Source organism: Nonomuraea sp. WAC 01424 (assembly GCF_003947315.1).
In the GTDB taxonomy this organism is placed as follows: domain Bacteria; phylum Actinomycetota; class Actinomycetes; order Streptosporangiales; family Streptosporangiaceae; genus Nonomuraea; species Nonomuraea spiralis.
Genome location: NZ_QHHZ01000020.1, coordinates 1 through 57671, shown reverse-complemented (window position 1 = coordinate 57671; position 57671 = coordinate 1). Strand labels below are relative to the sequence as shown.

At 72.6% G+C, this 57671-nt stretch carries 36 protein-coding genes and 1 pseudogene (1 of these 37 running past the window's edge); 30 read left to right on the top strand and 7 right to left on the bottom strand.

What is annotated here, in order from left to right:
• The 17 genes from DMB42_RS42835 to DMB42_RS42750 form a co-directional block, all read left to right on the top strand.
• Positions 1–3008, top strand: partial view of a non-ribosomal peptide synthetase gene (locus tag DMB42_RS42835; RefSeq protein WP_125645193.1) — the 3' portion only. Its footprint begins 1444 nt before the window's first position; 3008 of the gene's 4452 nt are visible here — the last part of the coding sequence; its start codon lies beyond the left edge, outside the window; the stop codon is at positions 3006–3008.
• A 43-nt stretch (positions 3009–3051) separates the two neighbouring features.
• The gene (locus DMB42_RS42830) at positions 3052–15309 is read left to right on the top strand and encodes a non-ribosomal peptide synthetase (protein ID WP_125645191.1); all 12258 of its coding nucleotides are present in this window, start codon (positions 3052–3054) and stop codon (positions 15307–15309) included.
• Between the two features lie 19 nt (positions 15310–15328).
• Complete coding sequence (locus tag DMB42_RS42825; protein WP_125645189.1) at positions 15329–20908, top strand: non-ribosomal peptide synthetase; 5580 nt, start codon at positions 15329–15331, stop codon at positions 20906–20908.
• Entirely contained in the window at positions 20905–21114 is a 210-nt protein-coding gene (locus DMB42_RS42820) for an MbtH family protein (RefSeq protein WP_125645187.1), read from the top strand. The genes DMB42_RS42825 and DMB42_RS42820 overlap by 4 nt, the downstream gene beginning before the upstream one ends.
• Before the next feature lie 77 nt (positions 21115–21191).
• Positions 21192–22367: a cytochrome P450 gene (locus tag DMB42_RS42815; RefSeq protein WP_125645185.1), complete on the top strand. Its 1176-nt coding sequence runs from the start codon at positions 21192–21194 to the stop codon at positions 22365–22367.
• Positions 22368–22388: 21 nt separating this feature from the next.
• On the top strand, positions 22389–23543 hold the full coding sequence (locus DMB42_RS42810) for a cytochrome P450 (RefSeq protein WP_125645183.1): 1155 nt from the start codon (positions 22389–22391) through the stop codon (positions 23541–23543).
• A complete protein-coding gene (locus DMB42_RS42805) occupies positions 23533–24729 on the top strand; it encodes a cytochrome P450 (protein ID WP_125645182.1) in 1197 nt (398 codons plus the stop codon). Before DMB42_RS42810 ends, DMB42_RS42805 begins: the two co-directional genes overlap by 11 nt.
• 240 nt (positions 24730–24969) lie before the next feature.
• Positions 24970–26445, top strand: coding sequence for a tryptophan halogenase family protein (locus tag DMB42_RS42800; RefSeq protein ID WP_125645180.1), 1476 nt, complete (start codon positions 24970–24972; stop codon positions 26443–26445).
• Between the two features lie 61 nt (positions 26446–26506).
• Positions 26507–27739 (top strand): cytochrome P450, encoded by a 1233-nt coding sequence (locus DMB42_RS42795; RefSeq protein ID WP_125645178.1) that lies wholly within the window; start codon positions 26507–26509, stop codon positions 27737–27739.
• A 48-nt stretch (positions 27740–27787) separates the two neighbouring features.
• Positions 27788–29110: an FAD-dependent oxidoreductase gene (locus DMB42_RS42790; RefSeq protein WP_125645176.1), complete on the top strand. Its 1323-nt coding sequence runs from the start codon at positions 27788–27790 to the stop codon at positions 29108–29110.
• A 67-nt stretch (positions 29111–29177) separates the two neighbouring features.
• Positions 29178–29990, top strand: coding sequence for a sulfotransferase domain-containing protein (locus DMB42_RS42785; RefSeq protein ID WP_125645175.1), 813 nt, complete (start codon positions 29178–29180; stop codon positions 29988–29990).
• A 52-nt stretch (positions 29991–30042) separates the two neighbouring features.
• The gene (locus tag DMB42_RS42780) at positions 30043–31284 is read left to right on the top strand and encodes a glycosyltransferase (RefSeq protein ID WP_125645173.1); all 1242 of its coding nucleotides are present in this window, start codon (positions 30043–30045) and stop codon (positions 31282–31284) included.
• 47 nt (positions 31285–31331) lie between these two features.
• Positions 31332–32291, top strand: coding sequence for an acyltransferase domain-containing protein (locus DMB42_RS42775; protein WP_125645171.1), 960 nt, complete (start codon positions 31332–31334; stop codon positions 32289–32291).
• A gap of 249 nt (positions 32292–32540) precedes the next feature.
• On the top strand, positions 32541–33383 hold the full coding sequence (locus DMB42_RS42765; protein ID WP_260478283.1) for a PIG-L deacetylase family protein: 843 nt from the start codon (positions 32541–32543) through the stop codon (positions 33381–33383).
• A 124-nt stretch (positions 33384–33507) separates the two neighbouring features.
• Positions 33508–35100, top strand: a complete 1593-nt coding sequence (locus tag DMB42_RS42760; RefSeq protein ID WP_125645169.1) for an MBL fold metallo-hydrolase — start codon at positions 33508–33510, stop codon at positions 35098–35100.
• Between the two features lie 282 nt (positions 35101–35382).
• Complete coding sequence (gene mpaM, locus DMB42_RS42755; protein ID WP_125645167.1) at positions 35383–36198, top strand: daptide-type RiPP biosynthesis methyltransferase; 816 nt, start codon at positions 35383–35385, stop codon at positions 36196–36198.
• A 133-nt stretch (positions 36199–36331) separates the two neighbouring features.
• Positions 36332–36841, top strand: a complete 510-nt coding sequence (locus DMB42_RS42750; RefSeq protein ID WP_260478282.1) for a thioesterase family protein — start codon at positions 36332–36334, stop codon at positions 36839–36841.
• A gap of 86 nt (positions 36842–36927) precedes the next feature.
• Here the strand turns inward: DMB42_RS42750 and DMB42_RS42745 are convergent, their stop codons facing one another.
• Positions 36928–38181, bottom strand: coding sequence for a PLP-dependent aminotransferase family protein (locus tag DMB42_RS42745; protein ID WP_260478281.1), 1254 nt, complete (start codon positions 38179–38181; stop codon positions 36928–36930).
• Positions 38182–38409: 228 nt separating this feature from the next.
• On the opposite strand from DMB42_RS42745, the gene hppD reads away from it, so the two are divergent.
• From hppD to aroH, 11 genes are all read left to right on the top strand, one after another.
• The gene (gene hppD, locus DMB42_RS42740) at positions 38410–39489 is read left to right on the top strand and encodes a 4-hydroxyphenylpyruvate dioxygenase (RefSeq protein ID WP_125645163.1); all 1080 of its coding nucleotides are present in this window, start codon (positions 38410–38412) and stop codon (positions 39487–39489) included.
• A complete protein-coding gene (locus tag DMB42_RS42735) occupies positions 39486–40571 on the top strand; it encodes an alpha-hydroxy acid oxidase (RefSeq protein WP_125645161.1) in 1086 nt (361 codons plus the stop codon). The genes hppD and DMB42_RS42735 overlap by 4 nt, the downstream gene beginning before the upstream one ends.
• Positions 40572–40670: 99 nt before the next feature.
• A complete protein-coding gene (locus DMB42_RS42730) occupies positions 40671–42023 on the top strand; it encodes a cation:proton antiporter (protein ID WP_125645159.1) in 1353 nt (450 codons plus the stop codon).
• A gap of 163 nt (positions 42024–42186) precedes the next feature.
• Positions 42187–43287 carry a 3,5-dihydroxyphenylacetyl-CoA synthase DpgA gene (gene dpgA, locus DMB42_RS42725; RefSeq protein WP_125645157.1) on the top strand — a complete coding sequence of 367 codons (1101 nt, stop codon included), beginning with the start codon at positions 42187–42189 and terminating at the stop codon, positions 43285–43287.
• 11 nt (positions 43288–43298) lie between these two features.
• Entirely contained in the window at positions 43299–43955 is a 657-nt protein-coding gene (dpgB, locus tag DMB42_RS42720) for an enoyl-CoA-hydratase DpgB (protein ID WP_260478280.1), read from the top strand.
• On the top strand, positions 43952–45268 hold the full coding sequence (dpgC, locus tag DMB42_RS42715; RefSeq protein WP_260478279.1) for a (3,5-dihydroxyphenyl)acetyl-CoA 1,2-dioxygenase DpgC: 1317 nt from the start codon (positions 43952–43954) through the stop codon (positions 45266–45268). The genes dpgB and dpgC overlap by 4 nt, the downstream gene beginning before the upstream one ends.
• Positions 45265–46062 carry an enoyl-CoA-hydratase DpgD gene (dpgD, locus tag DMB42_RS42710; RefSeq protein ID WP_125645154.1) on the top strand — a complete coding sequence of 266 codons (798 nt, stop codon included), beginning with the start codon at positions 45265–45267 and terminating at the stop codon, positions 46060–46062. The genes dpgC and dpgD overlap by 4 nt, the downstream gene beginning before the upstream one ends.
• A gap of 396 nt (positions 46063–46458) precedes the next feature.
• Positions 46459–46707: a cold-shock protein gene (locus DMB42_RS42705; protein WP_125645152.1), complete on the top strand. Its 249-nt coding sequence runs from the start codon at positions 46459–46461 to the stop codon at positions 46705–46707.
• 318 nt (positions 46708–47025) lie between these two features.
• Complete coding sequence (locus DMB42_RS42700; protein WP_396985468.1) at positions 47026–47823, top strand: streptomycin biosynthesis protein; 798 nt, start codon at positions 47026–47028, stop codon at positions 47821–47823.
• Positions 47824–47917: 94 nt separating this feature from the next.
• A complete protein-coding gene (locus tag DMB42_RS42695; protein ID WP_260478278.1) occupies positions 47918–50524 on the top strand; it encodes an AAA family ATPase in 2607 nt (868 codons plus the stop codon).
• Positions 50521–50886, top strand: coding sequence for a chorismate mutase (aroH, locus tag DMB42_RS42690; RefSeq protein WP_125645146.1), 366 nt, complete (start codon positions 50521–50523; stop codon positions 50884–50886). The genes DMB42_RS42695 and aroH overlap by 4 nt, the downstream gene beginning before the upstream one ends.
• Positions 50887–50893: 7 nt before the next feature.
• On the opposite strand, the gene DMB42_RS42685 is transcribed toward aroH, so the two are convergent.
• The 4 genes from DMB42_RS42685 to DMB42_RS42670 all read right to left on the bottom strand — a co-directional run bounded on the left by DMB42_RS42685 (position 50894) and on the right by DMB42_RS42670 (position 54083).
• The gene (locus tag DMB42_RS42685; protein ID WP_125645144.1) at positions 50894–51157 is read right to left on the bottom strand and encodes a metal-sensitive transcriptional regulator; all 264 of its coding nucleotides are present in this window, start codon (positions 51155–51157) and stop codon (positions 50894–50896) included.
• Positions 51148–52029 carry a sulfite exporter TauE/SafE family protein gene (locus DMB42_RS42680; RefSeq protein ID WP_125645142.1) on the bottom strand — a complete coding sequence of 294 codons (882 nt, stop codon included), beginning with the start codon at positions 52027–52029 and terminating at the stop codon, positions 51148–51150. The genes DMB42_RS42685 and DMB42_RS42680 overlap by 10 nt, the downstream gene beginning before the upstream one ends.
• A complete protein-coding gene (locus tag DMB42_RS42675; protein ID WP_125645140.1) occupies positions 52026–52604 on the bottom strand; it encodes a rhodanese-like domain-containing protein in 579 nt (192 codons plus the stop codon). The genes DMB42_RS42680 and DMB42_RS42675 overlap by 4 nt, the downstream gene beginning before the upstream one ends.
• A gap of 90 nt (positions 52605–52694) precedes the next feature.
• Positions 52695–54083, bottom strand: coding sequence for an MBL fold metallo-hydrolase (locus DMB42_RS42670; RefSeq protein ID WP_125645138.1), 1389 nt, complete (start codon positions 54081–54083; stop codon positions 52695–52697).
• Positions 54084–54362: 279 nt separating this feature from the next.
• Between DMB42_RS42670 and DMB42_RS42665 the strand changes: the two genes are divergently transcribed.
• Positions 54363–55598, top strand: coding sequence for an MFS transporter (locus DMB42_RS42665; protein WP_260478277.1), 1236 nt, complete (start codon positions 54363–54365; stop codon positions 55596–55598).
• A gap of 21 nt (positions 55599–55619) precedes the next feature.
• Here DMB42_RS42665 and DMB42_RS42660 read toward each other — a convergent pair whose 3' ends face one another.
• Positions 55620–56627 (bottom strand): teichoic acid biosynthesis protein C, encoded by a 1008-nt coding sequence (locus DMB42_RS42660; RefSeq protein ID WP_125645134.1) that lies wholly within the window; start codon positions 56625–56627, stop codon positions 55620–55622.
• Positions 56615–57037: an SH3 domain-containing protein gene (locus tag DMB42_RS42655; protein ID WP_125645132.1), complete on the bottom strand. Its 423-nt coding sequence runs from the start codon at positions 57035–57037 to the stop codon at positions 56615–56617. Before DMB42_RS42655 ends, DMB42_RS42660 begins: the two co-directional genes overlap by 13 nt.
• 445 nt (positions 57038–57482) lie before the next feature.
• Between DMB42_RS42655 and DMB42_RS42650 the strand changes: the two are divergent.
• Positions 57483–57671: pseudogene (locus tag DMB42_RS42650) on the top strand (transcriptional regulator); the annotation flags it as partial.

Here is a 57671-nt window from a genome sequence, read left to right as displayed (position 1 = left end):
GCCGGGCCTGGACGTACGGGGAGCTGGACGAGTGGTCCGGCCGGGTGGCGCGGGCCCTGGCGGACCGGGGCGTCGGACGCGGCGACCGGGTCGGGGTGCTGCTGGAGCGGTCGGCCGAGGTGCCGGCGGTGTGGCTCGGGGTGTGGAAGGCGGGCGCGGCGTTCGTACCGGTCGATCCGGGTTACCCGGCGGACCGGGTGGCGTTCCTGCTGGCCGACTCCGCGGTCTCGGCGGTGGTGTGCCGGCGGGAGACCTCGGACGCGGTGCCGGCGGGCTATGAGCGGATCTTCGTGGAGGACGCCACCGACGGCGGGGTCTGCCTGGTCCCGGTCGGGCCGGACGACCTGGCGTACGTGATGTACACCTCCGGGTCGACCGGGACGCCGAAGGGCGTGGCGATCTCCCACGGGGGCGTGGCGGCACTGGCCGGGGAGCCCGGGTGGGGTGTCGGGCCCGGCGACGCGGTGCTGATGCACGCCCCGCACACCTTCGACGCCTCGCTGTACGACGTGTGGGTGCCGCTCGTGTCGGGCGCGCGGGTGCTGATCGCCGAGCCGGGCGTGGTCGACGCGGCGCGGCTGGCCGCGTACGTCGCGGACGGTCTCACCGCGGTGAACTTCACCGCCGGGCAGTTCAGGGCGCTGGCGCAGGAGTCGCCCGATTCCTTCTCCGGGCTGCGTGACGTGGCCGCGGGCGGGGACGTGGTGCCGCCCGGCGCGGTGGAACGCGTACGGCGGGCGTGCCCGTGGCTACGTGTCTGGCACACCTACGGCCCGACGGAGACCACGCTGTGCGCGACGTGGAAGGCGATCGAACCCGGCGACCGGCTGAGCCCGACGTTGCCGATCGGCAGGCCGATGCCGGGCCGGCGGCTCTACGTCCTGGACGTCTTCCTGCGGCCGTTGCCACCGGGCGTCGCGGGAGACCTCTACATCGCGGGCTCCGGCGTGGCGCACGGCTACCTCGGTCGTCCGGCGTTGACGGCGGAGCGGTTCGTGGCCGATCCGTTCGTTCCCGGTGAGCGGATGTACCGGACGGGGGACGTCGCGTACTGGACCGACGAGGGTGAGCTGGTGTTCGCCGGACGGGCGGACGACCAGGTCAAGATCCGTGGTTATCGGGTCGAGCCCGGTGAGATCGAGGCCGTGCTGGCGGGGCAGCCGGGCGTCGACCAGGCGGTGGTGGTGGCGCGTGACGGCCGCCTGGTCGGTTACGTGGTCTCCGACGGCGTGGTGGATCCCGTACGGCTGCGGGAGCAGGTCGCCAGGGTGCTGCCGGACTACATGGTGCCGGCGGCCGTGATGGCGCTGGACGCCCTGCCGGTGACGGCGAACGGCAAGGTGGACCGGGAGGCGCTGCCCGATCCCGACTTCGGCGGGCGGGTCTCCGGCCGGGAGCCGGTGACGGAGGCCGAGCGGGTGTTGTGCGGGTTGTTCGCCGAGGTGCTCGGCCTGGAACGGGTCGGCGCGGACGACGGCTTCTTCGAGCTGGGCGGCGACTCGATCAGTTCCATGCAACTGGCGGCACGGGCCCGCCGCGACGGCCTGGCCTTCGGCGCGCGGGAGGTGTTCGAGCACCGGACGCCGGCGGGGATCGCGGCGGTCGTCGAGATGGACGGCACGTCGGCGGATGGTCCGGCCGACGGCGCGGGCGAGCTCCCGTGGACGCCGGTGATGCGGCTGTGGGGGGACGGGGTCGCGAGTGCGGGGTTCGCGCAGTGGGTCGTGGTGGGGGCGCCCTCCGACCTGACGGAGAAGGTGCTGGTCGCCGGGGTGGCGGCGTTGGTGGACACGCACGACATGTTGCGGCTGCGGGTGCAGTCGGGACGGCTCGTCGTGGGCGAACGCGGCTCGGTGGACGCGGCCCGGCTGGTCAGGCGTGTGGACGGCGGCTCGCTGCAAGAGGTGGTGGAGAACGCGGTACGGCGGCTGAACCCGGCGGCCGGTGTGGTGGCGCAGGTGGTGTGGATGGACGCGGGGCCGGACCGGGTGGGGCGGTTGGTGGTGGTCGCGCATCATCTGGCCGTCGACGAGGCGTCGTGGCGGGTGCTGGTGCCCGACCTGCGGGCGGCGTGCGAGGGGGAGCCGGAGCCGGTCGGGATGTCGTTCCGGAGATGGGCGGGGCTGCTGGAGGAGTGGGCGGTCTCGGCCGAACGGGCCAAGGAGCTGGCGGCCTGGAAGGCGATCGTCGGCGAGGACGACCAGCCGATCGGCCAAGGGCTGAGCCGGGGGAAGGTACGGCGGCGGTCGTGGGTGGTCTCAGGGGCCGAGGCGTCGGTGCTGGCCGGACGGGCTCCGGCGGTGTTCTTCTGCGACGTTCAGGACGTTCTGCTGGCCGGGCTGGCGGGCTCGGTGGCGCGGTGGCGCGGCGCGGACGTGGTGCTGGTCGATCTGGAAGGCCACGGACGCGTTCCGGATGTGTCGCGGACGGTGGGCTGGTTCACCAGCGTGCATCCGGTGCGGCTCGACATGACGGGCGTTGACTGGGCCGACGTGCTGGCGGGCGGATCGTCCGCCGGCGGCCTGCTGAAGGCGGTCAAGGAACAGGCCCGCGCCGTACCGGGTGACGGGCTCGGTTACGGGCTCCTGCGGTATCTCAACGAGGAGACCGGGCCGGTGCTGGCGGCGTTGCCGTCGCCGCAGGTCGGATTCACCTATCTGGGCCGGTTCGTCACCGGCGACGACGTGCGGCCGTGGCAGTGGGCGGGCGGCATCGGCGGGTCGACGGACCCCGGCATGAGCCTGCCGCACACGCTGGAGGCCGACGCGCTGGTACGGGACACGCCGGACGGCCCGGAGCTCACGCTCACCCTGAGCTGGCCCGCGGACCTGCTGGCCGAAACCGAGATCGACCGGCTGGGCCGGGGATGGCTGGACACGTTGTCCGGGCTGGCCCGCCAGGCGGATGATCCTGCTGCGGGGGGACACACCGCATCCGACTTCGGCCTCCTCGATCTGCGCCAGGACGAGATCGAGGAACTTGAGGCCGAGTTCGACGACGACCTCTAAGCCTTCGCTGATCCAAGCCTTTCGCTGATCGAGGGAGATATTGATGGCTCAGTCGCGGATCGAGGACATCTGGCCGCTGTCGCCGCTGCAGGAAGGATTGCTCTTCCACACGGTCTACGACGGCGAAGGGCCCGACGTCTACCTGGGCCATTGGATCCTGGACCTGGACGGCCCGGTGGACGCGGCCAGGCTGCGCGCGGCATGGGAGGCGCTGCTGACCAGGCACGCCCCGCTGCGGGCCTGCTTCCGGCAGCGCAGATCAGGTGAGACGGTGCAGATCATCGCCGGGCAGGTGGAACTGCCGTGGCGGGTGGTCGACCTCTCCCACCTCGACGACCCCGAGCAGGCCGTACGGGAGCTGGCCGAGGAGGACCGGCGGCGGAGGTTCGACCTGGCGAAGGCGCCGTTGTTGCGGCTGACCCTGATCCGCGTCGCCGACGACAGGCACCACCTGGTGGTGACCTGCCATCACGCGATCATGGACGGCTGGTCGCTGCCCATCGTGTTCGACGAGCTGACCATGTTGTACGCGGCCGACGGCGGCCCGCTGGACCTGCCGCCGGTGACCTCGTACCGGGACTACCTCTCGTGGCTGGGCCGGCAGGACAAGGAGAAGGCGCTGTCGGCCTGGACGGAGGAGCTGCGCGGCGCCGAGGAGCCGACGCTCGTGGCGCCCGCCGACCCGGGGCGTACGCCCGGCGTGCCGGAGAGCGTCACGGCCGAGCTGCCGGAGGACCTCACGCGTTCGCTGGACGAGCTGGCCCGCGGCCATGGGCTGACGCTGAACACGGTGGTGCAGGGCGCGTGGGCGCTGGTGCTGGCGCTGCTGGCGGGCCGTACGGACGTGGTGTTCGGGGCGACGGTGTCGGCGCGTCCGGCGGACCTGCCCGGCGTGGAGGGGATGGTGGGGCTGTTCCTCAACACCGTTCCCGTACGCGTACGGCTGAGCGGCTCGACGCCGGTCGTCGAGCTGCTGGCGGAGCTGCAGAGGCGGCAGTCGGCGCTCATCCCCCACCAGTACGTGGGGCTGGCCGACGTCCAGCAGGCGGCCGGGCCCGGCGCGATCTTCGACACCCTGCTCGTCTTCGAGAACTTCCCGCGCGAGCTCGGCGAGGCGGACTCCGCGCAGGCGTTCGGCATCCGCGTGAACCAGGGCAGGGAAGCCGCCCACTACCCGCTGACGCTGGTCGCCGTGCCCGGCGCGTCGATGCTCCTCAAGCTCGATTACCTGCCGGAACTCTTCGACCGGGACACCGCGCTCGCCGTCGTCGAGCGGTTCGGCGGGGTTCTGCGCCGGCTGGCCGGCGCGGGCGGGATCACGGTGGCCGAGGTCGACGTGACGAGCGCGGCCGAGCGCGACCTGGTGGTGCGGGAGTGGGGTGCGACGCCCGGCGCGCGGCCGGGCCGGCCAGCTGCGGAGCTGTTCGGGAGCCAGGTGGAACGCCGCCCCGACGGGGTGGCGGTCGTGGACGGCGACCGGACGATGTCGTACGCGGAGCTGGCCGGACGCGCGGAGCGGCTGGCGGGCTGCCTGAGCGGCCGCGGGGTCCGGCGCGGGGACCGGGTGGCCGTGGTGATGGGACGCTCGGCCGACCTGATCGTCACGCTGCTCGCGGTGTGGCAGGCGGGCCCGGCGTTCGTCCCGGTGGATCCGGCCTACCCGGTGGAACGCGTGAAGTTCATGCTGGCGGACGCGGAGCCGGCGGCGGTCGTGTGCGAGCGGGCGTACCGGGACGCCGTGCTGGACAGCGGGCTCGACCCGATCGTCCTGGACGACCCGGCGACGCGGGAGGCGGTGGCGCGGTGCGCTCCGGTGTCGGTCGGCGTCGCGGCCGACGACCTCGCCTACGTGATGTACACCTCGGGATCGACCGGGACGCCGAAGGGCGTCGCCGTGTCGCACGGCAACGTCGCGGCCCTCGTCGGCGAGCCGGAGTGGGGGATCGGTCCTGACGACGCCGTGCTGATGCACGCCTCGCACGCCTTCGACATCTCCCTGTTCGAGTTGTGGGTGCCGCTGTTGTCGGGCGCGCGGGTGGTGATCGCCGAGCCGGGCGCGGTGGACGGCGAGGCCCTGGCCCGTTACGTGGCCGGCGGCGTCACGGCCGCCCACCTGACCGCTGGCACCTTCCGGGTGCTGGCCGAGGAGTCACCGCAGTCGATCGGCGGCCTGCGCGAGGTGCTGACCGGCGGGGACGAGGTGCCCTTGGCGGCGGTGGAGCGGGTCCGGCGGGCCTGTCCCGGCGTCCGGGTGCGGCATCTCTACGGCCCGACCGAGGCCACGCTGTGCGCGACCTGGTGGTTGCTCGAACCCGGCGACGGTACGGGATCGGTGTTGCCGATCGGACGTCCGCTCCCGGGGCGGCGCGTCCACGTCCTCGACGCGTTCCTGCGGCCCGTCCCTCCGGGGGTGACGGGCGAGTTGTACCTCGCCGGGGCCGGGGTGGCGCGCGGCTACCTGGGACGTCCGGCGCCGACGGCCGAACGGTTCGTCGCCGACCCGTTCGCGCCCGGCGAGCGGATGTACCGTACCGGCGACCTGGCGCGCTGGACGGACCAGGGCGCGCTGGTGTTCGGCGGACGCGCCGACGACCAGGTCAAGATCCGCGGCTACCGGGTGGAGCCGGGCGAGATCGAGGCGGTCCTCGCCGCTCTGCCGGGCGTCGCCCAGGCCGTGGTGACCGTACGGCAGGAGCACCTGATCGGTTACGTGGTCGCCGAGGCGGGACGGGACGCCGACCCGGCCCGGCTGCGCGCCCGGCTGGCCGAGACGATGCCCGAGTTCATGGTGCCGGCCGGGGTGCTGGTCCTGGACGAGCTGCCGCTGACGGTCAACGGGAAGGTGGACCGGCAGGCCCTGCCCGAACCGGACTTCGCCTCGAAGGTGGCCGGCCGGGAGCCGGCCACCGAGGCCGAGCGGATCCTGTGCGGCGTGTTCGCCGAGGTCCTGGGCCTGGACCGGGTCGGGGTCGAGGACAGCTTCTTCGAACTGGGCGGGGACTCGATCTCCTCGATGCAGGTCGCCGCCCGCGCGCGGCGCGACGGGATCTCCCTGACCCCGCGGCAGGTGTTCGAGCAGCGCACCCCCGAGCGGCTGGCGGCGCTGGCCGGAGCGACCCCGGCGACACGACGGGACGGCCCGGCGGCGGACGCGGGCACGGGGGAGATCCCCTGGACGCCCGTGATGCGCGCCCTCGGGCAGGACGCGGTGCGCCCCGGCTTCGCGCAGACGCGCGTCGTCGTCGCCCCGGCCGGCTTCGACCCGGCCGCGCTGGCGGGCGCGTTGCGGGCGGTGCTGGACGTCCATGACCTGTTACGCGGCCGGGTCGAGCCCGACGGGCGGCTGGTGGTCCCCGAACGGGGCGGCGTGGACGCGGCCGGCCTCGTCACGCGGGTGGAGGCCGGGACCGGGAACCTCGACGAGATCGCCGAGCACGCGGCCAGGACGGCGGCGGGCACGCTGGACCCGTCGGCGGGGATCATGGTGCGGGCCGTGTGGATCGACGCCGGGGCCGCCGGGCCCGGCCGGTTGGCGCTGGTGGCCCATCACCTGGTGGTGGACGCGGTCTCGTGGGGCATCCTGCTGCCGGACCTGCGGGCGGCGTACGACGAGGTGGCCGCCGGCCGGACCCTCGTGCTCGAACCCGCGACGACGTCGTACCGGCAGTGGGCGCGGCGGCTGGCCGAGCAGGCGTTCAGCGAGAGCACGGTGGCCGAGCTCGATCATTGGGCCGCCGTGCTGGAGGGGGCGGACCCGTCCTTGGGGCGGCGGACCGGGCGGTCGTACTCGTGGTCCGGGACGCTGTCCGGGGCCGAAGCGCTCGCCCTGGTCGGCCGGGCCCCGGAGCTCTTCCACTGCGGGATCCAGGACGTCCTGCTGGCCGGGCTGGCGGGCGCGGTGGCGCGGCGGCGCGGCGGCGACGCCGTCGTGGTGGACGTGGAAGGCCACGGCCGCCACGCCGCCGACGGCGAGGACCTGCTGCGCACTGTGGGCTGGTTCACCAGCGTGCACCCGGTCCGCCTCGACGTCTCCGGCGTCGACCTGGCCGCCGCGGCGGCCGGGGACACGGCGGCCGGGACGTTGCTGAAGGCCGTGAAGGAACAGGTCCGCGCGGTGCCCGGCGACGGGCTCGGCTACGGGCTGCTGCGCCACCTCAACCCCGATACGGGGGCCAGGCTCGCCGCCCTGCCGTCCCCGCGGATCGGGTTCAACTACCTCGGCCGGTCCGCCCTCGGGGCCGAGGACACCGCGTGGCAGCCGGTCGAAGGGCCGCTCGGCGCCGGTCCGGACCTGGTCCTGGCCCACGACCTGGAGGTCGGCGCGGACGTCCTGGACACCCCGGACGGCCCCCGGCTGAGACTGTCCATGGAGGCCGGGGATCTCGACCCCGCCACGGTGGAACGGCTCGGCGAGACCTGGCTCGACCTGCTGACCGGCCTCGCCGCCCACGCCGGGGCCCCCGGCGCGGGCGGGCACACCCCGTCGGACTTCGACCTGGTCGGAGTGACACAGCGGGACGTCGAGGAGCTGGAGGCCGCCGCGCCGGGGCTGACCGGGATCTGGCCGCTGTCGCCCCTCCAGGAGGGCATGCTCTTCGAACGGGCCCTCGACGAGTCGGGCGTCGACGTCTACCAGAGCCAGCGGATCCTCGACCTCGAAGGGCCGCTCGACGCCGACCGGCTGCGCGCGGCCTGGAAGCCGCTGACGGCCCGGTACGAATCACTCCGGACCAGCTTCCACCAGCTCGGATCGGGCCAGACGGTCCAGGTCGTCGTGGCCGAGGCCGACATCCCGTGGCGTGAGGCCGATCTGTCGCACCTCGACGACGACGCCGCGGCGGCCGAGTCGGACCGCCTGCTCGCGGCCGACCAGGCGGAACGCTTCGACGTCAGCAGGGCGCCGTTGCTCCGGCTGACGCTGATCCGGCTCGGCGGGGAACGGCTCCGCCTCGTGCTGACCTCGCACCACCTCGTGCTGGACGGATGGTCGACGCCGATCGTCCTCGGCGAGATGTCGACCGCGTACGCGGGCGGGCGGCTCCCGTCGCCGACGCCGTCCTACCGGGACTACCTGGTGTGGCTCGGCCGCCAGGACCAGGAGGCCACCCGGTCGGCGTGGCGGGCCGAGCTCGCCGGTCTGGACGAGCCGACCCTGGTCGCGCCCGACGCCGACAGGACGCCGGCGACCCCGTACGAACACGCCGTACGGCTGCCCGAGGACGCCACGCGCCGGCTGCTCGACTTCGCGCGCGGCCACGGCCTGACCCTGAACACGGTTCTGCAGGGCGCGTGGGCGCTGGTGCTGGCCCGGCTGTCCGGCCGGACGGACGTGGTGTTCGGCGGAGTGGTCTCGGGGCGTCCGGCGGACGTGCCGGGCGTGGAGCGGATGGTGGGCATGTTCATCAACACCATCCCGGTCCGCGTACGCCTCGACGGCCGGCTGCCCGTGCCGGACCTGCTCCGGGACCTCCAGCGACGCCAGTCGGCCCTGACCGACCACCAGTACATGGGGCTGCCGGAGATCCAGAAGGCGGCGGGGACGGGCGCGGTCTTCGACACCATCATGATGCTGGAGAACTACCCGCTCGACGCCGCCGGGCTCGGCGACGACGGCGGCGTCGCGATCGGCTCGGTCTCCACCCGGGCCGGCACCGGCTACCCGCTGACCATGAGCGTCAGCCCGGGGGAGCGCCTGCGGATCAACGTGTCCTGCCGGCCCGACCGCTTCGGCCGGGAGACGGCCGCCGAGGTCGCCGGGCAGGTCGTACGGGTCCTGGAACAGATGGCGGCGGACCCTACGGTCGCGGTGGGCCGCCTCGGCGTGACGAGCGCGTCGACCCGTACGACCGTGGTGGAGCGCTGGAACACGACCGGCGAGGCGGCCGGCGGGCCGTCGGTGGTGGCGGCGTTCCGGCGGCAGGCCGGCCGGACCCCGGACGCGGTGGCGGTCATGGACGGGGGACGCACCCTGTCCTACGCCGACCTCGACCGGAGGTCGGACCGGCTGGCGGGACGGCTGGCCGGGCTGGGAGTGGGCCGTGGCGACCGCGTCGGCGTGGTGATGGAGCGCGGCGCTGACCTGTTCACCGCCCTGCTCGGGATCTGGAAGGCCGGGGCCGCGTACGTACCGGTGAACGTGGACCAGCCGCCGGGGCGGACCGAGCGGACGTTCGCCGACGCCGGGGTGTCGCTGGCCGTCTGCACGGAGGCGACCCGCGGCGCGGTGCCCCCCGGTGTCCGGCCGCTGACCGTGGACACCCCGGCGTCCGGGGAGGCACGAGACGGGACGCCGCCGCTCACGGCCGGGGAGGCGCTCTACGAGACGCCGCCGCTCACCGTCGGGGCGCTCGATGTGGCCTACGTGATGTACACGTCGGGATCGACCGGCGTGCCCAAGGGCGTCGTGGTGCCGCACGGGAGCGTGGCGGCGCTGGCGGGCGACCCGGGCTGGTCGGTCGGCCCCGGCGACTGCGTGCTCATGCACGCCTCGCACGCGTTCGACGCCTCGCTGCTGGAGATCTGGGTGCCGCTGGTCAGCGGGGCCCGCGTGCTGGTCGCCGAACCGGGCACGATCGACGCCCGGCGGCTGCGCGACGCGATCGCCCGCGGCGTGACCACCGTCCACCTGACGGCCGGGAGCTTCCGGGTGCTCGCGGAGGAGTCGCCGGACTCCTTCGCCGGGCTGCGGGAGGTCCTGACCGGCGGGGACGCGGTGCCGCCCGCCTCCGTCGCGCGGGTGCGCCGGGCCTGCCCGCAGGTCCGGGTCCGGCACCTCTACGGCCCCACCGAGATCACCCTCTGCGCCACCTGGCACCTCCTCGAACCGGGGGACGCGACGGACGGCAGCCTGCCGATCGGCCGTCCGCCCGCCGGGCGGCGGGCGTACGTGCTCGACGCCTTCCTCCAGCCGGTGGCCCCGAACGTGACCGGCGAGCTCTATCTCGCCGGCGCCGGTCTGGCGCACGGCTACCTGGGCGCCCAGGGGCCGACCTCGGAACGGTTCGTCGCCGGTCCGTTCGTCCCCGGTGGGCGGATGTACCGTACCGGCGACCTGGCGCGCTGGACGGACCAGGGCGAGCTGCTGTTCGCCGGACGGGCCGACTCCCAGGTGAAGATCCGGGGGTACCGCGTCGAGCCGGCGGAGATCGAGGCGGCGCTGGCCGAGGCCCCCGGGGTCGCGCAGGCGGTCGTCGTGGCCCGCGAGGACCGTCCGGGCGACAAGCGGCTGATCGCGTACGTGACCTCGGCGCAGGACCCGGGACCCGACCCCGGCGCGGTACGCGGGCACCTCGCGGCGCGGCTGCCGGAGTACATGGTCCCGGCGGCGGTGGTGGTGCTGGACGACTTCCCGCTGACGGTCAACGGCAAGATCGACCGCACGGCCCTGCCGGCCCCCGAGTACGCCGGGAACCCGGCCGGCCGTGAGCCGCGCACCGAGGCCGAACGGATGTTGTGCGACCTGTTCGCCGAGATCCTCGGCGTGGACCGGGTCGGCGCCGACGACAGCTTCCTGGAGCTGGGCGGTGACTCGATCCTGTCGATGCAGCTCGCCGCCCGCGCCCGGCGCGAGGACCTCGTCTTCGGCGCGAAGGACGTCTTCGAGCAGCGGACGCCGGCCGCGATCGCGGCGGTCGCCGGGCGCGGCGGCGACCGGCGGCCCGCCCTCGACGACGGCGTCGGCGAGGTCATGTGGACGCCGGTGATGCGGGCGCTGACGGAACAGGATCCCGGCGCGACGTCCCGGGGCGGCCTGGCGCAGTGGGTGACGGTGGGCACGCCCGCCGGCCTGTCGCCGGACACCCTGGCGGCCGGGCTGGGCGCGCTGATCGACACGCACGACATGTTGCGGAGCCGGGTCGTGCGGGCCGAAGGGGAAGAGCCCCGGCTGGTCGTGGCCGGCCGGGGCACGGTGGAGGCGGCCACGCTGGTGGAGCGGGTCGAGGCCGGCGCCGCCCTCCTCGACGACCTCGCCGACCGGCACGCCGGGGAGGCGGCCACGCGGCTGGATCCCGCCGCCGGCGTGATGGTACGGGCGGTATGGGTGGACGCCGGCCCCGCCCGCCCCGGCCGGCTCGTCCTGGTCGCGCACCACCTCGTGGTCGACGCCGTGTCGTGGCGCATCCTGCTGCCGGACCTGCGGATGGCCTGCGAGGCCGTGGCCGCGGGCCGGGAACCGGCGCTCGACCCGGTGGACGTCTCGTTCCGGCGCTGGGCGCGGACGCTGGCCGGGCAGGCGGAGACCCGAGCCGCCGAGCTGGAGACGTGGACGGCGATCCTCGACGGCCAGGAGACGCGGTTCGGCGAGCTCGACCCCGGACGCGACACCGTCTCGACCGCGGGACGCAGGTCGTGGACCGTCCCGGGGGACCGGGCGGCCGTGCTCGTGGAGCAGGTCACCTCGGCCTTCCACTGCGGGGTGCACGAAGTGCTGCTGGCCACCCTGGCGGGCGCGGTCGCGCACCGGCGCGGCGGCGACGCCGTCGTCGTGGACGTCGAGGGCCACGGCCGTCAGCCCGTCGGCGAGCTGGACCTGTCACGCACGGTCGGCTGGTTCACCGAGATCCACCCGCTGCGGCTGGACGTGACGGGCGTCGACCCGGCCGACGTGATCGCGGGCGGCGCCGCGGCCGGCCGCCTGCTGAAGCAGGTCAAGGAGAACGTGCGAGCCGTGCCCGACGGCGGGCTCGGCTACGGCGTGCTGCGCCACCTCGACGCCCGGACCGGACAGGTCCTGGCCGCCCGGCCGCAGCCGGAGATCGGGTTCAACTACCTGGGCCGCCTCTCCGCCCGGCCCGGCGGGGACGCCGGACCCTGGCAGCTCGCGGGAACCATCGGCGGTGCGGCGGAACCGGACACGCCGTTGCGGCACGTCGTGGAGTTCGACGCGGTCGTGCTGGACGCCCCCGGCGGGCCCGAGCTCACCCTGACCGTGACCTGGGCGGGCCGGATCCTCGGCGCGGAAGAGGCCGAATCGTTCGGCGAGACGTGGCTGGACCTGCTCACCGGGCTCGCGGCGCACGCCCGCGCGGACGGCGCCGGCGGGCACACGCCGTCCGACTTCCCGCTCACCACGCTGACGCGGCGCGACGTGGAGGAGGTCGAGGCCGCCGTGCCGGCCCTGCTCGACGTCTGGCCGCTCTCCCCGCTCCAGGAGGGCCTGCTGTTCCACGCCTCCTACGACCAGCAGGGCCCGGACGTCTACGAGAGCATGCGCACCCTCGCCCTCGACGGCCCGCTGGACGTCGCCCGCTTCCGCGCGTCCTGGCAGGCCCTGCTCGACCGGCACGCCGCCCTGCGGGCGAGCTTCCACCAGCTCGAATCGGGCGAGGCGGTGCAGGCCATCGCGCGCGAGGTGACGCTGCCCTGGACCGAGACCGATCTGTCCCACCTGCCGGAGGACGAGGCACTGGCGGAGTTCGAACGCCTCGCGGCGCGGTCGCGCGCCGACCGGTTCGACCTGACCCGCGCGCCGCTGCTCCGCCTGCACCTGGTACGCCTCGGGGAACGCCGCCACCGGCTGGCCCTCACCTCGCACCACATCGCGGCCGACGGCTGGTCGCTCCCGGTCTTCACCCTCGACGAGATGGCGGCGTACGAGGCCGGCGGCGACGGCCGGGCCCTGCCGGCCCCCACGTCGTACGGCGACTACCTCACCTGGCTCGCCCGCCAGGACAAGGAGGCCGCCCGGGAGGCGTGGCGGACCGAGCTCGCGGGCCTGGACGAGGCGACGCACGTCGTCCCGCCGGACACGGTCACCGCGCCGGTCGAGCCCGAGCGCGTACGGTTCCGGGTCGGCGACGACCTGAGCCGGCGTCTGGTGGAGTTCACCCGCCGCCACGGCGTGACGATGAACACCCTGTTCCAGGGGGTCTGGGCGCTGCTCCTGGCCCGGCTGACCGGACGGGAGGACGTGGTCTTCGGCACCGCGGTGGCCGGGCGCCCGCCCGAGATCCCGGGCGTCGAGTCCGCGGTCGGCCTGTTCATGAACACGCTGCCGGTCCGGGCCCGGCTCACCGGCGCCGAACCGTTCCTCGACATGCTGATCGACCTGCAGCGACGTCAGGTCGCGATGATGGCGCACCAGCACATCGGGCTGACCGAGATCAACCAGTGCGCCGGTCCCGGCGCGGCGTTCGACACGCTCGTGGTGTTCGAGAACTATCCCAGCCCGCCGCGTCCGTCCGAGGACCCCGACGCGCTGGTCATGCGTCCCGCGGGCGTGCCGGACGACAACGGGCACTTCCCGCTCTCCATGCGCGCCTCCGAGGACGGCGGCGTCCACGGCGAGTTCATCTACCGTCCGGACGCGTTCGACCGGGTCCGGGCCGAGGAGATGCTCGCGGGGATCGTCCGGGCCCTGGAGCAGGTGGCGGCCGAGCCCTGGTCGCCGGTGGGCCGGGTCGGCCTGATCGAGGTGGTCGAGCGCGGGCTGGTGGTGGAGGAGTGGAACCGGACCGGCGCGCCGCTCGCGGTGGAGCCGCTGCCGGTGTTGTTCCGCCGGCAGGCGGAGCGGTCGCGGGACGCGGTGGCGGTGGTGGACGCGGCGCGGAGCCTGACGTACGGCGGCCTGCTGGGCGAGGCGGAGGAGCTGGCTCGGCTGCTGGCGGGCCTCGGCGTGCGGCGTGAGACGCGGGTGGCCGTGCTCGCCGGGCGGTCGGCGGAGCTGGTGGTGGCCCTGCTCGGGGTGTCGCTGGCGGGCGGGGTGTTCGTCCCCGTCGATCCGGACTATCCGGCCGGGCGCGTCGGGCTGATGCTCGCGGACTCGGCGCCGGACGTGCTGGTGTGCACGTCGGACACCCGGGCGGCCGTTCCGGAGGGGTTCGCCGGCGCGGTGGTGGCGCTGGACGACCCGCCCGCGGCCGGGCCCGGAGCGCCGCTGCCGCAAGTCGCGGCGGGTGACGGCGCGTACGTGATCTACACGTCGGGGTCGACGGGCGTGCCCAAGGGCGTCCTGGTCACCCACGCCGGGCTCGGCAACCTGGCGAGCGCGCAGATCGAGCGTTTCGGCGTGACGTCCTCCTCGCGGATCCTGCAGTTCGCCGCCCTCGGGTTCGACGCCGCCGTCTCCGAGCTGTGCATGGCCCTGCTGTCCGGCGGGACCGTCGTGCTGGCCGGCCCGGAGAGCATGCCGCCCCGGGTGTCGCTGGGCGACGCGGTACGGAAGTGGGGCATCACGCACGTGACCGTGCCACCGAGCGTGCTGGCCGTCGAGGACGACCTGCCGGACAGCCTGGAGACCCTGGTCGTGGCCGGCGAGGCGGTCCCGCCCGCGCTGGTGGACCGCTGGTCGCCGGGCCGCCGGATGATCAACGCGTACGGGCCCACCGAGACGACCGTGTGCGCGACGATGAGCCGCCCGCTGTCCCCGGGACACGACTCCCCGGGACACGCGGTCCCCATCGGCGGTCCGATCGCCGGCACGCGGGCCTACGTGCTCGACGCCTTCCTGCAACCGGTGCCGCCGGACGTGACCGGCGAGCTCTACGTCACGGGGGCCGGGCTGGCCCGCGGGTACCTGTCCAGGCCGGGCCTGACGGCGGAACGGTTCGTCGCCGACCCGTTCACACCGGGGGGCCGCGTGTACCGCACCGGCGACCGGGCCCGCTGGACCCGGCAGGGTGAGCTGGTCTTCGCCGGCCGGGCCGACGACCAGGTGAAGGTACGCGGCTACCGGATCGAGCCGGGTGAGATCGAAGCCGTGCTGGCCGGCCGCCCCGAGGTCGCCCAGGTGGTGGTCGTCGCCCGCGAGGACGGGCCGGGCGAGAAACAACTGGTGGCGTACGTCGTCCCGGCGACCGGCGCTCCCGAGGACGGCACGCTGATCGCCGCCCTGCGCGACACGGTGGCCGAACGCCTGCCCGAGCACATGCGGCCGGCGGCGTTCGTACCGCTGGACACGATGCCGCTGACCCCGAACGGCAAGATCGACCACCGGGCGCTCCATGCTCCCGACCTCGCCGGGACGGCGTCCGGACGCGACCCGCGCACCGCCATGGAGACCAGGCTGTGCGAGCTGTTCGCGGAGGTGCTCGGCCTGGACCACGTCGGCGCCGACGACAGCTTCTTCGAACTCGGCGGCGATTCCATCACCTCGATGCAGCTGTCGGCCCGGGCCCGCCGGGAAGGGCTGGAACTGACCCCATGGCAGGTGTTCGACGAGAAGACGCCCGAACGGCTCGCGGCGCTCGTCAAGGAGCTCCCGGCCGGCGGCGCGGAGGAGCCGGAGTCGCCGGCGGGCATGCTCGTGGCCCTCTCACCTGACCAGATGGACCAACTCGAGGCCGGACCGGCCGACGAATAACCTCCATAAGGAGCAGATCGTGACCGTCGACGACACCCGTGCAAAGCCGCGCTCCGGCGTGGAAGACGTCTGGCCCCTTTCACCGCTTCAGGAGGGGATGCTCTATCACACCGTCCTGGACCAGGACGGGCCGGACACCTACACCGTGCAGTCCGTCTACGGCATCGACGGCCCGCTGGACGCCGCCCGGCTGAGGGCGTCGTGGCAGGCTCTCGTGGACCGGCACGCCGCGCTGCGGGCCTGTTTCCGCTACGTCAGCGGCGCCCAGATGGTGCAGGTCATCTTGCGGGACGTCGAGCTGCCGTGGCGCGAGACGGATCTGTCCGGGCTGCCGGACGACCTCGCCGACGGCGAGGTGAGCCGGCTGGCGGCCGACGAGGCGGCCGAGCGCTTCCGCCTTGAGACGGCGCCGCTGCTGAAACTGCACCTGATCCGGCTCGGCCCGGAACGCCACCGGCTCGTGCACACCCTGCACCACGTGCTGACGGACGGCTGGTCGATGCCGATCCTGCACCGCGAACTCGCGGAGATCTACGCGGCCGGCGGGGACGCCTCCGGCCTGCCGGCCACGGCCTCCTACCGGGACTACCTCGCCTGGCTGGGCCGGCAGGACAAGGAGGCGGCCCGCGCGGCCTGGCGGGCCGAGCTCGCCGGACTGGACACCCCCACCACGGTCGCCCCGGCCGATCCGGGCCGCGTACCGGACATCGACACGGTGATGACCGAGCTGTCCGAGGAGCTGACGGACGATCTGGCCCGGCTGGCGCGTGGCCACGACCTCACGCTGAACACCGTCGTGCAGGGCGCGTGGGCGGTCGTGTTGTCGCAACTCGCCGGCCGTACCGACGTGGTGTTCGGCGCGACCGCCTCCGGGCGGCCGGCCGAGCTGGCCGGGGTGGAGTCGATGGTCGGCCAGCTGCTCAACACCCTGCCGGTACGGGTCCGGCTCGACGGCGGGCGGCGGGTCGTCGACCTGTTCGCCGAGCTCCAGCGCGACCAGTCGGCCCTCATGGCCCACCAGCACCTCGGCCTCCAGGACGTGCGGACCGCCGCCGGGCCGGGCGCGGTCTTCGACACGCTCGTCATCTACGAGAACTTCCCCCGTACGGGACTCGACGGGCCCGGCGACGGCGGCCTGACCCTGCGCCCGGTGCAGAAGGGCAGCAACGCCTCGCACTACCCGTTCACCCTGATCACCGGGCCCGGCGAGCGGATGCCGGTCATCCTCGACTACGAGCGCGGCCTGTTCGACCGGGCGGTCGCCGAATCGGTCCTGGGCGCGTTCGTCCGCGTGCTGGAGCGGCTGGTCGCCGAGCCCGGCGTCCTCGTCGGCCGGCTGACGCTGCTGAGCGAGAGCGAGCGCGCCTCGGTCGTGGACGACTGGAACGCGACCGCGGGCCCGGTCGCCGGGGCGTCCGTGGTCGGGCTCTTCGAGCGGCAGGCCGCCGCCACGCCGGACGCGGTGGCGATCACCGACGCCGGCGGCGCGGACCTGACCTACGCCGAGCTCGACCGGGCCTCGAACCGGCTGGCGGGTTACCTCGCCGGTCGCGGCGTGCGCCGCGGCGACCGCGTCGGCGTGGCCATGGACAGGTCGGCGGACCTGCTGGTCGTGTTCCTGGCGATCTGGAAGGCCGGCGCGGCGTACGTCCCGGTGGACGTCGGCCACCCGGCCGAGCGGATCGCGTTCACGCTGGCCGACTCCGGGGTCTCGGCCGTCGTCTGCACGCTGGCCACCGCCGCGGCCGTGCCGCGGGACACGATCGTCCTGGACGCGCCGGAGACGCGCAGGGCCGTCGAGGCGTGTGCCGCCACGGCGCCGCAGAGCCGTCCTGGCGCCGACGACCTGGCGTACGTCATGTACACCTCGGGGTCCACCGGCGTGCCGAAGGGCGTGGCCGTCCCGCACGGCGCGGTGGCCGGGCTGGCGGGCGACGCGGGGTGGCGGATCGGCCCGGGCGACGGCGTGCTGATGCACGCGACGCACGTCTTCGACCCCTCGCTGTACGAGATCTGGGTGCCGCTCTCCACGGGCGGCCGGGTCCTGCTCGCCGAGCCGGGAGTGGTGGACGCGGGCGGCGTACGCCGGGCCGTCGAACGCGGCGCGACCGCCGTCCACCTCACCGCGGGCGCCTTCCGCGCGCTGGCAGAGGCGTCCCCGGACTGCTTCGCGGGCCTGGCCGAGATCGGGACCGGCGGCGACGTCGTCCCCGCGCACACCGTGGAGAACCTGCGGCGGGCCCAGCCCGGCGTACGGGTGCGGAACACCTACGGGCCGACCGAGACCACCCTGTGCGCCACGTGGAAGCCCATCGAGTCAGGTGACGAGCTCGGCCGGGAGCTGCCGATCGGCCGTCCCATGACGAACCGCGCGATCTACCTCCTCGACGCCTTCCTGCGGCCGGTCCCGCCGGGGGTGGCCGGCGAGCTGTACATCGCCGGCACCGGGCTGGCCCGCGGCTACCTGTCCAGGCCGGACCTGACCGCCGAGCGGTTCGTGGCCTGCCCGTTCCGCCCCGGCGAACGCATGTACCGCACCGGCGACCTGGCGCGCTGGACCCGCGGCGGCGAGGTGGTGTTCCTCGGGCGGGCCGACGACCAGGTGAAGATCCGCGGGTTCCGGGTGGAGCTGGCCGAGGTGGAGGCCGTACTGGCGGCACAGCCGGGGGTGACCGAGGCCGTCGTCGTCGCGCGGGAGGACCAGCCGGGCGAGCGCCGCCTGGTGGGTTACGTCGTCACCGACGGCACCGAGGCCGACGTGGACGAGATCCGCCGCCGGATGGGCCTGGTCCTGCCCGCGTACATGGTTCCCGTGGCGGTGCTCGTACGGCCCGGACTGCCCGTCACGCCCAACGGCAAGGTGGACCGCCGGGCCCTGCCCGCTCCCGACTTCGCCGGACGCGCGTCGGAGACGGCGCCCGAGAGCGAGACCGAGAAGGTGTTGTGCGCGCTGTTCGCCGAGATCCTCGGCGTCGACCGGGTCGGCGTCGACGACGCCTTCCACGACCTGGGCGGCAGTTCGGCGCTGGCCATGCGGCTCATCGCGCGCATCCGCGAGGAGCTGGGCGCGGACCTGCCCATCCGGCAGCTGTTCTCCTCGCCCACGCCCGCGGGGGTCGCCCGGGTGCTGGCCGCGAAGTCGCGTCCCGCGCTGGAGGCCGTCCAGCGGCCGGACCGGGTGCCGCTCACCGCCCGGCAGCTGCGCGCCTGGCTGCTGGCCCGTCCCGGGGAGGTGAGCGCCGGTCTGCACGTGTCGGTCGCGTTGCGCCTGCGCGGCCGGTTGGACGTGCCCGCGCTGCGGGCCGCGCTCGGCGACGTCGCGGCCCGGCACGAGATACTCCGGACGACCTTCCCGGGACACGCGCAGAACGTCCACCAGCACGTCCACGACACCGCGGCCGTTTCGCTGACCCCGGTCCCGGCCGCCGAGGAGGACCTGCCCGCGTTGCTCGCCGAGCGGCGCGAGCGGCCCTTCGACCTCACCCGCGACCTGCCGTGGCGAGGCGACCTGTTCGAACTGTCGGAGAAGGAGTACGTGTTCTCGCTGACGGTGCACCGCATCGCCGCCGACGACGACTCGATGGACGTGTTCTTCCGTGACCTGGCCGCCGCGTACGGCGCGCGGCGCGCCGGCCGCGTCCCGGAGCGGGCGCCCCTGGCCCTGCAGTTCGCCGACTACGCGATCTGGGAGCGGCGGCTGCTCGACGCAGGGCGCGAGCAGGACAGCCTGGTCAACGACCAGCTCGTCTTCTGGCGGAACCACCTGACCGGCATCGACGGCGAGACGGTGCTCCCGTTCGACCACCCGCGCCCCGCCGTCCCGTCACGCCGGGCCGGCACGGTCGCCGTACGGCTGGACGCCGGCCCGCACGCCCGGCTGACGCAGGCGGTGGACACGGCCGGCGCGGACCCGCTCCAGGCGGTGCACGCCGCGCTCGCCATGCTGCTGGCCGCGTCCGGCGCGGACGCCGACCTGGTGATCGGCACGACGCTGCCGCGCGACGAGGACCTGATCGACCTGGAGCCGATGATCGGCCCGTTCGCCCGGCCGTTCCCGGTGCGTACGGACGTCTCGGCCGACCCGACCTTCCTGGAGGTCGTCGCCCGCGTGCAGGAGACCGTCCGGGAGGCGCGCCAGCACCTGGACGTGCCCTTCGAGAAGATCGTCGAGCTGCTGGACCTGCCCGCCTCGCTCTCCCGCCACCCCGTGTTCCAGGTGGGACTGGAGGTGAGCGAGGAGGACGCCGGCGCGTGGGACGCGGCGGAACTGCCCGCCCTGCGCACCGAGGCCGTACCCGGCGGGGACGAGGCCGTCGAGCTGGACCTGGCGTTCAGGCTCACCGAGCGCCGCGACGAGGACGACCACGAGGACGGCATCGAGGGCACCCTGCGCTACGCCGCCGACCTGTTCGACCGGGCCACGGCCGAGTCGCTGGCACGGCGGCTGGTGCGCGTCCTGGAACAGGTGGCCGAGGACCCCCACCGGCGCGTCAGCGACCTGGACCTCCTGCTGGACGACGCCGAACGCGAACGTCCGGCCGAGGCCCCCGCGGTGTGGTCCGGGCCCGTGCCCCCGGCGGTCGCCGGACTGGACGGCCCGCTCGGCGCGCTCGTGCTCGACGACCTGCTGCGTCCCGTCGTCCCCGGGGCAGTCGGAGAGCTCTACGTCACCGGCCCGGCCGTGGACGCGGGCCCGGCCGGCCAGGGGACGGCCTGTCCGTTCGGGCCCGAGGGACGCCGGATGTTGCGTACGGGCTCGCTCGCCCGCTGGTCCGCCTCCGGCGCGCTGACCGTGCTCGGCGAGCGGCGGCGGTCGAGCGCCGCGGCGCGGACCGGCGTGGGCGACTTCGTGCTGCTGCTGCCGCTGCGCCCCGGCGGTGACCGTCCGCCGCTGTTCTGCGTCCACGCGAGCGGGGGCCTGAGCTGGAACTACGGGCCGCTGCTGCGGCACCTCCCGTCGAACCAGCCGGTCTACGGAGTGCAGGCGCGCGGCCTGGCCCGTACCGAACCCCTGCCCGGCGGCGTCGAGGAGATGGCGGCCGACTACGTCGAGCAGATCCGCGCCGTGCAGCCGGCCGGGCCGTACCACCTTCTCGGCTGGTCGCTCGGCGGGCGGATCGCGCAGGCGATGGCCCGGTTGCTGGCGGCGGAGGGGGCGGAGGTCGGCCTGCTCGCCCTGCTCGACGCCTATCCCACGTACATGGGCAAGAAGGGGCGCGGCGACGGGCGCGACCAGGAGGCGCTGAACAAGCTGACCGAGCGGGACGTGGAGCTGGCCGCCGGACTCGTCCAGGGGGCCGGCGCCCGGTCGCGGCTGAAGGAGGTCATGCGGAACCTCTCCGACGTCGGGCCGCGGCACTCCGCCCAGAGCTTCGGCGGCGACATCCTGCTCCTCATCGCCGCGCGGGACCGTCCCCCGCATCTGCCCGTGGCGGACGCGAAGGACATCTGGAAGCCCCTGACCAGCGGGACCGTGGAGTCCCACGAGATCCCGGCCGACCACACCGAGATGATGCAGCCCGCGGCGCTGGCCCAGATCGGGGCCATCGTCGCCGACAAGCTCCGGCCCAGGCCGGAGCGGGAGAGGACACAACGATGACCAATCCGTTCGACAACGAGGACGGCAGCTTCTTCGTGCTGGTCAACGACGAGGGCCAGCATTCGCTCTGGCCCGCCTTCGCCGAGGTGCCGGCCGGCTGGACCCGCGTCCACGGCGAGGCCACCCGTCAGGAATGCCTCACGTACGTGGAGCAGAACTGGACGGACCTGCGGCCCAAGAGCCTCATCGCGGAAGCCGGCCGGTGAGCGACGACGTCCAGCCGCTCAAGGCGGGCAGTTGGACGAGTTCGGCATGGCCGGCCTGAGGCGAAAGGAACTGTGGCGTGTTCGAGGAGATCAACGTTGTCCTGGCCCTGGAGATCCACCAAAGGGAGCGATTCGATCCGGTGCCACAGCTCCTTTCCCTGATGGGCGAGGGCCCCATGACCGAGCTGGGCGCCGAGGAGTCCCCCGGCGGCCGGACCGCGTGGCTGGCCACCGGGTACGACGAGGTCCGGCAGGTTCTCGGCTCGGACAAGTTCAGCTCCCGGCTGCTCTTCGGCGGGACCGCGGCCGGCTTCACCTGGCCCGGCTTCCTCACGCAGTACGACCCGCCCGAGCACACGCGACTGCGCCGGACGGTGGCGCCCGCGTTCGCCGCCCGGCGGATGCAGCGCTTCCGGCCGCAGGTCGAGCGGATCGTCGAGGCCACCCTGGACGACATCGAGGCCGTCGGCGGCCCGGTGGACTTCGTCCCGCGCTTCGGCTGGTCCGTGGCGACGACGGCGACCTGCGACTTCCTCGGCGTTCCGCGTGACGACCAGGCCGACCTGTCGCGCAGCCTGCACGCCAGCCGCACCGAACGGACGGGCCGGCGGCGCGTGGCGGCGGGCAACAAGTTCATGACGTACATGCACCAGATCGCGGCCCGCGCGCGCCGCGATCCCGGTGACGACATGTTCGGCGTCGTGGTGCGCGAGCACGGCGACGAGATCACCGACGCCGAGCTGACGGGGGTGGCCGCGTTCGTCATGGGCGCGGGCGCCGACCAGGTGGCCCGCTTCCTCGCGGCGGGCGCGTGGCTGATGGCCGAGGCTCCCGAGCGGTTCGCCCCGCTCAGGGAGAAGCCGGACGCCGTCCCGGACTGGCTGGAGGAGATGGTGCGCTACCTCACCACCGACGAGAAGACCCACCCGCGCGTCGCGCTGGAGGACGTACGCGTCGGCGACCGCCTCGTCAGGGCGGGCGACACCGTCACGTGTTCCCTGCTGGCCGCCAACCGCCGGAACTTCCCGGGCCCGGAGGACCGGCTGGACCTCGCCCGGGAGCGGCCGCCGCATCTCGCGTTCGGGCACGGCATCCATCACTGTCTCGGCAGACCGCTGGCCGAGCTGGTGTTCCGGGTGGCGATCCCGGCCCTGGCGACCCGCTTTCCCACGCTGAGGATGGCCGAGCCGGACCGCGCGATCAGACTGGGGCCGCCGCCGTTCGCCGTGGAGGCCCTGCCGCTCGACTGGTAGCGCCGGAAGAGGAGGAAAACGATGGTGCTTCCCCTGCCGCATCAGCGGCTCGGGCTCGATCCGGTGCCGGAGTACGACGATCTGCGGAAGGACGGCCCGGTGCACGAGTACGACACCGAGCCGGGCATGGACGGCCGCAAGCAGTGGCTGGTCACCGGGTACGACGAGGTCCGGGAGATCCTCGCCGACCACGCCCGGTTCAGTTCGATGCGGCCGGTCGACGACGAGGCGGACCGGGCCCTGTTGCCGGGCATCCTCCAGGCCTACGACCCGCCCGATCACACCCGGCTGCGCAGGACCGTGGCCCCGGCGTACTCGGCCCGGCGGATGGAACGGCTGCGGCCCCGCATCGAGGAGATCGTCGAGGACTGCCTGGACGGCTTCGAGAGCGTGGGGTCGCCGGTCGACTTCGTCCGCCACGCCGCCTGGCCGATCCCCGCGCTCATCGCCTGCGAGTTCCTGGGTGTCCCGCGCGACGACCAGGCCGAGTTGTCGCGGATGATCCGGGACAGCCGGGAGAGCCGGCTCGCCAGGCAGCGCACCTCGTCGGGGCTGGGCGTCGTCAACTACACGCAGAGGCTGGCCGCCCGTAAACGCCGCGATCCCGGCGAAGGGATGATCGGCGTCATCGTGCGCGAGCACGGGGACGAGCTCACCGACGAGGAGCTGGCCGGGCTCGCCGAAGGAAACCTGATCATGGCGGCCGAGCAGATGGCCGCCCAGCTCGCGATCGCCGTGCTGCTCCTGGTCACCCATCCCGCCCAGATGGCGTTGCTCCGCGAGCGTCCCGAGCTCGTGGACGGCGCGGCCGAGGAGGTGATCCGCCACGCCTCGATCGTCGAGGCCCCGGCGCCCCGGGTCGCGCTCGCCGTCCTGCGCGTGGCCGGGCACGACATCCGTGCCGGCGAGGTCGTGACGTGTTCGCTCCTGGCCACCAACCGGGCGCGGGGGGAGCGGTTCGACATCACCCGGCAGAACGCCGGGCACCTGGCGTTCGGGCACGGCATCCACCACTGCGTCGGGGCGCCGCTGGCCAGGCTCCAGCTGCGGGTGGCGCTGCCGGCCGTGGTGCGCCGGTTCCCGGCGTTGCGGCTGGCGGTCCCGGAGGAGGACCTGCGGTTCAAGCCGGGCAGACCGGCGCCCTTCGCGGTGGAGGAGCTTCCCCTTGAGTGGTGACGACTCGCGGCCGATCCACATCCGCCGCCAGGGCTTCGACCCGGCGGACGAACTGCGCGCCGCCGGACCATTGAGGAAGATCTCCATCGGCTCCGGCGCGGAGGCCACCTCCACCTGGCTGGCCGCCGGGCACGCCGTCGTACGGCAGGTGCTCGGCGACCACCGACGGTTCAGCACCCGGCGCCGCATAGACCGGCGGGACGAGGTCGGCGGGAAGGGCCTGTTCCGGCCGCGCGAGCTGGTCGGCAACCTGATGGACTACGACCCGCCCGAGCACACCCGGCTCCGGCAGTTGCTGACCCCGGGATTCACCCAGCACCGGATGCGGCGCATGGCCCCGGCCGTCGAACAGATCGTGACGGAACGTCTCGACGCCATGGCGCTGGCCGGATCCCCCGCGGACCTGGTCGAGCTGTCCGCCGACGAGGTGCCCGGGGCCGTGTTGTGCGAGCTGATCGGGGTGCCCAGGGACGACCGCGCCATGTTCCTGCGGCTGTGTCACCGGCATCTCGACGCCTCGCTGAGCGGACGGCAGCGGGCCTCCGCCGGCGAGGCGTTCTCCCGCTACCTCGTCGCCATGGTGGCCAGGGAACGCAAGGACCCGGGCGAAGGGCTCATCGGAACGGTCGTCGCCGAGCACGGCGACACGATCACGGACGAGGAGCTGCGGGGCGTCTGCGTGACCATGGTCCTGGCCGGGGACGACAACGTCTCCGGCATGCTCGGGCTGGGCGTGCTGGCGCTGCTGCGCCACCCCGAGCAGATCTCCGCGTTGCGGGGCGACGACCAGGCGGCGGACCGGGTGGTGGAGGAGCTGCTCAGGTACCTGACGGTCCCGTACGCGCCGACACCCCGCAACGCCATGGAGGACGTCGTCGTCGCGGGCCAGGTGATCAAGGAGGGGGAGACCGTCCTGTGCTCGCTCCCCATGGCCAACCGCGATCCCGTTCTGCTGTCCGGCGCGGACCGCCTCGACGTCACACGCCAGCCCGTCCCGCACGTCGCGTTCGGGCACGGCGTCCACCACTGCCTGGGGTCCGCGCTGGTCCACCGCGACCTCAAGACGGCCCTCACCGCCCTGTGGCGGCGTTTCCCCACGCTGAGGCTGGCCGATCCCGCCCAGGAGACCATGTTCAGGACGAGCACCCCCGCGTACGGGCTGAGCAGCCTGATGGTCGCCTGGTGAGCACGCCCGGCGGCCGCGGATGGACGCCTTGAGGCCCTGAGGAAGATGGCGCACGATGGTGAGCTGTCACCGCCACATCGGCGCCTGTGCGGGACGTTCGTCCCGGCGGATCGGCCGCCCGTTCCCGGCGTCGCGCGGGCCCTTCCCTTTCGCGAAGAGGCCGGACGAGGCAACGGCGGAGATCGAGTGACGACTTGTCGTGTCGCGCGTTTCCAGACAATCGATCGATAGGTGGTGGAGATGTCGGTGGAAGAGTTCGACGTGGTGGTGGCGGGAGGCGGCCCGTCCGGCTCGACCGTGGCCGCGCTGGTGGCCATGCAGGGGCATCGTGTGCTGCTGGTGGAGAAGGAGGTCTTCCCCCGCTACCAGATCGGCGAGTCGCTGCTGCCCTCCACGGTCCACGGCGTGTGCCGGATGCTCGGCGTCGCGGACGAGCTGGCGGCGGCCGGTTTCCCGGTGAAGCGGGGCGGCACGTTCCGCTGGGGCGCCCGCCCTGAGCCGTGGACGTTCTCCTTCGCCGTCTCCCCCCGGATGACCGGCCCGACGTCGTTCGCCTACCAGGTGGAACGGGCGCGCTTCGACGAGATCCTGCTGAACAACGCCAAACGTAAGGGCGTCGAGGTGCGCGAGGGCTGCTCGGTCACCGGCGTCGTCGAAGAGGGCGAGCGCGTCACCGGACTGCGGTACACCGACCCCGACGGCGGCGCGCACGAGGTGCGCGCCCGGTTCGTGATCGACGCCTCGGGCAACAAGAGCCGGCTGTACTCCAACGTCGGCGGCAGCCGGAACTATTCGGAGTTCTTCCGCAACGTGGCGCTGTTCGGCTACTTCGAGAACGGAAAACGGCTGCCGGAGCCGTACTCGGGCAACATCCTGAGCGTCGCCTTCGACAGCGGCTGGTTCTGGTACATCCCGCTGAGCGACACGCTGACCAGCGTCGGCGCGGTGGTACGCCGCGACATGGCGGAGAAGATCCAGGGCGACCGGGAGAAGGCGTACGACGCGCTGATCGCCGAATGCCCGCTGATCTCCGAATACCTCTCGCAAGCACGCCGGGTGACCACCGGCCGGTACGGCGAACTGCGGGTGCGCAAGGACTACTCCTATCACCAGACCACTTTCTGGCGGCCGGGAATGGTGCTGGTCGGCGACGCCGCGTGCTTCGTGGACCCGGTGTTCTCCTCGGGCGTCCATCTGGCGACCTACAGCGGGTTGCTCGCGGCCCGTTCGCTCAACAGCGTGCTCGCCGGCGACCTGGACGAGAAGACCGCCCTGACCGAGTTCGAGGCCCGGTACCGCCGCGAGTACGGCGTGTTCTACGAGTTCCTCGTCTCCTTCTACGAGATGAACGTGAACGAGGAGTCGTACTTCTGGCACGCCAAGAAGGTCACGAACAACGAGCACACCGAGCTGGAGTCGTTCGTGGAGCTGATCGGCGGGGTGTCGTCCGGGGAGGCGGCGCTGACGGCGTCGGGCCGGATCGCCGAGCGCAGCGCCGAGTTCGCCGCGGCGGTGGACCGGATGGCCGGCAGCGACGACGGTGACATGGTGCCGCTGTTCAAGTCGCAGGTGGTCAAGCAGGTGATGCTGGAGGGCGGCCAGGTGCAGCTGAGGGCCGCGCTCGGCGAGGGGGCCGAGCCCGAGGAGCCGCTGTTCCCCGGCGGGCTGGTGACCTCGCCCGACGGCATGAAATGGCTGCCCTACCGTCCCGCGTAAGGCTCTCCCGGGCGGCGCGGCCCGCCCGACCGGTCACCGTTGCGAAGGGGTTCCACTCGGCATGGATCACGGCATCGACGAGGTCGCACCCGGCGTGGAGCCGACGGCGAACTACATGAGAAGAACACACTGCGATCCGCACGAGGACATGTTCGCCCTCAGGAAGCACGGCGGGCTGGTCCGGATCGTCGGGAACGCGGCCACGCAGATGGGCGCCGGCCACGTCTGGCAGGCCATGGGCTACCACGTCGTGCGCAGGATACTCGGCGACCACGAGAACTTCTCGACGCGGCGCCGGCTGACCGACGCGGAGCCGATCAGCGGCGAAGGGGTGCCCATCCCGCAGGAGCTCGTCGGGCAGATCTCGACCTACGACCCGCCCGAGCACACCCGCCTGCGGCGGATGTTGACGCCGGAGTTCACCGTCCAGCGGATCCGCCGGCTGGAACCCGCGATCCAAGAACTCATCGACGACCGCCTCGACGCGCTGGAGGCCGAGGGACCGCCCGCGGACGTCCAGGGGCTGTTCGCCGACCCGGTCGGCGGAGGCGTCCTGTGCGAGCTGCTCGGCATCCCGCGCGACGACCGGAACGAGTTCATGCGGCGCGTCCGGCAGAACGTCGACCTCAGCCGCCGGTTCAAGGCCAGGGCGGCCGACAGCGCCGCGTTCAACCGGTACCTGAACAGCCTCATCACCCGGCAGCGGCAGGACCCCGACGAGGGGTTCATCGGCATGCTCGTCCGGCGACACGGCGCGGAGATCACGGACGAGGAGCTGAAGGGCGTCTGCATCGCGCTGCTCCTCGGCGGTGTCGAGACCGTCGCGGGGATGATCGGGTTCGGCGTCCTCGCGCTCTTCGAGCAGCCCGGCCAGAGGCGGCTGCTCCTCGCCGGCCGCGAGGAGGCGGACCGCGTGGTCGCCGAACTGGTGCGTTACCTGTCGGCCGTGCAGCAGCCGACTCCGCGGATGGCCGTCAGGGACGTGGTCGTCGACGGACAGCTGATCAGGGCGGGGGAGAACGTCCTGTGCTCGCTGCTCATGGCCAACCGGGACGAGGCGCTGACGCCGGATCCCAACGTCCTCGACGCGAACCGCGCCCCGGTCCCGCACCTCGGATTCGGGCACGGCATCCACTACTGCGTCGGCGCGGCGGTGGCGAGGGCGGTGCTGCGCATGGCCTACCAGTCCCTGTGGCGGCGCTTCCCCGGGCTGCGCCTGGCCGTGCCCGTCGAGGACGTGAAGTTCCGGAACGCGTTCATCGACAGCCCCGATCAGTTGCCGGTCACCTGGTAGCCGGCGGCAGACGTCCTGTTCGACGGCTCATGTGAGGGATGGTGGGAGATGTCGGTGGAAGAGTTCGACGTGGTGGTGGCGGGAGGCGGCCCGGCCGGGTCGACCGTGGCCGCGCTGGTGGCCATGCGAGGGCATCGTGTGCTGCTGGTGGAGAGGGAGGTCTTCCCCCGCTACCAGGTCGGCGAGTCGCTGCTGCCGTCCACGGTCCACGGCGTGTGCCGGATGCTCGGCGTCACGGACGAGCTGGCGGCGGCCGACTTCCGGGTGAAGCGGGGCGGCACGTTCCGCTGGGGCGCCCGCCCTGAGCCGTGGACGTTCTCCTACGCCGCCTCCGCCCGGCTGACCGGCCCGGCCTCGTTCGCCTACCAGGTGGAACGGGCGCGCTTCGACGAGATCCTGCTGAACAACGCCAAACGCAAGGGCGTCGAGGTGCGCGAGGGCTGCCCGGTCACCGGCGTCGTCGAAGAGGACGGACGGGTCACGGGGTTGCGGTACACCGGCCCCGACGGCGGTGACCACGAGGTGCGCGCCCGGTTCGTGATCGACGCCGCGGGCCACGAGAGCGGCCTGTCCGCCGGCGGCACGCGGAAGCACTCCGACGTCTTCCCCGGGGTGGCGCTGTTCGGCTACTTCGGCGCCGGCAAACGGCTCCCGGACCCCCACTCGGGCAACATCCTGACCGTCGCCTTCGACAGCGGCTGGTTCTGGTACGTCCCGCTGACCGGCGGGCTGACCAGCGTCGGCGTGGTGGTGCGCCGGGACCTGGCGGCGAAGGTCGAGGGCGACCGGGAGAAGGCGTTCAGGGCGTTGATCGACGAATGCCCGCCGATCGCGGAGCTGCTGTCGGAGGCCATGCGCGTGACGGCCGGCAAGTACGGGAAGTTGCGGATCCGCGAGGACTACTCCTATCACCAGAGCACTTTCTGGCGGCCGGGGATGATGCTGGTCGGCGACGCCGCGTGTTCCATGGACCCGGTGTTCTCCTCCGGGGTGCACCTGGCGACCTACGGCGGGTTGCTCGCGGCCCGTTCGATCAACAGCGTGCTCGCCGGCGACCTGGACGAGAAGACCGCCCTGACGGAGTTCGAGGCGAGATACCGCCGCGAGTACGAGGTGTTCCGCGAATTCCTCACGTCCTTCTACGAGATGGACGCGAACGAGGAGTCGTATTTCCGGCACGCCAAGAAGGTCACCGACAACGAGCACTCCGAGCTGGAGTCGTTCGCCGACCTGGTCGGCGGGGTGTCGTCCGGCGAGGCGGCGCTGACGGCGCCGGACGGGCCGGACGCCGCGCCCGAGACGCCGCTGTTGGCGGGCGGGCCGGCGGCCTCGCCCGACGGGATGACCTGGATGCCCCACCACCCGGCCTGACGGACGGCCCATTCGCCGATGGCCGTGGCACCGCCGTGGCCGGCCCGAACGAACGAGAGGATGCTCGATGAACGGGATCTGCTGGATCGCCTCCTACCCCAAGGCGGGGAACCACTGGCTCAGGTGCATGCTGACGTCGTACATGACGGGTGCGCCGGTGGAGACGTGGCCGGGTATCCAGGCCGGGGTGCCGCACCTCGAAGGGCTGCTGCGGGACGGCGAGGCGCCCGCCGTCGATCCGGACGGCCCGGTGCTGGTGGCGACGCATCTCACCGCCGACCGTCCGGTGTTGCGGTTCTACCGTGAATCGACGGTCAAGGTCGTCTGCCTCATCCGCAATCCCCGCGACACGATGCTCAGCCTGATGCGGATGAAGGGGATCTCGCCGGAGGACCTGGAGGCCGGCCGGAAGGTCGCTACGGAGTTCATCGCGGACGAGGGCTTCGGGTCCGTACGCATCTGGGCGGGCGAGGGGTCGTGGCCGGAGAACATCCGTAGCTGGACGGAGAGGGTGAAGGAGAGTTTCCCGCGGGCGGCCGTCCTGCCGGTGCGGTACGAGGACCTGCGTACCGATCCGGAGGCGGAGTTGTGGAACGTGGTGAAGTTCCTGGAGCTGGGCGGCCCGGAGAAGGTGGCCGACGCCGTGGCGAACTGCACGCTGGAGCGGATGCGGGAGATGGAGGAACGCAGCAAGCGGCTCGGCCTGCCGACGACCGGGGTGATGACTCGCGAGGGCAAGCGGTTGCCGTTCGTGGGCGAGGGCGGGCAGCGGAAGTCGCTGAGTTTCCTGGGCGACGACATCGAGAAGGCGTACCAGGACCTCATCCACGGCGAGTCCGACTTCGCCTACTACGCCAACCTGTACGGCTACGCGGAATGACTCCCGTCGGGTGATCGAGCACGGCCGGAGCCTACGGAACAGGGGATGCGAGATGCGGGTGTTGTTGTCGTCGCGCGGAAGCCGCGGAGACGTCGAACCGCTGGTGGCACTGGCGGTGCGGTTACGGGCACTCGGCGCGGAGGCGATCGTGTGCGCGCCGCCGGACCACGCCGAGCGGCTGGCCGAGGCCGGCGTGCAGGTGGCGCCGGTCGGCCGGCCGGAACGCGAGCCGGCGGCCGGGTCGGCGCCGCCGTCGCCAGGGAACGCGCCGCGCTACGCGGCCGAGGTGATCGCGGCGCAGTTCGACGAGGTTCCGGCGGTCGCCGAGGGGTGCGACGCGGTGGTGGCGACCGGCGTGTTGTCCGTCGCGGTCGGCGTGCGGTCGGTGGCCGAGAAGCTGGGCATCCCCTACTTCTACGCCGCCTACTGCCCGATCTATCTGCCGTCGCCCCACTACCCGCCGCCGCCGCCCCTGGGCGGGTGGCCCGTCCAGGACACGGCCGACAACCGGGCGTTGTGGGACCGGAACAACCAGGGGGCCCACCGGCGGTTCGGTGAGGCGCTCAACACCCGGCGGGCCTCGATCGGCCTGCCGCCGGTCGAGGACATCTACGCCTACGCCTTCACCGGCCACCCCTGGCTGGCGGCGGACCCGGTCCTGGCCCCGCTGCAGCCGACGGACCTCGACGTCGTGCAGACCGGCGCGTGGATCCTGCCCGACGAACGGCCGCTCTCGCCCGAGCTGGAGGCGTTCCTGGACGCCGGCCCGCCGCCGGTGTACGTGGGCTTCGGCAGCGGCCCCGCACGCGTCGACGCCGCCCGGGTGGCCGTCGAGGCGATCCGGGCGCAGGGCCGCCGGGTGCTGCTCGCCCGCGGCTGGGCCGGCCTGGCCCCGATCGACGACCGGGGCGACTGCTTCGCCCTCGGCGAGGTGAACCATCAGGCGCTGTTCCGCCGGGTGGCCGCCGTCGTCCACGGTGGCGGCGCGGGCACGACCACCACGGCCGCCCGGGCCGGCGCGCCCCAGGTCGTGGTGCCTCAGATGACGGACCAGCCGTACTTCGCCGAGCGGGTGGCGTACCTGGGCGTCGGGGCGGCGCACGACGGCCCGGACCCGACCTTCGACTCCCTGTCGGCCGCGCTCGCGACGGCCCTGGACCCCGAAACCCGCGCACGAGCGACCGCCGTGGCCGGCACGATCCGCGCCGACGGCGCGACCGTGGCCGCGGAACTGCTGCTCGACGTGGCCGGCCGGGGAACACCGGCTGTTTCCGGCACCTCCGCCACGCCGTAGGACCCACTGAGAACGATCACGGCGCAGGAGACAGGGAGAGAGTGGCGATGGATTCCAAGACCGTAAGCAGTGAGCTGAAGCTGGGGGAGATGGGCACGGCGTGGCTCTCCGGGCTCGACGAGCTCGGCCCCCCTCCCGAGCCGGTACGGCTGCCGCGCGGCGACGAGGCGCATGATCTCCTGCGGCGGTTGCAGGTGCCCGAGCTGGACGCCAAGGAGATCGTGGAGGCCGCCCCCGACCCGGATCGCGACCCGGTCCTGTGGTGGCTGCTGGAGCGGGCCCACCACGAGATCGTCCGGCACATGGGCGACTTCGGGGCGAAGCTGCGCGGCGGGCCGCCCCTGCCGTACGAGGGCGGCGCCACCGCGCGCTACTTCCACGTGTACGTCTTCCTCGCGACGATCCCGGCGGTACGCCGTTTCCATGCGAGCCGGGACATCCCCGACGCGACCTCCTGGGAGACCCTGGCGCAACTGGGGGAGATGGTCGCCGTCCACCGCCGCAAGTACGGCGAGGGCGGCATGAACTCGCAGTGGTGGCTCACCTATCACCTGCGCGGCATCGTCTACCGGCTCGGCCGCCTGGAGTTCAGCCTGGCCACCGGCGGCGACGGAACACCCCTGCTCGGCATGCACATCCCCGAGACGGGCGGACCGCTGCTGCCCGACGTGTACGGGGACTCGATGCGTCGTGCCCGCCCGTTCTTCGACCGGCACTTCCCCGAGCACGGCGCCCGGGCGGCGACCGGCACGTCGTGGCTGCTCGATCCGCAACTGGCGGAGTACCTCACCGACAAGTCCCACATCATGCAGCTCAGACGGGACTGGACGCTCACCGAGGCCGAGCCCAGGGACGGGGACGACTCGATCCTTGAGTTCGTGTTCCGCTACAACGGCCAGCCGCTGGACGAGCTGCCGCAGCGCTCCTCGCTGGAGAGGGCGGTGGTCGCCCACCTGAAGGCGGGGCGGCACTGGCAGGAGTGGACCGGCCGCATCGAGCTCCCGTAGGGGGTGCGGGCAGGCCGGTGACGAGCGCGTCCGCCCGCCGCCTTCGTACGGCGGCGGTGTTCGCCGTGGTGGGTCCCGCCCCGGCACGGCACGGGCGGGACCTCCGCGATCCCGGGGCCAGAGCCTCGCGCGCCCGAGCACGAACACGCCGGCGTGCCTCCGCGCCCGAGCACGTACGCGCCGGCCTGCCTCCGCGCCCGAGCCCGCGCGCGGCGGTGGCCGGCGGCGGGCCTGTCCAGACCGCCCCCGTTGCAACGGGACAACGCCGTCACCAAACTGATCGATATGCTGCAAAATCCTGACCAGGCCCGGTTGCTGGCAATATCCCCGCATTTAGACGACGCGGTCCTTTCCGTCGGAGCCGGCCTGGCTCAAGCGGCGCAGGACGGCGCGGAGGTGACCGTGTTCACGGTCTTCGCCGGAATCGCGGAACCGCCTTTCTCCTCGGTGGCGGCGGAATTCCACGCGAGCTGGGGGCTCTCCCCGGATCAGAACGCCCCGCAATATCGCCGGAGCGAGGACATCGCCGCTCTCGACCATCTGGGCGTGAATCACCGGCACGGCCGATTCCTCGACGCCATTTATCGCAGGTCGCCGGACGGCCGGTGGCTGGTGGACCGCGGTGAAAGGCCCGTGGTCCACCCGCAGCCGCCGGACAGCAACAATGAACTCGTTTCCGCGGCCAAGGACGACATCAAATCGCTCATCGAGGAATACGATCCGACCTTGCTCGTCACGTGCGTGGCCGTCGGCAATCACGTGGACCACGAGATCACCCGGGACGCCGCGCTCCTCGCCGCGGAGGAGACGGGCGTCCCGATCAGGTTGTGGCAGGACCTTCCCTACGCCGCGGACATGTCAAGCATGCCCGACCTGCCGAACGGCCTCCAGCTCGGCCCTCCCGTCCTCGGTTTCGTCGAGGAAGAGGCGCGGGAGCGGAAGTTCCAGGCGGTGAAGCACTACGCGTCGCAGTTGCCGATGCTCAACGGCGGCAGGCGGGACCTGTTCACCAAACTGGATGAGCTCGCCCGGAAGATGTCACCGGACGGCAGGTACAGCGAGACGACCTGGCCGGTCATCCGCCCCGAATAACCATTCGCTGATCGGCGCAGAAACGAATTCTCCGGGCGGGCCGGGGCGTCATCCTGGACGTTGGACACGATTCGGGACGACTGCGATCGTGGTGGCAGCAGTCATTCGATCGTGAGGAGCGGAAGTGACCGAGGAACGCCTCTTTCTCCGGCCCAACGCCATTGTCGAGCCTTTGGTGGACAGCTTTTACGCCTCGCTGTACATGACGGCTCCTGTGCCGGCCACCATGAATCTCGCTTTCCGCCAGATTCCGCTGCTGGACTCTTATCTGCTGGCCCCGGACCTGCATTACTCGGGCAGCCGTAACCCGAAGTTCCGCGGCGGATTCTTCGTCGGCGTCGAGGAGCGTCGGAAGGACGAGGTCGAGGCGCTGCTCGCCGCCATCCGGCGGGACCGTGCGGACCTGATCCGGTTCGCCGAGGCGATCGCCGAGGCCGAGAAGATCGTCCGGGAGGGCGCGACCGGTTACGACCTCAGGCCGCTCTACCCGAAGCTGCCCCCCGAGCTGTCGGGCCTGGTGGAGATCGCCTACGACACCAACAACGAAGCCTCGCTGCACTTCCAGGAGCCGCTGGTCTACAAGAGCAAGGCGTACGCCGAGGAGCGCCAGTCGGTGCAGCTCTCGGTGGAGACGGGGATCGAACGGCCCTTCGTGATGAGCACCCCGCGGCTGTCCTCGCCCGACGTGCTCGAACTGCCCATCCCGTTCCGGCACCCGGGCCTGGAGGAGCTCTTCCTGTCCAGGATCCGGCCCACCACGCCGGCCGCGCTGCGTGAGGCCCTGGAGCTCGGCGACGCGGAGGCGGCCCGGCTCTCCGGCCTGCTGGTCCCGGAGCCGGCGCTCGCCGCCGACCGCCACGTCGCGGCCGGGGCCCGGATCCGTTACTGGGGGCACGCCTGCCTGCTCATGCAGACGCCGGAGGTGTCCGTCATGACGGATCCGTTCATCAGCGCGGACACCGGCGCGACCGGCCGGTACACCTACAACGACCTGCCCGACCACCTCGACTACGTGCTCATCACCCACGGGCATTCCGACCATCTCGTGCCCGAGACCCTGCTGCAACTGCGCGGCCGGGTGGGCACGTTCGTGGTGCCGCGAACCTCGCGCGGCAACCTGTGCGACCCCTCGCTGGCGCTCTACCTCAAGAGCTTCGGGCTGCCCGCCGTCGAGGTGGACGACTTCGACGAGATCACGTTCCCCGGCGGGAAGATCGTCGCGACTCCGTTCTTCGGTGAGCACGCCGATCTCGACATCCGCGCCAAGGCGACGTACTGGATCAGCCTCGGCGGGAAGTCGATCTACGTGGGCGCGGACTCCTCCGGCCTCGACCCGATGCTCTATCGCTACGTCCGCCGGCATCTCGGCACGGTCGACATCGCCTTCCTCGGCATGGAGTGCGACGGCGCCCCGCTGAACTGGCAGTACCAGCCGCTCCTCACCAACCCGATCCCGAAGAAGATGAGCGACAGCCGCAAGATGTCCGGCTCCAACGCGGAACAGGCGAGCGCGATCGTCACCGAGCTGGGCGCCGAAGAGGTGTACGTCTACGCCATGGGCGAGGAGAGCTGGCTCGGCCACGTCATGGCCACCAGCTACAACGAGGACTCCTACCAGCTCCAGCAGATCGCCGAGTTCGAGGAGTGGTGCTCGAACAAGGGCGTGAAGTCCGGCCACCTGCTCGACCAGCACGAATGGCACTGGTCGCAGCCCTGAGCCGCACCCCTGAGACGCGACCGCCGACCGGCCGCCGCGGGCGTCCACGCCGAGCCGGTGCCCTGGTTTAAAACATCGCACTCGAAGTCGCGAATTCCAGCAGCCCGCCAACAAGGGCAAGGAGTATTCGTGGCATCGAATTCGGCGTGCCGTACGGAAACCGCCAGGGATGCCCGGCTCCGGGTGTACGGTCCGCGCCCGGACGAGAGCACGGGGAATTTCGGGGCGTCGTCCATTTACCGGCCGTGGCGGAGAGAGATACCCGCGAAGTAGTTTGGTCTTATGAGTGATCAAATAGCGCGCGGCTCGGCGTGGACCGCCCGCGCGGACGTTCTGCTGGCCGCGGCGGGCGAAAGAGGCGTTCTGTGCGACATCTATGACGAGGAAGCCGCCGATATTTATCACGACTTGATGCAGGGCGGCACCTCGCAGGCACGGGAATTCACCACTCGCATTCCCGCCGGATCCGGGCCGATTCTGGAGCTCGCCGCCGGGTCGGGCCGGCTCACGTTCCCGCTCCTGGCCCTCGGCAGGAAGGTGACCGCCCTTGAGCTGTCGCCCGCGATGCTCGCCATTCTCCGCAGGCGGTTGGACGACGCTCCGGCGCGCCTTCGCGACCTGTGCACCCTGGTCCAGGGCGACATGAGCGCCTTCACACTGGACCGGCGCTTCGACGTGGTGGTGCTCGACCAGTCGATCACGCTCCTGGACGGCGCCGACAGACCCGGCCTGTACGCGTGCGTCCGTGAGCACCTGGAGCCCGGCGGGCGGCTCCTGCTCACCATGGCCGACTCGGACGCCGCCAAGGCCAAGTCGGTGGAGCGTTTCCAAGAGGTCTCGGGCATGAGCGGGCGGCCGTACGTGCTGCACGAGAGGTTGTCCGCGGCGGATGAGGTGCGCGAACTCACCATCTGCCCCGCCGACGAGACGGCGGATCCGTTCGTCGTCTGCACGACCCGCATCAGGCTTCTCCAGGTGGACCTGATCGCCAGGGAGCTCGAACAGGCCGGATTCGAGGTGATCGCGCGGACCCCGCTCGCGTTCGCCGGGGCCCGCCACAACGACGTGTTCCTGCTGGAGGCGGCGCGTCCCTCGTGAGCGGCCCCCTCCGTGCTCCCGCCGCGGCCGGAGGCGGGCGCCGGCGGCCGGGCCGGTGACCCGGGAAGCCTCCGGCTGAGCACGAGGGCCGGGAAAGGGGCCGAGGACCTTCACGCCAACGACCGGGAGCAGCATGGACACCCACGCGATCAAGAGTCTGATGACCGAGGCCGTCAACCAGCTCACGGCCCCCGCCCGGCCGATCGAGGCGCGGCACACCCCCAGGCGGCACATCTACCACCGTCAGGTCCGCTTCTCCGACATCGACGCCCACGGCCACGTCAACAACGTGCGCTTCCTGGAGTACCTGGAGGACGCCCGGATCGCCCTCTTCCTCGACTACCTCGACTACGCGGGCGAACCGCCGGCGGACCGCCACGGCCTGCCGACGGTGGGGGCGGTGATCGCGCGGCACGAGGTCGACTACCGCAGGCCGCTCAGGTTCCGGCACGGGTCCGTACGGATCGAGTCGTGGGTGACCAAGGTCAACCGGGTCAGCTGCGAGCTGGCCGCGGAGATCCGTTCGGACGAGGAGGTGTTCGCCGAGGCATGCTCCACGGTCGTGGCCTTCGACCCGCAGACCGCCAAGCCGCGGCGCTTCACCGTGCACGAACGCGCGTTCCTGGCTCTCTACCTGCCCTGACACGGTCGCCGTCCGGGAGGAGGACGGGGGCCGCGGCCGGAAAGTGTTCCCGCGCCGCGGCCACAGTCGAGAAGGGGCGGCCCGGGTCAGGGGAGACGCGCGGTGACGAGCTCGGCGAGCCGGGAGACACCCTCCACGATCAGTTCCGGCGTCAGCAGGCTGATCGACAGCCGGATCTGGTTGAACCCGCCCTTGCCGCCATAGAAGTGATGCATCGGGGTGAACAGCACGCCGTGGTCGCGGGCGGCGCGTTCCAGCAAGGCGTCGTCCACGACGAAGGGGACCGTGACGGTGATGAAGAAGCCGCCCGTCGGCGCGTTCCAGGTGACGCCGGGGCAGGCGCCGAGCCGGCTGTCGAGCTCGCCCAGCGCGAGGCGGAGGTTGCGCTGGTAGACGGCTGTCTCCCGGGCGTTGGCCTTGGCCAGGCTGAAGTCGTTGAGCAGCAGCTTTCCGGCGATCACCGCCTGGGCGATGGGCGAGGTGTTCACCGTGAGCATGCCCTTGAGCTTCGAGAGCTGGTCGGCGAGCAGGCCGCCCTCGTCGATGTGCTGGTCCGCCACGACGTAGCCGACCCGGGCGCCGGGCATGCCGCTCTTGGCGAAGGAGCCGAGGTAGACCACGGTCGCCGACCGGTCGAGGGCCTTCAGCGTCGGCAGCCGGTCCTGCCCGAAGAGCCCGTACGCGTTGTCCTCCAGGAGCAGGATGCCGTGGGCCGCGGCGACCTCCAGGAGGCGGTGGCGGGCGGGCGGGTCCATGCTGGTGCCGGTGGGGTTGGCGAAGTTGGGCGTCACGTAGCAGGCCCGGACCCGCATGCCCTGATCCCGCGCGCGTTTCAGCTGGTGGACCAGGTCGTCGAGGTCGATACCGTGCTCGGTGGACCGGACCGGCCACACGGGCGTGTCGGTGAGCAGCGCCGCCCCCGTCAGGCCGACGTAGGTCGGGGCGGGGGCGAGCAGGATGTCCCGTTCGCCCGCCCGCAGCGCGCGGAGCACCAGGAAGATGCCCTCCTGGAAGCCCACGGTGACGACCACGGACTCGGGGGCGGCGTCGATGTTCTCGTCCTCGGCGAGGTTGCGGGCGACGAGGTCGGTGATGACGCCCTTCGTGGTGCCGTACTGGAAGAGCGTGCGGGTGACCGCCGCCTCGTCCAGCTTCCGGTCGTGCCGGAGATGGTCGCAGAAGGCCTCGATGTAGTCGTGGACGAGACGTACGTCGAAAAACTCCTCGTACGGGCGGCCGGCCGCCATGGAAATGGCATCGGGATATCTGTCGGTCACCTCGTTCAGCAGGTTCATCGACGCGATGGCGGGATCGGTGAGCGAGCCGTGCAGCGTTTCCATGCTTAATTGAGTGGACAGCACGTTTGAGTCCATGATTCCCAGGATTTCGGTACGCCGTCGAGGTGTCAAGTTCCGTGGGGTTGTCCGGACGGCCGGGCCGGGGTTGAATCCGCCGCGGCCCCGGGGTGTCAAATTCGAAACCGTTGACGCGAAATCGGCCCGGCGACAATTCTGTGGACAGGCATCGAGGCTATTTCACGGAGGCATATCTTGACTCCAAGATCGACCATGCAGGATTTCGGGATCGACTATGTGGAAATGTATGTGGGAAATCTCGAGGTGGCCGCGTTCGGCTGGGTGGACAAATATGCCTTCGCCGTGGCCGGGTCGGGCGGATCGGCGGAGCACCGGAGCATCGCGCTGCGGCAGGGGCCGATGACCCTGGTCCTCGCCGAACCCACGTCGGACCGCCATCCGGCGGCGGCCTACCTCCAGACGCACGGCGACGGCGTCGCCGACATCGCGCTGCGCACCTCGGACGTGGCCGCCGCCTTCGAGGCCGCGGTACGTGCGGGAGCCGAACCCGTCCGCGAGCCGGAGCGGCACGAGGAGGCGTACGGGCCGGTCGTCACGGCCACCATCGGCGGTTTCGGCGACGTCGTGCACACCCTCGTCCAGCGTGACGGGCCGCCCGCGGGGCTGCCCCCGGGCTTCACCGCCGCGCCGGCCGCCGACGACCACGACCCGGGAGACGTGGACCTGCTCGGGATCGATCACTTCGCGGTCTGCGTGGACGCGGGCGACCTCGGCCCCACGGTCGCGTACTACGAGCGGGCGCTCGGCTTCCGGCAGATCTTCGAGGAGCACATCGTGGTCGGCGCTCAGGCCATGAACTCCACCGTCGTGCAGGACGCGTCGGGAGCGGTCACCCTGACCCTGCTCGAACCCGACCGGCGCGCCGACCCCGGCCAGATCGACGAGTTCGTCAAGGACCACCACGGGCCGGGCGTCCAGCACATCGCCTTCAACAGCGACGACGCGGTCCGTACCGTACGGGAGCTGTCCCGGCGCGGGGTGGAGTTCCTGAAGACCCCGGCGACCTACTACGACCTGCTCGGTGAACGGATCACGCTGCGGACGCACACCCTGGACGACCTGCGGGCGACGAACCTGCTCGCCGACGAGGACCACGGCGGCCAGATGTTCCAGATCTTCACCGCCTCCACCCATCCGCGCCGCACCCTCTTCTTCGAGATCATCGAGCGGCAGGGGGCGGAGACCTTCGGCAGCTCCAACATCAAGGCCCTGTACGAGGCCGTGGAACTGGAACGGACCGGGCAGAGCGAGCTCGGCCCCGCCCGGCGATGACGCACGTCTGCCTGGCCGACCTCGAACGGGCCGCCCGGGACGTCCTCCCCGGCGAGATCTGGGACTTCCTCGCCGGGGGCAGCGGCTCCGAGGCGTCCCTGGCGGCCAACCGCACCGCGCTCGAGCGCGTCTTCGTGGTCCCCCGGGTGCTGCGCGACGTGGCCGCGGGCGGCACCGGGGCCGAGGTCCTGGGCCGGCGGGCCGCGCTGCCGATGGCGGTCGCGCCGGTCGCCTACCAGCGGCTGTTCCATCCGGAGGGCGAGCTCGCGGCGGCCCGCGCGGCCCGGGACGCCGGCGTGCCGTACGTGATCTGCACCCTGAGCAGCGTCCCGCTGGAGGAGGTCGCGGCGGTCGGCGGCCGGCCGTGGTTCCAGCTCTACTGGCTGCGCGACGAGAGACGCTGCCTGGAGCTCGTACGCCGCGCGGAGGACGCCGGGTGCGAGGCCGTCGTGTTCACCGTGGACGTGCCCTGGATGGGACGGCGGCTGCGGGACATGCGCAACGGCTTCGCGCTGCCGGAGCAGGTCACGGCGGCCAACTTCGCCGCCGGAGGGGCCGCGCACCGCCGGGCCCGAGGGGTCTCGGCCGTGGCGGACCACACCGCGCGCGAGTTCGCCCCGGCCACCTGGGAGTCCGTGGCGGCGGTCCGCGCGCGTACGGACCTGCCGGTGGTGCTCAAAGGCGTGCTCGCCGTCGAGGACGCCCGCCGGGCCGCCGAGGCGGGCGCAGACGGGATCGTGTTGTCCAACCACGGAGGCCGTCAGTTGGACGGAGCCGTGCCCGGGATCGAGATGCTGGGCGAGATCGCCGCCGCGGTCCCCGACGGTTGCGAGGTAATGGTGGACGGCGGGATCCGCAGCGGTGGGGACATCCTCAAGGCGGTCGCCCTGGGCGCGTCGGCCGTGCTGGTCGGGCGGCCCCTGATGTGGGGGCTGGCCGCGGCGGGCCAGGACGGCGCCCGGCAGGTCCTCGACCTGCTCGCCGCCGAACTCCGGGACGCGCTGGGCCTGGCGGGCTGCGACTCGCCGGCCGCGGCCCGCCTGCTGAGCACCAGGAGGCACGAGGGCGTCCGGTGCGGCTGACGCCCCGTACGCGATCCACGGCGGGCTCCCGATGACCCTGCGCGGCAGGCCCGGCCATCGGGTGTGCCTGTGGCGGATCTTTCCCCCCGAAGGAGGACGATGTCTGTCTCGCTCGCCGCGCCGATCGCGCCGATCGCCGCCCACAACCTGCTGATCTTCCTGCTCCAGGTCGGCCTGCTCCTCCTGCTCGCCGTCGCCCTCGGCCGGCTGGCCGGCCGGTTCGGCATGCCCGCGGTCGTCGGCGAGTTGTTCGTCGGGGCGGTGCTCGGCCCGTCGTTCCTGGCCTGGGCCGCGCCGGGACTGCACGGATGGCTGTTCCCGGCCGTTCCCGAGCAGTACCACCTGCTCGACGCCGTCGGCCAGATCGGCGTGCTGCTGCTGGTCGGCCTCACCGGCATGCACATGGACATGGGGCTGGTCCGGCGGCGCGGCGTCACCGCCGCCGGGGTCAGCGCCGGCGGCCTGGTCATCCCGCCCGGCCTGGGGATCGGCGCGGGGTACGTCCTGCCGAAGGCGCTGGTTCCGGACGGCACCGACATCACCGTGTTCGCGCTGTTCCTCGGCGTGGCGATGTGCGTCAGCGCCATCCCGGTCATCGCCAAGACCCTCATCGACATGAAACTGCTGCACCGCAACGTCGGGCAGCTCACGCTCACCGCAGGCATGCTCGACGACGCGTTCGGCTGGTTCATGTTGTCGATCGTCAGCGCGATGGCGGTCGACGCGGTGTCCACCGGCACCGTGCTCACCTCGCTCGCCTACCTGGTCGCCATCGTCGCCTTCGCGCTCACCCTCGGCCGTCCGCTGGTCCGGGGCGCGCTGCGGATCGCCGGCAGGTCCGACGACCCCGGGCTCACCGTCGCCGCCGTCGCCGTCCTGATCCTGCTCGCCGGGGCCGGCACGCACGCCCTCGGCCTGGAGGCGGTCTTCGGGGCGTTCCTCTGCGGCATCCTGATCGGCACCGCGGGCAACGTGGACCCGGCCAGGATCGCCCCCCTGCGCACCGTCGTCCTGTCGGGTTTCGCGCCGATCTTCTTCGCCACGGCCGGGCTGCGGATGGACCTGACCGCGCTGGCCCGTCCCGAGGTGCTGCTCGCCGGGCTCGCGGTGCTCGCCCTCGCCGTCGTCGGCAAGTTCGCCGGAGCGTACGCCGGCGCGCGGCTGAGCGGCCTGAACAGGTGGGAAGGGCTGGCGCTCGGCGCCGGGCTGAACGCGCGGGGAGTCATCGAGGTCGTCGTGGCCATGGTCGGCCTGCGGCTGGGCATTCTCAGCGTGGAGGTCTACACGATCGTGATCCTCGTCGCGATCGTCACCTCGCTGATGGCCCCGCCGATCCTGCGGTTCGCGATGTCGCGCGTGGAGCAGACCGCCGAGGAGCAGGTACGCGAGTCCCAGCACCAGGCGTGGACCACGCACCCGGCGGCCACGGGCCGCAACGAGCAGATCCGCTGAACGCACCCGGCAGCCAAGGGCATTGGACGATCTGGACCGCCGAGATCGGCCGAAGCTACCTTCACGATGTTCGCCATGACCCGCGAAAGGTGAGACCGATGGCCGCGTCACAGGTCAAGCAGGTACTCCGTAGCAAGCTCAGGACATGGGGGTGGATGTATCGATGACGATCAGCATCGCACCGGACGAGGAACTGGCCGCCGTCACCGGACCGGCCGAGATCACCAGGTTCGCCGGCGTGGGGACCGCCGTGTCGGCCACGTCGTACTCGCAGCCCGAACTGCTCGACATCCTCGACGTCGAGGACCCCAGGATCCGATCGATCTTCCTGAACAGCGCGATCGATCGGCGTTTCCTCACGCTTCCGCCCGAGGACCCCGGCGGGGGGCGCGTGGCGGAACCGCAGGGCGACCTCCTGGACAAACACAAGAAGATCGCCGTCGACATGGGCTGCCGGGCGCTGGAGTCGTGCCTGAAGTCGGCGGGCGCGACCCTGTCCGACCTGCGTCACCTGTGCTGCGTCACCTCGACCGGCTTCCTGACCCCCGGGCTGAGCGCGCTGATCATCCGTGAGCTGGGCATCGACCCCCACTGCAGCCGTTCGGACATCGTGGGCATGGGCTGCAACGCCGGCCTGAACGCCCTCAATCTGGTCGCGGGCTGGTCCGCCGCGCATCCGGGCGAGCTCGGCGTCGTCCTGTGCGCCGAGGCGTGCTCGGCCGCCTACGCCCTGGACGGCACCATGCGCACCGCCGTGGTCAACAGCCTGTTCGGCGACGGCGCCGCCGCCCTCGCCGTCGTCTCCGGCGACGGGGACGTGCCCGGCCCGCGGGTCCTGAAGTTCGCGAGCTACGTCATCACCGACGCGATCGAGGCGATGCGCTACGACTGGGACCGCGACCAGGAACGGTTCAGCTTCTTCCTCGACCCGCAGATCCCGTACGTGGTCGGCGCGCACGCCGAGATCGTCGTCGACAGGCTGCTGTCCGGCACCGGGCTGCGCCGCAGCGACATCGGCCACTGGCTGGTGCACTCCGGCGGCAAGAAGGTGATCGACGCCGTCGTCGTCAACCTCGGCCTGAGCCGGCACGACGTACGCCACACCACGGGTGTGCTGCGCGACTACGGGAACCTGTCCAGCGGTTCCTTCCTCTTCTCCTACGAGCGACTCGCCGAGGAGGGCGTGGCCCGGTCCGGGGACCACGGCGTGCTCATGACCATGGGGCCCGGCTCCACGATCGAAATGGCGCTGATCAGATGGTGAGGAACGCGGAGATGAACGGCGAGCTGAACGGCGGACTGACACTGCGTCTCGAGGGCATCCGGCCGCTGCCGGTCGAGGAGCTGAACGACCTGTGCGACCGCGCCGAGGATCGCCGGGAATCCGGGCCGGTCACCGTCCGGGTCACGGGTGTGCCGGCCGACGGCTGGTCGAAGGACCTGACGGTCGGCCTGGTCTCCAAATGGGAACGCGCGGTACGCCGGTTCGAACGGCTCGGCCGGCTCACGGTCGCGGCGGGTTCGGGCGACTGCGCCGGGCCGGCGCTGGACGTCCTCCTCGCCGCCGACGTCCGGATCGTCGCCCCGGGCACCCGGTTGCTGCTGTCCCTGGTCGGCGGGGGCACCTGGCCGGGGATGACCGTCTACCGGCTCACCCGGCAGGCCGGCACGGCCGGCATCCGGCGGGCCGTGCTGCTCGGAGCCCCGATCGAGGCCCACCGCGCGCTCGCGCTCAACCTGGTCGACGAGGTGTCGGAGGACCCGGCGGCGACGCTGGCCGGGCTGGCCGAGGCGGCCGGCGCCCTGGACGGGACGGAGATGGCGATCCGCCGCCAGCTCATGTTCGAGGCCGGGTCGACCACCTTCGAGGACGCGCTCGGCGCCCACCTCGCCGCGGCGGACCGGGCCCTGCGCTGGGAGGCGGTGTCGTGACGACGCACTCCGCGACCCTTCCCGCGACCCCGCCGCAGGGGCCGCCGTCCGACCGCCGGGTCCTGGCGGAGGCGGCCCGGCGCGCCGACGACCTGCTCGCCGGGCTGCCGGCCCCGCCCGCCCGGGACGCCGCGCAGCACGAGGCCGCGTCCACGGCGCTGGACGGGATCAGGGCGCTGCGCACGCACTACATGGAGGCGCACGCCGAGGAGATCTACGACGAGCTCACCGCCGGCCGGACCCGGTACCTGCGCATCGACGAACTCGTCTGGGCCGCCGCCACCGCCTGTCCCGGGCTGGTGCCCACGGATGAGCAGATGGCGGACGAGCGTTCGCGTAAGCAGGCGGACAAGGAAGGGCGCGAGATCGATCAGGGCATCTTCCTGCGCGGGATCCTGCGTGCCCCGAAGGCCGGTCCGCACCTGCTCGACGCCATGCTCCGGCCCACCCCCAGGGCCCTTCGGCTGCTGCCGGAGTTCGCCGCGTCCGGGGTCGTGCGCATGGAGGCGGTCCGGCTGGAACGCCGGGACGGGGTCGCCTACCTGACCCTGTGCCGGGACGACTGCCTGAACGCCGAGGACGCCCAGCAGGTCGAGGACATGGAGACCGCGGTCGATCTGGCGCTGCTCGACCCGTCCGTACGGATGGGGCTGGTACGCGGCGGGGAGATGAGCCATCCCCGGTACCGGGGGCGCCGGGTGTTCTGCGCGGGCGTCAACCTCAAGAAGCTGAGCTCGGGCGACATCCCCCTCGTCGATTTCCTGTTGCGGCGGGAGCTGGGTTACCTCAACAAGATCGTTCGCGGGGTGTTCACGGACGGCTCGTGGCGTTCGCGGCTGATCGACAAACCCTGGATGGCGGCCGTCGACTCCTTCGCCATCGGCGGCGGGGCCCAGCTCCTCCTGGTCTTCGACCACGTGCTGGCGGCGTCCGACTCCTACATCAGCCTGCCCGCGGCGAAGGAGGGCATCATCCCCGGGGCGGCGAACTACCGGCTCACCCGCTTCACCGGGCCCCGCGTGGCCCGGCAGGTGATCCTCGGCGGCCGTCAGCTCCGGGCGGACGAGCCGGACGCCCGGACGCTCGTCGACGAGGTCGTCCCGCCGGAGGGGATGGACGCGGCGATCGAGGCCGTGCTGGCCCGCCTCGACGGGGACGCGGTACTGGCCAACCGGCGCATGGTGAACCTGGCCGAGGAGCCGCCCGAGGGGTTCGGCCGGTACATGGCCGAGTTCGCGTTGCAGCAGGCGCTGCGCATCTACGGCGCGGACGTGATCGGCAAGGTCGGCCGGTTCGGGGCGGGGCCGGCGTGACCGAGGCCCGCGTCCGGTACGAGAAGAAGCACCACGTCGCCCACGTGACGATGAACCGGCCCGGCGTGCTGAACGCGATGGACCGGCGCATGCACGAGGAGCTCGCCGAGGTCTGGGACGACGTCGAGGCCGACGACGACGTCAGGGCCGTGGTGCTGACCGGCGCGGGGACCCGCGCGTTCTCCGTCGGCCAGGACCTCAAGGAACGCGCGCGGCTGGACGAGGCGGGCGCGGGGGCCTCGACGTTCGGCAGCCGGGGCCAGCCGGGCCATCCGCGGCTGACCGACCGGTTCACGCTGTCCAAGCCGGTGGTCGCCCGGGTGCACGGTTACGCGCTGGGCGGCGGGTTCGAGCTGATGCTGGCCTGCGACATCGCCATCGCCTCCGAGGAGGCGGTGTTCGGCCTGCCGGAGGTCCGGCTCGGGCTGATCCCGGGGGCGGGCGGCGTGTTCCGGCTGCCGCGGCAACTGCCGCTGAAGGTGGCGATGGGTCACCTGCTGACCGGCCGCCGGATGGACGCGGCGACGGCCCTCCGCCACGGGCTGGTGAACGAGGTCGTGCCGGTGGACGAGCTGGACCGGTGCGTCGCGGGCTGGACCGACGGTCTCGTGCGTGCCGCGCCGCTCTCGGTCCGCGCCGTCAAGGAGGCCGCGCTGCGCTCGCTCGACCTCCCGCTGGAGGAGGCGTTCAGCACGTCGTACGGGTGGGAGGAACGTCGCCGGCGGAGCGCGGACGCGACCGAGGGCGTACGGGCCTTCACCGAGAAACGGGATCCCGTCTGGACGGGCCGCTAGCGGCCGGCGACGACTTTTCCGGGGAAAGCGCTTTTCCCAGCTAATTGAGCAACCCTCATGAAATGCCGCGCAAGCGGCTGGTGCGAACAGCCTTCGGCGGGTTGCGGTCATTGCCGGCCCGCTTTTGGTCATGGCCGGAATCAAGATCATCGTCGAGAGGGGATCCCGCCCGCGAACCTCCGGCGGGCCTCCGGGCCGAGCAGGGGAGACGCGCGTCGGCGACCTGGTCAGGGATGCTCTCGGGGGCTCTCGCCGCCGGGATCCCGGGGGCTCCTGACAGGCGGTGGCCACCGAAAGTAGGGGGGGGTTTGTCCAGAATAGGGGGTGGTTGAGGGATGTTACCCCCAATTAATATCCCCTAGAACGGCCTAAAAACCGAACATCGGAGTGGTTGGAATGCTAACGGGAAGCGTTCTGCAATTCGATGCGGTGCACGGCTACGGGTTCGTCGCGCCGGACGGCGGCGGGGGAGACGTATTCCTGCACACATCGGTGTTCGACGGGGACAGGGACAGGCAGGCGTACACGGTCCGTCTGCACGGGGTGCAAAAACAAACGATGACCATGAATTCCACGCCGCGCAGAGAGCCGGCGAAGCGCGGACGGACGGCATCCTCGCGCGCTCGGAATCGTCGGGCGAGCTGACGGAGCTCCTGCTGGAGGAGGCTCCGGGCCTGACCGGGGACCAGCCGCCGCGGGCGCGGCGGGAAATGGTCGAATTTGCCAAGAAGCACGGCTGGGTTGACATCTGAACGCCCGGCTTTCCCAGGTGATGGGAAATCCAACGGAGGCTAGGTGGATCCGACGAGAGTTGACATAGTCGCTCTCCCGGTCGTCGAAATCGAGCTGTCCCGGCTGTCTTCCGTGTGCTCGCCCCGCACTTCGGGCGAGGATCCGGAACACGTCGAGAGACTGTTGTCGGCACAAGGGGAGCTGCCCCCCATTCTCGTTCACCGACCGACCATGCGGGTGATCGACGGCCTGCACCGGTTGACGGTGGCACGAGTCAGGGGCGACACGAAAATCGCGGTGAGGTTCGTCGACGGCACCGAGTCGGACGCGTTCGTCCTGGCCGTCGAGGCGAACGTACGGCACGGTCTGCCGCTCTCGCTCGCCGATCGCAAGCGCGCGGCGGTCCAGATCATCGGGACGCATCCGCAGTGGTCCGATCGGAGAGTGGCCTCGGCGACCGGCATCTCCGCAGGCACGGTGGCCGACCTGCGCAGACGTGCGGGAGAAGGGGGAGGCGAGGCCAGGATCGGGCGGGACGGGCGCATCCGTCCGGTCGACGGTTCGGAGGGGAGGCGGCTGGCGGCCGAGCTCATCCGCGGCGACCCGGGGTTGTCGCTCCGGCAGGTCGCCAGGCAGGCGGGCATCTCCCCGGAGACGGTCCGGGACGTACGGGGACGGCTGGAACGCGGCGAGAGCCTGATCCCGGACGGAAGCAGGAAGACACCGGCCAAGCCGCAACCGCTGCGCTGGGCGGAGCCCGACTTCGGCGGCGCCGTGGACCGGAACCGGCTCGCCGTGCTGGAACGGCTCAAGGCCGATCCCGCGCTGCGGCTGACCGAGACCGGCCGGATCCTGTTGCGGATGCTCTCCATGCACTCCATCGACAGACGGGAGTGGGCACGGATCCTGCACGGTGTCCCGCCGCATTGGGGCAGCGTGGTCGCCGGGTTCGCCAGGGACCACGCCCAGGTCTGGGCGGAATTCGCCGATCGCCTGGAGAAGCGGACGACCGATCTGGCGGCGGGATGATCGCGTAGCGCATGATGGACGAACGGAGACCGTAACAAAATCGGGCACACCGACCATCGCCACGTCAGGGGAACTCTCGGGGGAAAGGTAAAGGGTGCTGCACGGGCGAGATCGTGAACTGGAGATTTTAACCGAAATGCTCCATTCCACCGCGGCCGGCCGCGGTGGAATGGCCGTCATCACGGGCCCTGTGGCCGGCGGGAAGACCGCCGTCCTGGACGAACTGGGCGCGAGGTCCGCCGCGGCGGGGGTCCGGCTCGTCCGCGCCGGATGCACACCGGCGGAGCGCACGCTGGACTGGGGGGTCGCCGACCAGATCCTCGGCCGGGGGGCCGCGGAACGGCTGACCGCCCACGGAGGGAGCGACGCGGTCGAGGAGGTCTGCGCCTCCCTGCTCGGCATGACCGTGGAACACCCGATCCTCCTGACCATCGACAACGTGGACCTCGCCGACGACTCGTCCCTGCGGGCCATCCTGGCCGTCGCGCCGCGGCTGGCCACCGCCGGGATGATGATCGCCGTCACCGTCTGCCCGGACCGGCTGCCGGTCCGGCACGCCCACGTCGCCGAGACCGTGCTGCGCGTGCCGGGCATCCGGCTGGTCGAGCTGCCGCTCCTGTCCCGGTCGGCGGTACGGCGGCTCGCCGTCGAACATCTGGGCGCCGAGGTGGCCGGACAGGTCGCCGACGACCTTCACCGCTTCAGCGGCGGCAGCCCGCTGCTGGTACGGGCGCTCATCGACGACCAGGAGGCCGGCGCACTCGGACTCGTGGCCGGCGACTGCTTCGTGAGCGCGGTGACCGGCTGCGTCCACGGTTGCGAGCCGGAGGCCATCCGGGTCGCGGAGGCGGTGGCCGTGCTGGACGAGCACGCCACGCCGGACGCGGTGGGCGAGCTCGCGGGAGTCGGCCCGGCCGCCGCCGACCGCTCGATGGGGACGCTGGAGCGCGCCGGGCTGCTGACCGGAGGGCGTTTCCGGCACGAGACGGGCCGCCTGTCGGTGCTCGGGCGCATGGCCTCCTACGGCCGGGAGGAACTGCTCCTGCGCACCGCGAAGATCCTGCACCGGCAGGGGAGCCCGCCGTCGACCGTGGCCGCGTACCTGCTGGAGGCGGGCTGGTCGGGTGAGGAGTGGGCCTTCGGCGTGCTCGTCGAGGCCGGACGCCAGGCGTTGCGCGAGGGCAGCCCCGTCGCGGCGTGGAGATACCTGCGGCTCGCCCTGGAGTTCGGCCGGGGGCAACCCGGCTGGCTGGACATGAAGGTGATGCTGGCCGCGGCGGAGTGGCGCGTCAATCCGGCGGCGGCGGCGTACCATCTGCCCGACCTGCTCGACGCCGCGCGCTCGGGCGCGTTACGCGGACCGGCCGCGGTCGAGGTGTTCCGGCAGCTTCTCTGGCACGGCCGCGTCGCCGACGCCGGGGAGCTGATCGGCCGGCTGCGCTCGAACGCCGACGAGGACATCGACACCCAGCTGATCCGGATGTGCCACATCCACCCGGCACTGCTCGACCGGCTGCCCCCGTTCACCGGCCGTACGAAGGAGCAGGCGGTCGAGGACGCGCGGCGCACCCTGCGGCTGTCGGAGCCGACCGACGAGGCGATGGACGGCATCGTGTCGGCGCTGATGGTCCTGCTGCTCGCCGGGGTGCTGGACATGGCCGCCTCCTCCTGCGACTCCCTCCTCAAGGAGCCCAGGGTGACGAACGCCCCGACCTGGAAGGCGATCATCACCGCCATCGGGGCGGAGACGGCACGCCGACGGGGAGACCTGGTGCTGGCCGCCACGCAGGCCCAGGAGGCGCTGACCACGCTGGAACCGCGCGGGTGGGGCATCGCGATCGGTGTGCCGCTCGGCACGCTGCTGCACGCCCAGATCGCGATGGGCCGCCTCGACGAGGCGAAGGCGACGCTGGGGGTGCCGGTGCCCCGCGAGATGGCGGGGACCGTCTTCGGCATCGGCTACGAGATGGCCAGGGCGTATTACCTGCTCGTCACGGAGAAGCCGCGCGCCGCCTTCGCCGGATTCCAGGCCTGCGGGCAGGCGGTCCAGCGATGGGGGGCCGCTCTGTCCCACATGTTCACCTGGCGCCTCGGCGCGGCCTGCGCGCCGCGGCGGCTGGGGTGGCACCGCAGGGCGGCCGAACTGGTGACCGCCCAGCTCGTCGACAACCCGCTCGGCGACCTGCGGACGACCGGGAGCGCCCTGCGCCTGCTCGCCCGGGTGAGCGAGCCGGGCCGGCGCCAGCGGTTGCTGGCGCGCTCCCTGGCCGCGCTCGAAGCCGCCCAGGACCGCTACGAGCTGGCCCGGACCCTCGCCGCCCTCGCCGGTCACCACCGGCTGTACGGCGGCAAGGACGAGGCCCGCTCCTACCGCGTCCGCGCGCAGACGCTGGCCCGAGAATGCCACGCCGAGCCGCTGCTCAGGATGTTGTCCGCGGAGCACGACCACGGCGAGGAGGTGGCCCCGCTGACCGGCGCGGAACGGCGCGTGGCCGTGCTCGCCGCGCGCGGGCAGACCAACCGGGAGATCGCCGAGGCGCTCTACATCACGCGCAGCACGGTCGAGCAACATCTCACCCGGATTTACCGCAAGCTCAACGTGCAGGCCCGCGGAGACCTGGGCGACCTGTTCGCCATCGACGGCGTGAAGAAGGCGGAGACCAGGGCCGACCGCGAGCCACGTGAGGCCGTGGAGTTGTGAGGCGGGTCCGGGCCGTCGCGGGCGCCGTCCAGGTGGACGCCGACGAGCGGGCGGCGATCGTCGAGGCGACGATGGAGCTGGTCGCCGAGACGATGGACCGCAACGGGCTGACGACGGACGACGTGATCAGCGTGATCTTCACGGCGACGCCCGACCTCACCGCCGAGTTCCCCGCCGTGGCGGCGCGCAAGCTCGGCTTCCACGACGTGCCGCTGCTCTGCGCGACCGAGATCGCCGTGCCGGGGGCGCTGCCCCGGGTGGTCCGGCTGCTGGCCCACGTCGAGACCGGACGCCCGCGTTCCGCGATCCGGCACGTCTACCTGCGCGGCGCGGCGGCGTTGCGGCCGGACGTCGTTCCATGAGCACGGATCAGGCGAGGGTCAGGAAGAGCTTCTCCAGCTCCTCCTGTGTCATCGGCGGGCCGTCCGGGCCGCCTGTGAGGCACTGACGCATCCCGCTCGCCACGATCGTGAACCCGGCCCGGTCCAGGGCCCGGGAGACGGCGGCGAGCTGGGTCACGACGTCCTTGCAGTCGCGGCCCGACTCCACCATCGCGATCACGGCGGCGAGCTGCCCCTGGGCCCGTCGCAGGCGGTTCAGGACAGGTCGCGTCGAGTCGTCGTCTATCCGCATGGCGAGCCCGGTGTCGTCGTCGGCGCGTGCGCGCGGGCCGACCTCGCGGCCCGCCACCGGGCGGCGACCGCCGCGGCCAGTACGGCCCCCACCCCCGCCCACGTGACCGGATGCGTCCAGACGGCGGCGTCGAGCTGCTGGACGAGCACGAAGACGCCCATGACGACGACGAACCAGCCGAACGCCGTGCGCAGCGCGTCCTGCGGGATGCGGCCCGCGAGCCGGCCGCCGGCCAGGCTGCCGACCACCGCGGCGGCCGTCACGGTCACGGCGAGAGGCCAGTCGATCGCCACGCCCGCCAGGTGCCCGGCGAGCCCGGCGAAGGACTTCATCGCGATGACGAGCAGCGAGGTGCCGACCGCGACGCCCATCGGCAGCCCGCCGAGCAGGGCCAGGGCCGGGACGACGAGGAAACCGCCGCCCGAGCCGACCAGCCCGGTCACCGCGCCGACGACCAGGCCCTCCACCGCGATGTGCTTCAGGGGCAGGTCGGCGGGCCGTGCCCGCTCGCGGGCGCGCCGGGGCCCGCGGAGCATCGCGACCGCCGTGGCCAGCATCATCAGGGCGAAGGCGATGAGCAGGACCGTGCCAGGGACGTACTCGGCCAGCCGGCCGCCGCCGTACGCCCCGGCCATGCTGAACGCGCCGAACAGCAGCCCGGTGCGCCAGCGGATCCGCCGGGCCCGCGCGTGCGGGACCAGCGCGGCCAGGCTGGTGACGCCGACCACGAACAGCGAGGTGGCGATGGCCTCCTTGGTGCCCTGCCCGGCCAGGTAGACCAGGATCGGCACCGTCAGGATCGAGCCGCCGCCGCCGAGCACGCCCAGGCTGACGCCGACGAGCAGGGACGCCGCGACGACCAGAGCGGTCACGAGGTGCTCCGCAGCTCCGCGATCACCGTGCGGATGTCGGGACGCGGCCCGCGGTTGTACGGCAGCCTCGACAGCAGGACGCCCATGGCACAGGAGTTGCTGACGGCCGCGTACGTCAGGCCGGCGCCGATCGCGGTGCCGATCAGGTGCGCGCCGGGCACGAACACCCCGACGAGGCCGGTGACCAGGACGATCGAGCCCGCCACGAGCCGGACCTGGCGTTCCATGTCCCACCGCTCGGGCCCCCGCTCGACCGGCGCGCCGGCGGCCTCCCAGGCGACGACGCCGCCCTCCAGGACACGCAGGTTCGGCAGGCCGGCCTCGGCGAGGGCCTGCTCGGCCTGGGCGCCGCGGGCCCCGGAACGGCAGACGAGCACGACGTCCTCGTCGAGGTGGGCCGTCAGCTCGGCCCGGTGCTCGCGCAGGGTCGCCAGCGGCACGTTGTACGAGCCCGGGATGTGCACCGTACGGAACTCGGCGGGCGTGCGCACGTCGAGCAGGCGCGGCGCCCGCCCCTCCTGGACGAGCCGATGCAGTACGGCGGGGGAGAGGGACAGGGAGGGAGTGGTGCTCATGCGAGATTCCATTTCGATGGTAGAAAAATACCCAGGGGGGTATCGTGCGGAGCCCCTGCGGGCAGGGCGGGGGCGGGAGTGGGGAGTCGGTCAGGCGGCGGCCGGGGCCGCCGACAGGGCCCAGGCGGCGTAACCGCCGAGGACGTCGGAGACGTCCCGGAAGCCGCGGTGGCGCAGCAGGCTCGCCGCGATGGAGGACCGGTGGCCGCCCGCGCAGTGCAGGACCAGCGGCCGGTCGGCGGGCAGCTCGCCGCTGCGCGCGGGCAGCTCGCTCAGGGGGATGTGCACGGCCGAGCCGATGAACCCGTTCGCCTCGCGCTCGCCGTCGGTGCGGACGTCCACGACGACGGGCGGGGTGTCACCGGCGAGGGCGGCGCGCAGTTGCGCGGCGGTCAGGCGGCTGGCCGGGGCGACCTCGTCGGCGAGCCTCCGCAGCGCGTCCTCGGGGTTGCGCAGGTAGCCCGCGACGCGGTCGAAGCCGATCCGGGCGAGGCGGGTGACGACCTCCTCCTCCCGGTCCTGCGGCGCCAGGACGACCAGCTCGGCGGCCGGGTCGAGCACGGTGCCCGCCTGTTCGGCGAAGCGCCCGTCGGCGGGCACGTTCACCGCGCCGCGCAGGTGTCCGGCGGCGAAGTCCTGCGGGTCGCGGGCGTCCACCACGACCGTCCCGGCGGCCCGCAGCCCGGTGAACTCGGCGAGGGCCAGCGGGCGCGGGGCCGCCGAGGCGTCGTAGCGGGCCCGGTCCTTGCGGTTGAGCTCGGCGTCGTAGGCGAAGTAGCCGGGCGCGGCCGGCTGTCCGGCGGTGACGAGCGCGACGAACGTGTCCCGGTCCATCGGCGCGCAGGCGTAGTTGGTGGCCCGCTGCTCGCCGATGGTCGACTGCCGCTCGGTCGAGAGGTTCTTGCCGCAGGCGGAGCCGGCGCCGTGCGCGGGGAAGACCCGCACCTCGTCGGCCAGGCCCATGAGCTTGTTCTGCACGCTGTCGTACAACATCGCGCCCAGTTCCCCGGAGGTCACGCCGACGGAGGCGAGCAGGTCAGGGCGGCCGACGTCCCCGATGAACAGCGCGTCGCCGGTCAGCACCCCGTACGGGACCGGGTCCCCGGCCCGTTCGTAGACCAGGACGCTGATCGACTCCGGGGTGTGCCCGGGCGTCTCCATGATCTCCAGGGTGACGTCCCCGAGGGAGATCCGCTCACCGTCGGCGAGCTTGCGGATCGGGTACTCGGTCTCGGCGCGCCGGCCGTAGCCGATCCAGGCGCCGGTGTTGTCGGCCATCTCCAGGTGACCGGCGACGAAGTCGGCGTGGAAGTGGGTGTTGACGACGCCCACGACGGTGAAGCCGTGCGCGCGGGCGTCGGCCAGGTACTCGGAGACGTCCCGGCGGGGGTCGACGACCACCGCCCGGCCGGTCCGCTCGTCGGCGATCATGTACGACGCCTGCGAGAGACAGTCCAGGTAGTACTGGGTGAAGAACACAGCAGTCCCTTTCCTTCGTGCGGAAACGCGCCCCCAGGAGGGGCGAGAGGGGCCCGGATACGGACGGCGCGCCGTGGGCGGCCCCGGCTGCGATACCCCCTCGGGTATCTACGTACCCGACAGTAGGTTGTTCTGGAGGAACCTGTCAAATACCCCCCCAGGTATCCCGTGGGTCCCCATCAGAATACCTGGGGGGGTATGGTGACCTGGTCATACGTCCCCTCTCGCTCAGGACGCCGCCCCCACGACCTCGCTTCAGGCACGAAGGAACACCCGCCCGTGAAGACCACCCCCGCGTCCGCCCCGCCCGTACGCCTCGGGCTCCGGGAGAACCGGCTCCAGTTCTCCCTGCTGGTCGTCGTCAACGTCGCCGTCGGCGGCCTGGTCGGCCTGGAACGCACCACGGTCCCGCTCATCGGCACCGAGACCTTCGGCCTGACCAGCGACCTCGCCGTCTTCTCCTTCATCGTCGCCTTCGGCCTCACCAAGGCGCTCACCAACCTGGCCGCCGGAGCCCTGACCGCCCGGTTCCGCCGCAGGCAGCTCCTCGTCGCCGGCTGGCTGATCGGCGTCCCCGTCCCGTTCGCGCTGGCCTGGGCGCCCTCCTGGGGGTGGATCGTGGCGGCCAACGTGCTGCTCGGCCTCAACCAGGGCCTGACCTGGTCGATGACGGTCAACATGAAGATCGACCTCGTCGGGCCCGCCCGGCGCGGCCTGGCCACAGGCCTCAACGAGGCCGCCGGGTACACCGCCGTCGGCGCCACCGCCCTGCTCACCGGCTACCTCGCCACCGGTTACGGGTTGCGTCCCGTCCCCGAACTCGTCGGCGCCGTCTTCGTCGCGGCCGGTCTGGCCCTGGCTCTGGTGGTCCGCGACACCGCCGCCCACGTGGCCCTGGAGCTCGAACGGCACCCGCCGCCCGCCGGCGAGCGTGTGGGATTGGCGGCCGCGTTCGCCCGTACGTCCTGGCGCGACCGGTCGTTGCGCGGCGTCAGCCAGGCGGGGCTCGTCAACAACCTGAACGACGGCCTCACCTGGGGCGTCTTCCCCCTCCTGTTCACCGACCACGGCCTCGGCCTGGCCGCCGTCGGCCTGATCAAGGGCCTGTACCCGCTCCTGTGGGGCCTCGGCCAGATCCCGGCAGGCCACCTCGCCGACCGCCTCGGCCGCAAACCGCTCATCGTCACCGGCATGCTCGTCCAGGCCGCCGGGCTCGTCCTCGCCCTCGTCCTGCTGGACAGCCCCTTGCTCGCCGGGATCCTGTCCGCGGTCGCCCTCGGGCTCGGCACCGCCATGGTCTACCCCGCCCTCATCGCCGCCGTCTCCGACCACGCCCACCCCGCCTGGCGGGCCAACGCGCTGGGCGCCTACCGCTTCTGGCGCGACATCGGCTACGCCGCCGGGGCCCTCGTCGCCGGCGTCCTCGCCGACGCGCTCGGCCTCGACGCCACGGTCGTCGCCGCCGCCGTCCTCACCGCCGCCTCCGGCCTGCTCGCCGCCCGCTGGATCGCCTGACGCGGACGCCGGACCGGGCGCTCAGGCGACGGGCCGGGCGTAGAGGGAGAAGGACTTGTCGCGTACGGGCCCCCGGGTCAGGCCCATGCACAACAGAGGACCGGCACCGGGCGACACGAGCACGGCGAGCCCTTCGGGTTCGCGGGGCACGAGATCCCTGGCGGTGGCGTCCAGGAAGTGCTGCTCCACCTTCCCGCTGGGCAGGTGCAGGCGGTACAGGCGGATGTTCCCGCGCGAACTCCTGGGGTTGGCGGGCCCGTACGCGCTGCCGAGGAGCTGGTAGGCGTGGTCCCCGCGCAGGGCCATGCCCTGGAACGGCAGCCCGAGGCCGGCGCCCGGCTGCGGCAGGTCGGCGAGCGGGCGGAGGTCGCCGGCGGCCAGGCGGCCCGTGTCCAGGAGCCGGAGGCGGGGCGTGCCCGCGAGCTTGTAGCGCAGCAGCAACCGGCCGGTGCCGGGATCGACGGTGGGGGCGTTGCTGGTCGAGCCGGGCAGCGGCCGGTAGACGGTCAGGCCGCGGGTGCCGGAGGTCAGGACGGCGCCGTCGACGAAGGGGAACCGGCAGATGCCGCGGCCGTACCCCGAGGCCGGGCTGGCGTCCCACTCGGTCCACACCACGGTGTCGCCGCCCGCGGTCCGCTGCACGCCCAGGGCGCCGCCGTGGCCGAAGCCCAGCAGGTACATCGTGCCGTTGAGGACGCCGTCCAGGGTCAGCCGGTTCAGGCACAGGTCGCCGCGCCGGGCCCGTTGGGCGTGGGTGCGGGCGCTGCGTTCGGTGTCCAGGCGTACGCCGCCCTGCATGAGCTGCAGCGCGTACAGGTGCCCGTTCCGCTCGTCGAAGGCGAAGGACTGCAGAACGGTGCTGTGCAGGAGGCGTCCGCCCCGGAGCAGGACGCGTCCGGCGGTGTCCAGGCTCTGGGCGTCGGTCCCGGACGACACCGCCACGGCGGGGGGTGGCGAGAGGGGCATCGCGGCGGCGAGCGCGGCGGTCGCGCCGAGACGCAGCGCGTCGCGGCGGCTCAGCGGCGCCATGAGGTCTTCCCGGCGGTGACGGCCTTCGCGGGGACGGCGTCCGTACGCGCCCCGGGGAGGCGGGTGCCGCTGAGGACGTAATAGGCCGGGACGAACCCGGGCCCGTCGGCGAGGCGGTACCAGCGCGGATCGCCGTGGACGCGGCCGCCGCGCACCTCGCGGGCGAGGTCCACGAGGCTGCCGGGCGGGCATCGGCGGATGACGGCGAATCCGGCCCCGGGCCCGACCCGTACGGCCAGCGCGGCACGACCGGCCGTCACCCGCCCCTGCGCGTGCGTCCTGGCGGCGACCAGCAGGGAGACGGTTGGGACGGGGGCCGTTCGTCGGGCCAGGGCGGGCGGCGCGGCGGGAGGCGAGATCGTGACAAGGGCGGCGACCAGCACGATCGGGCGCAGAAATCTGGGATTCATCGAGACCTCCTGAAGAGGCGACAGATTGTTACTCCCCGACCACGCACTGGCTCAAACATCTGTACATATGTTCAGATGGGTCTGCCCGCGTGCGTCGAACCTTGTTCGTCCGGCGTGCGTACCTCGCCACGACAGGGCCCGGCGGGCGCCCCGCCCGTGCCCGCGACCCGCGCGCTGAGCCTGGAGGAGATCGCGACGACGATCGGCTGCCCGCCGGCCATCCAGGTGGACGCCGCCGAACTGCGGCAGGCCGCCTGTACGGCCGCCGCCGGCCGCTACGTCATCGTCACCTTCGTCACCGACAAGGGCGCAGCGCCTGCGCGGCAGCCTCGGCGGCCGGATCGAGGCCCCTCGGCACGGCATGGGCACGGCCATGTCCGGCGTGACCGTGCCGTCCGCCCGGCGCGCTCATTGACATTTGCCACATCAACGACACAATACACATATGAACAGCTCTTCAGGCGAGAATGTGTTGGCCGTCGACGGTTGTACCGTCAAGGTGGTCGCCGCCGACCGGGTCGCCGCCGTGCACGAGCGCATGCCCGCCGCCGAGGACCTGGCCGACACGGCCGACGTCTTCGGCCTGCTGTCCGACCAGAACCGGCTGAAGCTGCTGGTCGCCCTGCTGGACGGC

Excerpts from the sequence above, each read along its gene's own strand:
- DMB42_RS42830 (WP_125645191.1), top strand. The coding sequence starts at position 3,052 with ATGGCTCAGTCGCGGATCGAGGACATCTGGCCGCTGTCGCCGCTGCAG.
- DMB42_RS42820 (WP_125645187.1), top strand. The coding sequence starts at position 20,905 with ATGACCAATCCGTTCGACAACGAGGACGGCAGCTTCTTCGTGCTGGTC.
- DMB42_RS42810 (WP_125645183.1), top strand. The coding sequence starts at position 22,389 with ATGGTGCTTCCCCTGCCGCATCAGCGGCTCGGGCTCGATCCGGTGCCG.
- DMB42_RS42800 (WP_125645180.1), top strand. The coding sequence starts at position 24,970 with ATGTCGGTGGAAGAGTTCGACGTGGTGGTGGCGGGAGGCGGCCCGTCC.
- DMB42_RS42795 (WP_125645178.1), top strand. The coding sequence starts at position 26,507 with ATGGATCACGGCATCGACGAGGTCGCACCCGGCGTGGAGCCGACGGCG.
- DMB42_RS42790 (WP_125645176.1), top strand. The coding sequence starts at position 27,788 with ATGTCGGTGGAAGAGTTCGACGTGGTGGTGGCGGGAGGCGGCCCGGCC.
- DMB42_RS42785 (WP_125645175.1), top strand. The coding sequence starts at position 29,178 with ATGAACGGGATCTGCTGGATCGCCTCCTACCCCAAGGCGGGGAACCAC.
- DMB42_RS42780 (WP_125645173.1), top strand. The coding sequence starts at position 30,043 with ATGCGGGTGTTGTTGTCGTCGCGCGGAAGCCGCGGAGACGTCGAACCG.
- DMB42_RS42775 (WP_125645171.1), top strand. The coding sequence starts at position 31,332 with ATGGATTCCAAGACCGTAAGCAGTGAGCTGAAGCTGGGGGAGATGGGC.
- mpaM (WP_125645167.1), top strand. The coding sequence starts at position 35,383 with ATGAGTGATCAAATAGCGCGCGGCTCGGCGTGGACCGCCCGCGCGGAC.
- DMB42_RS42750 (WP_260478282.1), top strand. The coding sequence starts at position 36,332 with ATGGACACCCACGCGATCAAGAGTCTGATGACCGAGGCCGTCAACCAG.
- DMB42_RS42745 (WP_260478281.1), bottom strand. The coding sequence starts at position 38,181 with ATGGAAACGCTGCACGGCTCGCTCACCGATCCCGCCATCGCGTCGATG.
- hppD (WP_125645163.1), top strand. The coding sequence starts at position 38,410 with ATGCAGGATTTCGGGATCGACTATGTGGAAATGTATGTGGGAAATCTC.
- DMB42_RS42735 (WP_125645161.1), top strand. The coding sequence starts at position 39,486 with ATGACGCACGTCTGCCTGGCCGACCTCGAACGGGCCGCCCGGGACGTC.
- DMB42_RS42730 (WP_125645159.1), top strand. The coding sequence starts at position 40,671 with ATGTCTGTCTCGCTCGCCGCGCCGATCGCGCCGATCGCCGCCCACAAC.
- dpgA (WP_125645157.1), top strand. The coding sequence starts at position 42,187 with ATGACGATCAGCATCGCACCGGACGAGGAACTGGCCGCCGTCACCGGA.
- dpgB (WP_260478280.1), top strand. The coding sequence starts at position 43,299 with ATGAACGGCGAGCTGAACGGCGGACTGACACTGCGTCTCGAGGGCATC.
- DMB42_RS42705 (WP_125645152.1), top strand. The coding sequence starts at position 46,459 with ATGCTAACGGGAAGCGTTCTGCAATTCGATGCGGTGCACGGCTACGGG.
- DMB42_RS42700 (WP_396985468.1), top strand. The coding sequence starts at position 47,026 with ATGCGGGTGATCGACGGCCTGCACCGGTTGACGGTGGCACGAGTCAGG.
- DMB42_RS42685 (WP_125645144.1), bottom strand. The coding sequence starts at position 51,157 with ATGCGGATAGACGACGACTCGACGCGACCTGTCCTGAACCGCCTGCGA.
- DMB42_RS42675 (WP_125645140.1), bottom strand. The coding sequence starts at position 52,604 with ATGAGCACCACTCCCTCCCTGTCCCTCTCCCCCGCCGTACTGCATCGG.
- DMB42_RS42660 (WP_125645134.1), bottom strand. The coding sequence starts at position 56,627 with ATGGCGCCGCTGAGCCGCCGCGACGCGCTGCGTCTCGGCGCGACCGCC.
- DMB42_RS42655 (WP_125645132.1), bottom strand. The coding sequence starts at position 57,037 with ATGAATCCCAGATTTCTGCGCCCGATCGTGCTGGTCGCCGCCCTTGTC.